Origin of the sequence: Comamonas faecalis, assembly GCF_039538025.1 — a bacterium.
Taxonomy (GTDB): Bacteria; Pseudomonadota; Gammaproteobacteria; order Burkholderiales; family Burkholderiaceae_C; genus Comamonas_C; species Comamonas_C faecalis.
In genome coordinates, this window is record NZ_BAABBP010000031.1 from 1 (window position 1) to 44,601 (window position 44,601).

45 protein-coding genes and 1 tRNA gene are annotated in these 44,601 nt (G+C 67.4%); 12 read left to right on the plus strand and 34 right to left on the minus strand.

The window, feature by feature from the left end; all coding sequences use genetic code 11:
• From ABD767_RS14245 to ABD767_RS14285, 9 genes are all read right to left on the minus strand, one after another.
• Positions 1-382 (minus strand): biotin/lipoyl-containing protein (locus tag ABD767_RS14245; protein WP_344869837.1); only part of this gene is annotated, 382 nt, incomplete at its 3' end.
• A 3-nt stretch (positions 383-385) separates the two neighbouring features.
• Positions 386-1,177: an enoyl-CoA hydratase-related protein gene (locus tag ABD767_RS14250; RefSeq protein ID WP_103044663.1), complete on the minus strand. Its 792-nt coding sequence runs from the start codon at positions 1,175-1,177 to the stop codon at positions 386-388.
• A gap of 25 nt (positions 1,178-1,202) precedes the next feature.
• Positions 1,203-2,183, minus strand: coding sequence for a pyruvate dehydrogenase complex E1 component subunit beta (locus ABD767_RS14255; RefSeq protein WP_103044664.1), 981 nt, complete (start codon positions 2,181-2,183; stop codon positions 1,203-1,205).
• The gene (locus tag ABD767_RS14260; RefSeq protein WP_103044665.1) at positions 2,180-3,169 is read right to left on the minus strand and encodes a thiamine pyrophosphate-dependent enzyme; all 990 of its coding nucleotides are present in this window, start codon (positions 3,167-3,169) and stop codon (positions 2,180-2,182) included. Before ABD767_RS14260 ends, ABD767_RS14255 begins: the two co-directional genes overlap by 4 nt.
• A gap of 61 nt (positions 3,170-3,230) precedes the next feature.
• Positions 3,231-3,638, minus strand: a complete 408-nt coding sequence (locus tag ABD767_RS14265) for a MaoC/PaaZ C-terminal domain-containing protein (protein WP_103044666.1) — start codon at positions 3,636-3,638, stop codon at positions 3,231-3,233.
• Between the two features lie 16 nt (positions 3,639-3,654).
• Positions 3,655-4,062: a hypothetical protein gene (locus ABD767_RS14270; protein WP_103044667.1), complete on the minus strand. Its 408-nt coding sequence runs from the start codon at positions 4,060-4,062 to the stop codon at positions 3,655-3,657.
• The gene (locus ABD767_RS14275; RefSeq protein WP_103044668.1) at positions 4,059-4,478 is read right to left on the minus strand and encodes an OB-fold domain-containing protein; all 420 of its coding nucleotides are present in this window, start codon (positions 4,476-4,478) and stop codon (positions 4,059-4,061) included. The genes ABD767_RS14270 and ABD767_RS14275 overlap by 4 nt, the downstream gene beginning before the upstream one ends.
• Position 4,479: 1 nt before the next feature.
• Positions 4,480-5,631 (minus strand): thiolase C-terminal domain-containing protein, encoded by a 1,152-nt coding sequence (locus ABD767_RS14280; RefSeq protein WP_103044669.1) that lies wholly within the window; start codon positions 5,629-5,631, stop codon positions 4,480-4,482.
• Positions 5,632-5,637: 6 nt separating this feature from the next.
• On the minus strand, positions 5,638-6,786 hold the full coding sequence (locus tag ABD767_RS14285) for an acyl-CoA dehydrogenase family protein (protein WP_103044670.1): 1,149 nt from the start codon (positions 6,784-6,786) through the stop codon (positions 5,638-5,640).
• A gap of 146 nt (positions 6,787-6,932) precedes the next feature.
• Between ABD767_RS14285 and ABD767_RS14290 the strand changes: the two genes are divergently transcribed.
• From ABD767_RS14290 to ABD767_RS14300, 3 genes are all read left to right on the plus strand, one after another.
• Positions 6,933-9,047, plus strand: coding sequence for an acetate--CoA ligase family protein (locus ABD767_RS14290; protein WP_344869838.1), 2,115 nt, complete (start codon positions 6,933-6,935; stop codon positions 9,045-9,047).
• Positions 9,048-9,136: 89 nt separating this feature from the next.
• Complete coding sequence (locus tag ABD767_RS14295; RefSeq protein ID WP_103044672.1) at positions 9,137-9,958, plus strand: IclR family transcriptional regulator domain-containing protein; 822 nt, start codon at positions 9,137-9,139, stop codon at positions 9,956-9,958.
• Between the two features lie 80 nt (positions 9,959-10,038).
• Positions 10,039-10,404 (plus strand): SPW repeat domain-containing protein, encoded by a 366-nt coding sequence (locus ABD767_RS14300; protein ID WP_103044673.1) that lies wholly within the window; start codon positions 10,039-10,041, stop codon positions 10,402-10,404.
• 199 nt (positions 10,405-10,603) lie between these two features.
• On the opposite strand, the gene ABD767_RS14305 is transcribed toward ABD767_RS14300, so the two are convergent.
• The 10 genes from ABD767_RS14305 to murB all read right to left on the minus strand — a co-directional run bounded on the left by ABD767_RS14305 (position 10,604) and on the right by murB (position 21,085).
• A complete protein-coding gene (locus ABD767_RS14305) occupies positions 10,604-12,541 on the minus strand; it encodes a sigma 54-interacting transcriptional regulator (protein WP_103044674.1) in 1,938 nt (645 codons plus the stop codon).
• Between the two features lie 111 nt (positions 12,542-12,652).
• A complete protein-coding gene (locus tag ABD767_RS14310; protein ID WP_344869839.1) occupies positions 12,653-13,537 on the minus strand; it encodes an alpha/beta fold hydrolase in 885 nt (294 codons plus the stop codon).
• A 13-nt stretch (positions 13,538-13,550) separates the two neighbouring features.
• A complete protein-coding gene (locus ABD767_RS14315) occupies positions 13,551-15,131 on the minus strand; it encodes a GMC oxidoreductase (RefSeq protein ID WP_103044676.1) in 1,581 nt (526 codons plus the stop codon).
• Between the two features lie 31 nt (positions 15,132-15,162).
• Positions 15,163-15,744, minus strand: a complete 582-nt coding sequence (locus tag ABD767_RS14320; protein WP_103044677.1) for a Twin-arginine translocation pathway signal — start codon at positions 15,742-15,744, stop codon at positions 15,163-15,165.
• 56 nt (positions 15,745-15,800) lie between these two features.
• Positions 15,801-16,514: a lipoyl protein ligase domain-containing protein gene (locus tag ABD767_RS14325; protein WP_103044678.1), complete on the minus strand. Its 714-nt coding sequence runs from the start codon at positions 16,512-16,514 to the stop codon at positions 15,801-15,803.
• A complete protein-coding gene (locus ABD767_RS14330; protein ID WP_103044679.1) occupies positions 16,511-17,233 on the minus strand; it encodes a 2-oxo acid dehydrogenase subunit E2 in 723 nt (240 codons plus the stop codon). Before ABD767_RS14330 ends, ABD767_RS14325 begins: the two co-directional genes overlap by 4 nt.
• A complete protein-coding gene (locus ABD767_RS14335) occupies positions 17,230-17,475 on the minus strand; it encodes a biotin/lipoyl-containing protein (RefSeq protein ID WP_103044680.1) in 246 nt (81 codons plus the stop codon). Before ABD767_RS14335 ends, ABD767_RS14330 begins: the two co-directional genes overlap by 4 nt.
• Positions 17,472-18,509 (minus strand): pyruvate dehydrogenase complex E1 component subunit beta, encoded by a 1,038-nt coding sequence (locus tag ABD767_RS14340; RefSeq protein ID WP_103044681.1) that lies wholly within the window; start codon positions 18,507-18,509, stop codon positions 17,472-17,474. The genes ABD767_RS14335 and ABD767_RS14340 overlap by 4 nt, the downstream gene beginning before the upstream one ends.
• A 25-nt stretch (positions 18,510-18,534) precedes the next feature.
• Positions 18,535-19,542 (minus strand): thiamine pyrophosphate-dependent enzyme, encoded by a 1,008-nt coding sequence (locus ABD767_RS14345; protein ID WP_103044682.1) that lies wholly within the window; start codon positions 19,540-19,542, stop codon positions 18,535-18,537.
• A gap of 454 nt (positions 19,543-19,996) precedes the next feature.
• Positions 19,997-21,085 carry a UDP-N-acetylmuramate dehydrogenase gene (gene murB / locus ABD767_RS14350; protein WP_103044683.1) on the minus strand — a complete coding sequence of 363 codons (1,089 nt, stop codon included), beginning with the start codon at positions 21,083-21,085 and terminating at the stop codon, positions 19,997-19,999.
• Between the two features lie 66 nt (positions 21,086-21,151).
• Between murB and ABD767_RS14355 the strand changes: the two genes are divergently transcribed.
• From ABD767_RS14355 to ABD767_RS14365, 3 genes are read left to right on the plus strand one after another with little or no spacing between them, the layout of a single operon-like run.
• Positions 21,152-21,637: a YajQ family cyclic di-GMP-binding protein gene (locus ABD767_RS14355; protein ID WP_103044684.1), complete on the plus strand. Its 486-nt coding sequence runs from the start codon at positions 21,152-21,154 to the stop codon at positions 21,635-21,637.
• A gap of 26 nt (positions 21,638-21,663) precedes the next feature.
• Complete coding sequence (locus tag ABD767_RS14360) at positions 21,664-22,305, plus strand: TIGR02281 family clan AA aspartic protease (protein WP_103044685.1); 642 nt, start codon at positions 21,664-21,666, stop codon at positions 22,303-22,305.
• A 7-nt stretch (positions 22,306-22,312) separates the two neighbouring features.
• On the plus strand, positions 22,313-23,332 hold the full coding sequence (locus tag ABD767_RS14365; protein ID WP_344869840.1) for an HD-GYP domain-containing protein: 1,020 nt from the start codon (positions 22,313-22,315) through the stop codon (positions 23,330-23,332).
• A gap of 44 nt (positions 23,333-23,376) precedes the next feature.
• On the opposite strand, the gene plsY is transcribed toward ABD767_RS14365, so the two are convergent.
• From plsY to ABD767_RS14380, 3 genes are all read right to left on the minus strand, one after another.
• Positions 23,377-24,075 (minus strand): glycerol-3-phosphate 1-O-acyltransferase PlsY, encoded by a 699-nt coding sequence (gene plsY / locus ABD767_RS14370; protein WP_103044687.1) that lies wholly within the window; start codon positions 24,073-24,075, stop codon positions 23,377-23,379.
• A gap of 31 nt (positions 24,076-24,106) precedes the next feature.
• Positions 24,107-24,607, minus strand: a complete 501-nt coding sequence (ybaK, locus tag ABD767_RS14375; protein ID WP_103044688.1) for a Cys-tRNA(Pro) deacylase — start codon at positions 24,605-24,607, stop codon at positions 24,107-24,109.
• Between the two features lie 189 nt (positions 24,608-24,796).
• On the minus strand, positions 24,797-25,858 hold the full coding sequence (locus tag ABD767_RS14380) for an aldo/keto reductase (RefSeq protein WP_103046381.1): 1,062 nt from the start codon (positions 25,856-25,858) through the stop codon (positions 24,797-24,799).
• Positions 25,859-25,987: 129 nt separating this feature from the next.
• Here ABD767_RS14380 and ABD767_RS14385 point away from each other — a divergent pair, with 129 nt between their 5' ends.
• The 6 genes from ABD767_RS14385 to ABD767_RS14410 all read left to right on the plus strand — a co-directional run bounded on the left by ABD767_RS14385 (position 25,988) and on the right by ABD767_RS14410 (position 32,820).
• A complete protein-coding gene (locus tag ABD767_RS14385) occupies positions 25,988-26,926 on the plus strand; it encodes an alpha/beta fold hydrolase (protein ID WP_344869841.1) in 939 nt (312 codons plus the stop codon).
• A gap of 127 nt (positions 26,927-27,053) precedes the next feature.
• Positions 27,054-28,158 (plus strand): peptide chain release factor 2 gene (gene prfB, locus ABD767_RS14390; RefSeq protein ID WP_103046383.1). Its coding sequence is split into 2 segments (ribosomal slippage): positions 27,054-27,134 and positions 27,136-28,158, totalling 1,104 coding nucleotides; the frame shifts between segments, so codons are not numbered across the junction.
• Positions 28,159-28,215: 57 nt separating this feature from the next.
• Positions 28,216-30,906, plus strand: a complete 2,691-nt coding sequence (gene pepN, locus ABD767_RS14395) for an aminopeptidase N (RefSeq protein ID WP_344869842.1) — start codon at positions 28,216-28,218, stop codon at positions 30,904-30,906.
• Positions 30,907-31,140: 234 nt separating this feature from the next.
• A complete protein-coding gene (locus ABD767_RS14400; protein WP_103046385.1) occupies positions 31,141-32,148 on the plus strand; it encodes a class 1 fructose-bisphosphatase in 1,008 nt (335 codons plus the stop codon).
• 288 nt (positions 32,149-32,436) lie between these two features.
• Positions 32,437-32,512, plus strand: a tRNA-Thr gene (locus tag ABD767_RS14405).
• Positions 32,513-32,586: 74 nt separating this feature from the next.
• Complete coding sequence (locus ABD767_RS14410; RefSeq protein ID WP_344869843.1) at positions 32,587-32,820, plus strand: hypothetical protein; 234 nt, start codon at positions 32,587-32,589, stop codon at positions 32,818-32,820.
• 2 nt (positions 32,821-32,822) lie between these two features.
• Here ABD767_RS14410 and ABD767_RS14415 read toward each other — a convergent pair whose 3' ends face one another.
• The 12 genes from ABD767_RS14415 to ABD767_RS14470 all read right to left on the minus strand — a co-directional run bounded on the left by ABD767_RS14415 (position 32,823) and on the right by ABD767_RS14470 (position 43,944).
• Positions 32,823-34,214 carry a PBSX family phage terminase large subunit gene (locus ABD767_RS14415; RefSeq protein ID WP_344869844.1) on the minus strand — a complete coding sequence of 464 codons (1,392 nt, stop codon included), beginning with the start codon at positions 34,212-34,214 and terminating at the stop codon, positions 32,823-32,825.
• A gap of 202 nt (positions 34,215-34,416) precedes the next feature.
• A complete protein-coding gene (locus ABD767_RS14420; protein ID WP_034071556.1) occupies positions 34,417-34,671 on the minus strand; it encodes a hypothetical protein in 255 nt (84 codons plus the stop codon).
• Positions 34,672-34,891: 220 nt separating this feature from the next.
• Positions 34,892-35,143 carry a hypothetical protein gene (locus ABD767_RS14425; protein ID WP_344869845.1) on the minus strand — a complete coding sequence of 84 codons (252 nt, stop codon included), beginning with the start codon at positions 35,141-35,143 and terminating at the stop codon, positions 34,892-34,894.
• Between the two features lie 2 nt (positions 35,144-35,145).
• Entirely contained in the window at positions 35,146-35,904 is a 759-nt protein-coding gene (locus ABD767_RS14430; RefSeq protein ID WP_344869846.1) for a hypothetical protein, read from the minus strand.
• 461 nt (positions 35,905-36,365) lie between these two features.
• Complete coding sequence (locus ABD767_RS14435; RefSeq protein WP_344869847.1) at positions 36,366-36,809, minus strand: hypothetical protein; 444 nt, start codon at positions 36,807-36,809, stop codon at positions 36,366-36,368.
• Positions 36,788-37,399 carry a recombinase family protein gene (locus ABD767_RS14440; RefSeq protein WP_344869848.1) on the minus strand — a complete coding sequence of 204 codons (612 nt, stop codon included), beginning with the start codon at positions 37,397-37,399 and terminating at the stop codon, positions 36,788-36,790. Before ABD767_RS14440 ends, ABD767_RS14435 begins: the two co-directional genes overlap by 22 nt.
• A gap of 3 nt (positions 37,400-37,402) precedes the next feature.
• Positions 37,403-37,966: a hypothetical protein gene (locus tag ABD767_RS14445; protein ID WP_344869849.1), complete on the minus strand. Its 564-nt coding sequence runs from the start codon at positions 37,964-37,966 to the stop codon at positions 37,403-37,405.
• Positions 37,967-38,525: 559 nt separating this feature from the next.
• Complete coding sequence (locus ABD767_RS14450; RefSeq protein WP_344869850.1) at positions 38,526-39,245, minus strand: hypothetical protein; 720 nt, start codon at positions 39,243-39,245, stop codon at positions 38,526-38,528.
• A gap of 83 nt (positions 39,246-39,328) precedes the next feature.
• A complete protein-coding gene (locus ABD767_RS14455) occupies positions 39,329-41,656 on the minus strand; it encodes a primase-helicase family protein (protein WP_344869851.1) in 2,328 nt (775 codons plus the stop codon).
• Positions 41,656-41,853 carry a helix-turn-helix transcriptional regulator gene (locus ABD767_RS14460; RefSeq protein ID WP_344869852.1) on the minus strand — a complete coding sequence of 66 codons (198 nt, stop codon included), beginning with the start codon at positions 41,851-41,853 and terminating at the stop codon, positions 41,656-41,658. The genes ABD767_RS14455 and ABD767_RS14460 overlap by 1 nt, the downstream gene beginning before the upstream one ends.
• On the minus strand, positions 41,840-42,451 hold the full coding sequence (locus ABD767_RS14465; RefSeq protein ID WP_344869853.1) for a helix-turn-helix transcriptional regulator: 612 nt from the start codon (positions 42,449-42,451) through the stop codon (positions 41,840-41,842). Before ABD767_RS14465 ends, ABD767_RS14460 begins: the two co-directional genes overlap by 14 nt.
• Positions 42,452-42,720: 269 nt before the next feature.
• Positions 42,721-43,944, minus strand: a complete 1,224-nt coding sequence (locus tag ABD767_RS14470) for a tyrosine-type recombinase/integrase (protein WP_344869854.1) — start codon at positions 43,942-43,944, stop codon at positions 42,721-42,723.
• Positions 43,945-44,601: the final 657 nt, after the last annotated feature.

Here is a 44,601-nt window from a genome sequence, read left to right on the forward strand (position 1 = left end):
GCAGCTCGGCCAGGTCCACGCCCTGCCGGGCCGCCAGGCGGCGGGCCAGCGGGGTGACGGGAATGCGCGCGCCGCCCGCAGCGCCGGCAGGCACGGCCGCGGGCTGCGCGCGGACGGCGGCAGCCGGCGCGGCTTCGCCGGCCTGGCCGTCGTCCCAGTAGCCGATCACCGTGCCGCAGGGCAGGGTCTGTCCGGCCTGGGCGATGGCCTCCAGCAGCACGCCGTCGGCTTCGGCGCCGATCTCATTGGCGGCCTTCTCCGACTCGATGACGAACAGCCCCTGGCCCGCCTTGAAGGCTTCGCCGGGCTGGACCATCCATTCGACCAGGACGCCCTCGGACATGGTCAATCCGAGCTTGGGCACCAGAAGTTCGCGGCGCATGGCTCACGCCCCGGTGAACTGGGCCGGGCGCTTTTCCAGGAAGGCGCTGCAGCCTTCGTGGGCGTCGCGGCTGTCGAGCACCAGGCCGATCATGGCCTGCTCGTGCGCCAGCGCCGCGCCCAGCGGCATCTCGGCGCCGTCGCGCACGGCGCGCTTGAGCAGCTTGAGCGTGAGCGGCGACTTCTGGGCGATCTGGCCGGCCAGGGCCATGGCCTCCTGCATCAGCTGCGCGCGCGGCACGGCGCGGTTGCACAGGCCGAGCTCGACGGCCTGCGCGGCGGTGATCTGGGCGCCGGTGAACATGAGCTCCTTGGCGCGGCAAAGCGGCACCTGGCGGATGAGGCGCTGCGAGCCGCCGGCGCCCGGGAACAGGCCCAGGGTGATCTCGGGCAGGCCCAGCCTGGCCTCTTCGGCCACCAGGCGGATGTCCAGCGTCAGCAGCAGCTCGGTGCCCCCGCCCAGGGCCCAGCCGTTGATGGCGCCGATGGTGGGCTTGTCCGACACCTCGAAGCGGCGGAACACGCGGTGGATCACCTCGGCGAATTCCTCGTAGTGACGCAGGCCCTGGCGGCTGTTCAGGTCGGCGATGTCGCCCCCGGCCACGAAGGCCTTGTCGCCGGCGCCGGTGATCAGGATCACGCGCACGCCGTCGTCGCGCTCCAGCTCGGTGAGCGCGGCTTCCAGCGCCAGCAGCGTGGGGGTGTCCAGGGCATTGAGGGTTTTCGGACGATTGATGGTCAGCACGCCCACGGCGCCCTGGCGCTCGCACAGGATAGGGTTCAGTTCTTCGGACATTCGGGGTCTCCTTCGGTCTTTCTTCTCAGGCCAGCGTCTTGCGCACGGCGTCGATCACACGCTCCGCGGTGACCACGTAGCCTTTTTCCAGCGAGCTGGCGAATGGCGCGGGCATGAACGGCGCCGCCACGCGCAGCACGGGCGCGTCCAGCTCGTCGAAGCCTTCGTCGGCGATGGTGGCGACGATCTCCGCGCCCACGCCGAAGGACTGCACCGCCTCGTGCACCACCACGGCGCGGTGGGTGCGCGACAGCGATTCCAGAACGGCGGCCTTGTCCCAGGGCTGGATGCTGCGCAGATCGATCACCTCCACCTCCACGCCATCCTTGGCCAGTTGCTCGGCAGCCTGCAGGCATGTGGAAACGGTGGCGCCATAGGTCACCAGCGTCGCGTCGCGGCCCGCGCGGGCAATCCGTGCCTGGCCGATGCGGGCGCCCTGCGCGGTATCCACCGGCCCCTTGCTTGCGTACATGCCCTTGTGCTCGATGAACATCACCGGATCGGGGTCGGCGATGGCGGCGCGCAGCAGGCTGTAGGCGTCCTGCGGCGTCGCCGGGCACACCACCTTCAGGCCCGGGACGTGGGCCAGCCATGCCTCCAGGCACTGCGAATGCTGGGGGCCGGCCGAAAGGCCGCCGCCATGGGGCGTGCGCAGGACCATGGGCACGGAGCCCTGGCCGCCGAACATGTAGCGGGCCTTGGCGGCCTGGTTCACCAGCGCGTCCATGGACAGGGTGATGAAGTCCATGAACATGATTTCCACCACCGGCTTCAGCCCGGTCAGGGCCATGCCCACGGCCGCCGAGGCGATGGCCGATTCGGAAATCGGCGTGTCGATGACGCGCTCGGCGCCAAAGGCGTCGAGCAGCCCCCGCGTGGCCTTGAACGCGCCGCCGGCATGGGCCACGTCCTCGCCCATCACCACCACGGAGGGGTCCTGCTCCATGCTGTCGCGCAGGGCCTGGGCGACCGCGTTCACATAACGCATTTCAGTGGCGATGGTCATTGGGCAACCTCCTGCACGGTCTGGGTGTAGACGTCCTGGATGGCGCGCTCCAGCGTGGGCAGCGCGTCGGCGCGCGCGGCCTCCACCGCGGCATCGACCTGCGCGGCGACCGCCTGGTCGATGCCGGCGGTGTCCACGCCCATGGCCTGCAGCCGGGCGCCTGCGGCGGCCAGGGGGTCGTGCGCGTGCACCGCCTCCAGCTCGCCGGCATCGCGGTACTTTTGCGCGTCGCCCTCGAAGTGGCCGCGCACGCGGGTGGTCATGCACTCGAGCACGAAGGGGCCGTTGCCCGCGCGCAGCCGGGCGCCTGCCTGCTCGGCCGCGTCGGCCACGGCCAGCACGTCGTTGCCGTCCACGCCGGCGTAGCCGACGCCGAATGCGGCGGCCAGTTTTTCCAGCCGGGCGGCGAACTGGCGCGCCGTGGGGGAGAACTCGGACCAGCCGTTGTTCTCGCACACGAGCAGCAGCGGGCATTTCCACAACGCAGCCATGTTCAGCGTCTCGTGCAGCACGCCCTCGGCCATGGCGCCGTCGCCGAAGAAAGCCACGGCCACGCCGCCGGTCTTGCGCGCCTGGTGCGCCAGCGCGCTGCCCAGGGCGATCGGGATGCCGGCACCCACGATGCCATTGGCACCCAGGATGCCCAGGCCCAGGTCCGCCACGTGCATGGAGCCCCCGCGGCCCTTGCACAGGCCGCCTTCGCGGCCCATGATTTCCTTCATGAAGCCGTTCACGTCCATGCCGCGGGCCAGCACGTGGCCGTGCCCCCGGTGGGTGGTGGCGAGCGAATCCTGCGGCCGCAATGCGCTGGCGACGCCGGCGGCCACGGCTTCCTGGCCGATGCTCAGGTGGATGAAGCCCGGCACTTCGCCGTTGGCGAACAGGCGCGTCAAGGCCATTTCCACGTGGCGGATCAGGCTCATGGTTCGATAAAGCGCCTGCAGGCGCTGGGGCGCGGCCGCCCCTCGGTGCTTACTGGTACTCATTGGGTAACCTCCGTGCTTCGCACTGCGGTGCGAGCCCTCTTCGGAACGGCCGGGCGGGGGCTCATGCCATGTCTCCTCGTGCGGCAGGGCTGCCGGCGCCCAGGGCGACGGTGCCGACGATGCGGTCGCTGCCGTCCTGGCCGCGCACCCAGATGTCGTAATGGCCCGGCGCGGCCTCGCTGGGTTGGCCGCCGGCCGTGACCACGTCGCCGATGTGGACGGGTTTGATGAAGCGCACCTGCAGGTCCAGGTCGGCCAGGGCCTGGGCGCCGAAATTGCGCTGCAGGCATTGCCAGACGAGGCACAGCGACAGGGTGCCGTGCGCGATGGGGCGGCCCATCGGGGTCGTGGCGGCGAATTGCGCGTCGACGTGGATGGGGTTGAAGTCGTCTGTCAGCTCGGCATAGGACCAGACGATCTCTTCGGTGACGGCCAGGCTGGCGGTCTGCAGTGCGGTGGCGGTGTTCATGGCCGGTGCTCCTGGTTCATGCCGCCCAGATCAGGCTGATCACGCCATCGAACAGGGGGCGCCCCCCCTGGCCCGTGCCGTGCACCCGCAGGTCAACGTAGCGGCGCTCGCGGCGCATCTCCTTGTGCGCGCAATGCACGGTCACGCGGATGGCCTCGCCGCACTGCGGCAGGCCGCGCATGCGCAGCTGCTGCCGGGCGTGCACGTTGCCTGGCGGGCGCGGCGTGACCGCGTGCAGGTAGGCGCGCATCATGTTGACCACGGCCATGCTGGCGCTCTCCGCCGCGTCATTGGCGCCGTCCCCGGGCTGGTGGCCGAAGATGGCCTGCCAGCGCCGGGCCTGCTGCGCGTCGTAGACCTCGACGCGCTCGCCCATCAGGGCGCCGGGCTGGAAGTCCTCGAACAGGATGGGGGCGGCGCTCATGCTGCGGCCTCCACGACGGCTTCGACCACGGGCAGGGCCATGCCATGCACGTCCTGGAAACCGATGCGCACGCGGGCGCCGATCGCCAGGCCGCCGCGGCAATGCGGCAGCGCATTGGCCATGACGCGAAAGCCCTCATCCATGTCCACGATGGCGATCACGTAGGGCACCATGTCCTTGAAGGCGGGCAGTGGGGCACGGTGCACGGTGGTGAACGTCAGGAGCGTGCCGGTGCGACGGGAATCCTTCCAGTCCAGCCGGCTGCTCTGGCATCGTTCGCAGAGGCTGCGGGGAATGCGCTGCACGTGGCCGCAGCCGGCGCAGCACTGGTAGCGCAAGGCGCCGGCGGCCGCGCCGTCCCAGTAAGCCCGGGTCTGCGCATTGGGGCGGGGCAAGGGGTAGCTGGTCATCGTCATGTCAAACTCCCAGCACCAGGGAACAGTGGGCGGACAGGATGCCGCCGTCGCCATGCACGAAGGCCAGCCTGGCGTGCGGCACCTGGCGGGCTTCGGCCCTGCCGCGCAGCTGGTGCACGGCCTCCACCGCATGGAACATGCCGCCGGCGGCGCCCGAGTGCGCATACGACATCAGGCCCCCATGGGTGTTGCAGGGCAGCCTGCCGCCCAGGCCCAGCTCGCCCGCCGCGGCTGCGATGCCGGCCTGGCCGCGCTCGAAGAAGCCTATGGACTCCAGCTCCACCGCCAGGGTGATGGTGAAGGAGTCGTAGATCTGGGCCACGTCGATGTCGCCGGCCGTCACGCCGGCGCGGGCGAAGGCCGTGGCGGACGAAGCCTTGCAGCCAAAGTCCACCAGGCTGGGGGCGGCCACGATGTGCTCATGCGTGTGGCCCTGTCCGGCGCCCAGGATCTCGACCGCCTTGCCACGCGTGTCGCGGGCCGCGGCGCGGCTGCTGACGACGAGCGCCGCGCCGCCATCGGAGATCAGGCAGCAGTCCAGCATGTGCAGCGGGTCGGCGATCATGCGGGAGTTCAGCACCTGCTCCACCGTGATGGGCTCGCGCTTGTGGGCCTTGGGATGCCGGCCCGCATGGCGGCGGTGCTCGACGGCAATCGCCGCCAGCTGTTCGGACGTCACGCCATATTGGTGCATGTAGTGCCTGGCCACCAGCGCATAGGAGGCCGGCACGCTGATGCCGAACGGGCGCTCGAACTGCGGGTGGCCCACTTCGGACAAGGCCGCCACGGCACCGTCGCGCGACATGCCGGTGAGCCGGTTGTCGCCCGCCACCACCAGCACGTGGCGGCACTGGCCGCTGGCGACCAGCGCCGCCGCCTGCATCACCATGATGCAGGCGCTGGCGCCGCCGGCCTGGATGGCCAGGCAGGTGCCGGGGTGTATGCCCAGGTATTCGCAGAACACCGAGGCCAGCATCAGGTGCGGCTCGGTGAAGGAGTACGCGCACAGCACGCCATCGATGTCGGAGAGCTGGAGGCCCGCATCGGCCACCGCGCCCATCGCCGCCTCGGCGTGCAGCCCCATGCAGCTGCTGCCCGGCAGCTCGCCGACGGCCGTGTCGCAGGCCCCCGTGATGAATGCATCCATCGTCATGGCTGCTCAGGGCTTGAAGCCCAGGTCGCGCGCGATGATGTTGCGCTGGATGTCGCTGGTGCCTTCGCCGATCACGTAGACAAAGGCATCGCGGTGGATGCGGCCCACCGGGTACTCGCGCATGATGCCGGCGCCGCCATGGATGCGGATGGCCTGCTCGCTCACCTTCAGGGCGGTTTCGGTGGCGATCAGCTTCACCTTGGCGGCGGTGGCCGCGTCCAGCCGGCCCTGGTCGACCAGCCAGGCGCCGTAGTACACCATCCAGCGCGCGGCCTCGATGTCGGCGGCCATGTCGGCCAGCCTGTGGGCCACGGCCTGATAGTCGCCGATGCGCTTGCCGGCCACGATGCGGTCGTCGGCGAAAGCCTTCGCCGCATCGAACGCGGCGCGGGCCATGCCCAGCGCGTTGGCGGCCACGCCGACGCGGTTCTCGCTCAGGCACTCCAGCAGCAGCGGGTAGGTGCCCGTGCGCTCCCCGACCAGGCAATCGTCGGGCACGAAGGCATCCTCGATGTGGATCAGCGCGGTCTCGGAGCCGCGGATGCCTTCCTTGCGCAGCTTGTGGATGTCGAAGCCCTTGTGCGGCAGCTCGACGATGAACAGGCTGATGGCATCGGGCTTGAGCTGCGGCGACGTGCGCGCTGCCACCATCAGGAAGTCGGCGATGGGCGCGTTGGTGATGTAGAGCTTGCTGCCGCCGAGCTTCCAGCCGCCAGGCACTTTCTCGGCCCTGGTCTTCATGGCGCGAATGTTGGAGCCGCCATCGGGCTCGCTGAGCGCGAAGCCGGCAATCCTGTCGCCCGCCAGCGCCGGCCTGAAGAAGCGCTCCTTCTGGCTTTCGGTGCCGATCTTCCAGATGGGCCAGATCGACAGGTGCGTCTGCGCCGACCAGCTGGTGGCGAAGGCCTGGCTCATGTAGCTCAGCTCCTCGCGCACGATGCAGTCGCTGACCTTGTCCATGTCGCTGCCGCCATCGGCCGCGGGGTAGCGCACGCCCAGCAAGCCCAGCTCGCCCCAGCGCTTGAACACCTGTTTCGGAAAGTGTTCGCTTTCTTCGGCCGCCTCGACCAGCGGAGCCAGTTCTTCACGGCACAGACGGCGCACCGTGTCGCGCACCGCCTCGTGCTCGGCGGAAAAGGAGAAGTTCAGGCTCATATGATTTTCGTAAAAATATTCTGTATCGAGAATTTATACAAACAACAATTCTCAAAATATAGGTATTTACCCTGGTTTTTTGGAAGAAATATCCTTGTTTAATTCTTTTGTTATTTTTTTATTCTCAATAGAGAACAGGATGCCAGATGCAAGCACCAGGAAGAAGCGCCTCGGAGCGCGCCCCCCATCGCCTTGAAGCGCTGCTCAACGCGCGCAGCGTGGCCGTCATCGGAGCCAGTGCCGATCCGGCCAGGATCTCCGGCCGGCCGATTGCCTACATGCGCGCGCGCGGCTATGGCGGCGCCATCTACCCGGTGAATCCCGGGCGCACCGAAGTGCAGGGCCTGCGCTGCTATCCGAGCGTCGCGGCCATCGGCCGCCCCGTGGACCTGGCGATCATCGGCACCGCGGCGGCCCACGTGGAAGGCGCGGTGCGCGAGGGCATCGCCGCCGGCGTCAAGGCCTTCGTGGTGTTCTCGTCGGGCTTCGCCGAACTGGACGAAGCGGGCCGCGCCCTGCAGGCGCGCCTGACGGAGCTGGCCAGACAGCACGACGTCGCCATCGTCGGCCCCAACTGCCTCGGCGTGGCCAACAGCCGCTGCGGCCTGCTGGCCACGTTCACCACGGCGCTGGAGAGCCATGCGCTGCAGCCCGGCGGCTTCTCGTTCGTCAGCCAGAGCGGTGCTCTGGGGGCGTATTGGATGGACATCATCCTGCGCAGCGGCATTGGCTTCAGCCAGTGGATCACCACCGGGAACGAGTGCGACGTGGACGCGGCGGAAGCCATCGACTTCCTGGTCTCCGACCCGGACACGCGCGTGATCGGCCTGTACATCGAGGACATCCGGCGCATCGGCGCCTTCCGGGCCGCGCTGGAGCGGGCCGCGCGCGCCGGCAAGCCGGTGATTGCCATCAAGGCCGGCAGTTCCAGCGCCGGGGCCGCGGCGGCGGCCTCCCACACCGGCGCGCTCGCGGGCGACGACGCCCTGTACGACGTCTGCCTGCACCAGCACGGGGCGCTGCGCGTGCGCAGCCTCACCGAGATGATGGATGCCGCCCGGCTGCTGCTGCACGACGCAGCGCCGCGGGGCCCGCGCCTGGCGGTGATGACCGTCTCGGGCGGCGCGGGCGTGCTGATCGCGGATGCCTGCGAGCCGCTGGGGCTGGAGCTGCCCCGGCTCAGGCCCGAAGTGACGCAGGCCCTGGTGCCGGTGCTGCCCAGCTTCGTGCACCCCGGCAACCCGCTGGACATCACCGGCAACGTGCTGCAGGACACGCCCATGATCAGCCGCGCCATGCAGTGCCTTGCGGCCGACCGGGAGACCCACGGCATCGTGCTGTTCATCGGCATGATGCACAGCATCGCCGACGCCTTCGTGCAGGCGCTTTCGCAGGCGCGCGCCCAGGTGCACTGCCCCATCGCCGTGATCTGGGTGGGGGCCATGGAGAGCAGCATCCAGGCGCTGGAAGCTGCCGGCATCCCGGTGTTCCTGGACATCCCGCAGGCCGTGCAGGCCATGGCCCGCTGCCTGCAGATGCAGCGCGACCGCGCACGCATCGTCCAGCGTGCCGAAGCCCCCGCTGCGCCCGTGGCGGCGGACAACGGCCAGTCCCTGCCGACGCTGTCGGAATGGGACGGCAAGCAGCTGCTTGCCGGGCAAAAGAGCGTGCACATCCCCAAGGGCTGGCTGCTCCAGGCCGGCGGCCCGCGCCCCGCGGCGGGCCTGCCCTACCCCGTCGTGGCCAAGCTCCAGTCGCCGCAGCTGCTGCACAAGAGCGATGCCGGCGGCGTGCTGCTGCGCATCCAGGACGACCGGGCGCTGCAGGAGGCCGTGGAACGCCTGTACCAGGTGGGTGCCGGGCTGGGCATCCCGATCCAGGGCGTCCTGGCGGAGCAGATGCTGCCCTTCGACCATGAGCTGCTGCTGGGCCTGCGCCGCGACCCGCGCTTCGGCCCGGTGCTGACCCTGGCGCGCGGCGGCGTCGAAGCCGAACTGGACCCCGACGTGGCCAGCCTGCTGCTGCCGGCGACCGTCGAGGACATCGCGCAGATGCTGGGCCGCCTGCGCTGCTTCAAGCTGCTGCAGGGCTTCCGGGGCAGGCCGGGGGTGGATGTCGCGGCATTGGCTCGCAGCATCGCCGGCCTGTGCGGATGGTTCATGGAGCAGCCGCTGCGCGAGCTGGAGATCAATCCGCTGGCCGTCAAGGGCGACCAGGCGTGGGCCCTGGATGCCCTGGTCACGCCCCTGGCTCCCGGCTGACCAAGCCACGCACCAGGGTCCCGTGCCAGCTGAACGCGGCTCGTATCGCATACTTCGCCGTACCGCGCCGTTTTCACGCTTTCTCTCACATGACTGATACACCACCCCCCGACAAACTGGTGGGGGCACTGAGTTCCGGCCTTAGGGTCCTGCGTTACCTCGCCAGCTCCTCCACCCCCTTGGGGGTCACGCGCATCGCCAAGGACCTGGGCCTCAATGCCAGCACCTGCTTCAATCTGCTCAAGACCCTGGTGCATGAGCGGCTGGTGACGTTCGACGAATCCACCAAGACCTACAGCCTGGGCCTGGGCCTGGTGGAGCTGGCCAGGGGTTCCCTGGAAAAAGCCTCCTACGTGCGGATGATGCGCCCCCATCTGCAGGAGCTCGCCGAGCGCCACAACATCACCACCACGTTGTGGCAGCTCGCGCACGACGACCGGGTCGTGCTGGTGGACCTGGCGGAAAGCAGCTCGGCGCTGCGCGTCCACATGAGCATCGGCCAGCGCCTGCCCATGTACATCGCGGCCCTGGGGCGCTGCATGGCGGCCCACTCCAACCTGTCCATGACGGAAATACGCCGCAAGGTCAGCGAACTGCGCTGGGAAGACGGCCCCAGCTTCGACACCTACATGCGCGAAGTCGAGGAAGTCCGCCAGCATGGCTACGCCGTGGACCACGGCAACTACGTCAAGGGCGTGATCACCGTGTCCTCCCCGATCCTGGACTTCCAGCGGCGGCCGCTGATGGCCGTGAGCGCCGTCGGCTTCGGCACCCAGTTCTCGCAGAGATCGCTGCAGGCGCTGTGCGAAGACCTGCGGGAACGCTGCCGCGAGGCGACGCTCGCGATCTCCGGGGGGGCCGTGCAGAAGCTGTGGGAAAGCGACACGCGGCCCCTCCCGCCCCTCCGCTGAACGGCCTGGGAACCAGGCGCTCCGGCCTGGAATCCAACCAGTTGCCGCGGCGGATCTGTGCCGAGGCAGGAGGTACAGCCATGAAACAAGTCAAGCATTGGCAGGACCCGCTCAACGCATTGTTGGGCGCCTGGTTGGCCCTGTCGCCCTGGGTGCTGGGGTATCAGGACCAGATGGCCCCCATGGCCAACGGCATCGCCATCGGCCTGGCGCTGATCGCCGCGTCGCTGGGAGCCATCTTCGTCCCGCGCGCGTGGGAGGAATGGACCGAGGGCGCGCTCGGCCTGTGGATGGTCGTCTCGCCCTGGGCCCTGGGCTTCAGCATGCACATGGACGCGATGCGCAACGCCGTGGCCTCGGGCATCGTGATCCTGGTTCTGGCCCTGTGGGTGCTGGCCACCGACAAGGACTACAGCGCGTGGATGCGTCACGGCGCAGCCCATTGACGCCGGGCACGGCACAAACCGCCTGCGGGCCAATGCCGGTCGGTTGATCGCCGAGTGGCATTGGCTGCCGGCGGTCCTTCTTTTTTATAGCTGCCAGCGCTCGCCAGCCATTGGTTTCAAATACTTTCATGCCGTGAATCCATACACGGCACGCGCAAGCAGCTATCAAAATAGATGGCTTCCGCGCAGGCGCCGCACCTCAGTGCCCCAGTCGGTTGGGGCTGACGATCTCCCACTTCTGCATGTGCCGGTACACCGTGGCGCGGCATAGCCCCAAGCTGCGCGCGGTCTCGGTCACATTCCACTGGTGAGCCTGCAGCGCCTGCAGCAGCGAGGTGCGCTTGCCCGGCTCCTCATCGGCACCGCTCTTCGCACAGGCCTGCGCCTCCACCCCGCCCAGCGACAGCATGCGCTCGGGCGGCAGCACAGGCGGCTGGCCGCCATGGATTTCGGCCGGCAGGTGCTCGGGACTGACGGGCTCGCCCTCGCTGAGCGCCATGGCCGTGCGCAGCACGTTCTTGAGCTGCCGGATATTGCCGGGCCAGTCATGGCGCAGCAGCAGGTCGCGCGCGGCCGCGGTGATGGCCACGGCACGGCTGTAGAGCTGCCGACCGTCCTCGCGCAGCAGGCTGTCGATCAGCGCGTTCTTGTCGGCGCGGTCGCGCAGCGCCGGCAGCTCCAGCGTCACGCTGTTGAGGCGGTAGTACAGGTCGAGCCGGAACTGGCCCTGGGCCACCATCTCGCGCAGGTCGCGGTGCGTGGCGCAGATCAGCTGCACATCGACGGCAATCGGCTGCTCCGACCCCAGCGGCGTGACCTCGCGCTCGGCCAGCACGCGCAGCAGGCGGGTCTGCATCGCCTGCGGCATGTCGCCGATCTCGTCGAGGAACAGCGTGCCGCCGTGGGCCTGGGCGATCTTGCCGCGCGCGCCCTTGGAGCGGGCGCCGGTGAAGGCCCCTTCGCGGTAGCCGAAGAGTTCGCTCTCGATCAGGGTCTCGGGAATCGCCGCGCAGTTCACGGCCACGAAGGGCTGGGCCCGGCGCGCGCTGGCCTCGTGCATGGCCTTGGCGAAGGCCTCCTTGCCCGAGCCCGATTCGCCGTGCAGCAAGATGGCCAAGCCTTTGTCGAGCACACGCAGCGCCTGCTGGGCATTGGTCTGCATCTGCGGGTCGTGGCCGGCAATGGCCTGCAGCGCATCCGCGCCCGCCATGGAGGGCGATGCCTGCGCCGGTGCCGCGGACGGCCGCCGGCGCGGTGGCCGCACGAGCGCAAAGCACTGCGTTCCGGTCGGCAGGTGGCGCATCGCCAGCGGATAGCCGCCCTGCCGCGCCGCGTCGGCCACCTGCTCGAAACGGTGGTCGAACACCTCTTCGACGCTGCGGCCCAGGGCCGCGACCAGCGCGCCCTGCTCGCGCAGCGACTGGCTGATGGCCACGATCCGGCCCGCCTCGTCGAGCACGACCATGCCGTCGGCCGAGACTTCGAGAAAATCGCGCCGCCGCGCGAGCTTGAGCACATGGTGGTGCTCGAACTCGTGCAGGAAGTTCGCATCCTCGACCATGCGGGCCGCGGACTGCACCATCTGCAGCACCAGGTGCTGGCTGCGCCGGTCGTCGGGCGACTCCATCGCCGAAGCGTCGAGCACCGCCAGCGGCCGCCCGTCGGGCGCGAAGATGGGCACGGCGCTGCAGGTCAGCGTCTTGTTGGGCGCGCGGAAATGTTCCGCATGGTGCACGGTGATGGCCCGCTGCTCCAGGTTCGCCAGCGCCACCGCGCAGGTGCCCTCCTTCTCCTCGGTCCAGCAGCTGCCCAGCCACAGCCCGGCGCGCCGCCAGTCCTGATCGAACAGGGGGTTGCCGATGAAATCCACCGCCACGCCCAGCGTGTCGGCCAGCAGCACCACATAGCCCGCGTCGCGAATCTGGCCGAACAGCGCCTCCATGCCGCCGCGGGCGATGCGCATGAAACACGCCATGGGCTCGCGATGGTCCTTGAGCGCGGAGGTGGTCAGCACGCGCGGAGGTTCGCCGCGCCCCGGGTCCAGCCGGTGCAGCTCGAAAGAGCGCAGCCACGAGCGCTCGATCAGCGCGACATCGGCCGGGGCGCCGTCAGAAGGCTTCGAGGTGTTCCATGGCATCGTCTGTCTCCATTCGCCTCGCGCTCATCGGCCGAGGTCGGACCTGCATGGGGTGAGACGCCTGCCGCTGGCTGGCCGCGGCACCCGTTTCACACTTGCGCATGATAGTCCTCAGGCGCCCGCACGGGGCTCCAACATCGACCCTGAGGCCGCCTGTGCCGGTCCGGGGCTTGAAGAGACAAGGCAGGCAGTCGGCACGCCCGTTGCCGGCCCTTCCATCCACTCGGCCAGCAGCTGCACCAGCGCGGCGGGCCGGTCCGCATGCAGCCAGTGGCCGGCATCCGCCAGTTCCACGATGCGCGAGCGCGGAAACAGCCTTCGTATCGTGTTTTCATGCCGCGGCAACACATAGTCCGAAGTCCCGCCGCGCACGAACAGGGCCTCCACGGCACTCGACGACCGCAGCAGCCCGGGCGCAAAGCCCAGCAGCTGCGGCATGGAGCCGCCTATGCCCAGCCAGTGGATGCGCCAGGCCAGATGCCCGTCCCGCCAGGCCAGGTTCTGCAGCAGCATGGCCCGCAAGCGGGCCGAGGGCACGAAGCGTTCGAGCTGCCGGTCGGCCTCTTCCCGCGAACGGGCGGCGCCCAGGTCCAGCCGCAGTGCGGCGCAGACCAGGGCCGAGAAATGGTCGTGGTAGCGGGCCGGGGCGATGTCGAGCACGGCCAGCGCCTCGGTGCGCCGCGGGTGCAGCAGCGCAAAGGCCATGGCCACCTTGCCGCCCATGCTGTGGCCGGCGACGCGGGCCCGCGCGATGCCCTGGGCATCGAGCAGCTCGCGCAGGTCCTCCGCCATTTCCTGGTAGCCCATGGCATCGGCATGCGGCGACAGGCCGTGGTTGCGCAGGTCCACCGCCAGCACGCGCGCGCGGGCCGACAGCGGCGCCGCGATGTGGTGCCACTGTGCGGCGCTGCCGAACAGGCCGTGCAGCAGCACCAGCGGCGCCCCGGTTCCGGCCGCATGGCCGGCGCCGGGGTAGTTGCGGCAGGACAGCTCCATGCCCAGCCTCCGCTTACAGCTCGCGCCGCTGCATGGCCCCGGCGATGTACTCAGCCTGCCGGATCGCCAGCGCCACGATGGTCAGCGTGGGGTTGGCCGCCGAGCTGGAGGTGAACTGGCTGCCGTCCGAGATGAAGAGATTCTTCACATCGTGCGCCTGGCCCCATTGGTTGACCACGCCGTCGCTGGCCTTGGCGCTCATGCGGTTGGTGCCCATGTTGTGGCTGGCCGGATAGGCCGGCATGTCGATCACGCGCGTGGCGCCCACGGCTTCGGACAGTTTGCGCCACTGCACCAGGCCGTGGGCGGTGATCCTGTCGTCGTTGGCGTGGTAGGTCTTGGTCACGATGGGCACGGGCAGGCCGTACTGGTCCTTCTCCGTGGGGTGCAGCGTGATGGAGTTCTGCTCGCGCGCCAGGTCCTCGCCGCAGACCCAGACGCAGCTCATGTGGTCGTACATCTCCAGGGCCGAGGTGAAGTCGCGTCCCCAGCCGCCGGGCTTCATGAACGCCGCCGTGTACGGCAGATGCAGGGCCAGGCCCTCGAGGTAGTAGCCGCCGACAAAGCCGCGCTTGGTATTCAGCGGCACCTCGTCGGCCACCACGGCCGCGATGTCGAAGCCCCGGTACATGTAGACGGGCCCCTTGTGGATGGACACCGCCGCCGCCGTGGCGTGGTTCATGTAGTTCTTGCCCACCTGCCCCGAGGAATTGGCCAGGCCGTTGGTGAACATGCTGGAGGCCGAGTTCAGCAGCAGCCGCGGCGACTCGATGGAGTTGCCCGCCACGCAGACCACGCGCGCCTTCTGCAGTTGCTTGCGGCCCTTGCTGTCCACGTAGAGCACGCCATTGGCGCGGCCCTGCTTGTCGTGCTGGATCTGCAGCACCATGGACTCGGGGCGCAGCTCGACCTTGCCCGTCGCCTGGGCGCGCGGCACCTCGGTGTAGAGGGTGGACCACTTGGCGCCGATCTTGCAGCCCTGCATGCAGAAGCCGATCTGCTGGCAGGCGGGCCGCCCGTCATAGACCTCGCTGTTCGATGCGGCCGGGCGCACGATGTTCTTGTAGCCCACCTTGCGGGCACCGGCATCGATCACCTTGTAGTGGTTGTTGGGCGGCATGGGCGGCAGGCCGCTGGCCTTGGTGCCGGCCACGCCCATCTTCTTCTCCGCCAGCTCGTAGTACGGCTCCAGCTCGGCCAGCGTGATCGGCCAATCGAGCACGTTCGCGCCCTCAATGGCGCCGTAGGTGGTTTTGGTGTGGAAGTCGTGCTCCTGAAAGCGCAGCGCCACGCCGGACCAGTGCACCGAAGAGCCGCCCACGGTCTTACAAATCCAGGCCGGCAGGTTCGGGTAGGTCTTGGTGTGGTGCCAGCCGCCGGCCGAGATGCGCTTGTCCAGCCATGAAATCTTGTTGAACATGCCCCATTCGTCGTTCTCGAAATCGGCCTGCGTGTAGTGCTTGCCGGCCTCCAGAACCACGCATTTGACGCCGCGCTGCGCCAGCTCGTTGGCCAGCGTGCCGCCGCCCGCGCCCGAGCCGACGATGACGACGACACTGTCGTCGTTGAGAGAGAACTTTGCCTGATCGGTCATGATGTTTGTCTCCTTGTCCTTGTGCTGGCGCTCAGAGCCAGTCGATGTCGTCGAAGCCGCGGTTCAGGTAGCCGCCCTTCTGCCAGGACGAGCCCTCGTAGCCAAACAGCGGCCACAGCTTCTTGTTGTTGTAGAGGCCAGTGACCAGGCCACCCTGGATCTTCTTGAAGAACGGCGTGGCCTCGATGTCCTTGAGCAGGGCCACGCGCTCGTCCTCGGTCTTCACCTCGGCATAGGGCACGCCATAGCGCTGCCTGGCGCGCTGATCCAGATCCTGCACACCCTCGCTCAGCAGCTTCTTCACGCTCTTGTCCTTCACGGCTGCGGCGTCATAGGGCAGCACGGCCTCGAGGTAGAAGCTGTCGGCCAGCTTGTCGTGCGGATAGATATCGCGCGCCATGCGCACCAGGGTCTTGCCGGTGGCCGCGCCCAGATGGCGAAAGCTCTGCTGGGCCGCCACATCCTTTGCGGCCGCAATGCCGGTCGCGGGAATGACCGCGATGCCGATGGCCCCGAGGCCGCCGCCGCGCAGAAAGCCGCGGCGCTGCAGCGTGGGCCGTCTGTCCAGCACCCGCATGGTGCCGGGGGCAAGGTCGTCGTTCAGGTTTTTCATCGTCGTGTCTCCGTCGCTTTATGGGTTGTGAAATCTCAGTCGGGGCGTTCAGCGGCTCACATGGGGCAGGCCTCCTGTTCCAGCGCGGCCTGCAGCGCAAGCTCCAACCGCTGCGCGCATGCCTGCCCATCGAAGTGCACGGCCAGTTCGGCGGCGCTGACGGTGGTGGCCGCCAGGGTCCGGGCATCGGCCCCGTCGCGACCCAGGGCATCGCACATCAGCCGCCACGGCGACGGCTGCAACAGCACGCCGCCAACCAAAAGCACGCCGCTGGCACGGCGCACCTGGGCCAGGCCGGCGATCTTGCGGCCCCGGGCCAGCACCTCCCAGGGGGACAGGCCGCCAAAGCAGGCCCAGTCCACCGCCATGCGCTGCGCGGGCTGCATGGCGCGCAGCGCCTCGGGCGCCAGCGCCTGCGCGTCCACGCCGCCCTGCTGCAGCACCCGGGCAATGGCCTCGCCCAGCCAGCGGTAGCTGGCCACCAGGCCCTGGCGGGCCAGCGGATGGTCCGGCGGCAGCGCCACCGACAGGCCCAGCATCCACGGCCCGGTCAGCACCGCGCCGCCGCCGGACTGGCGCAGCAGCACTTGCACCTGGCTGCCTGCCTGTGCCAGCAGCCGGCGCTGCGAGCAGCCGAGCACGACGACCGGCTCCCGGTAGCGCCAGAGGCGAAAGCACGGCACCGTCACCGGCTGCGCGAGCTGCTGCTCATTCCACAGCTGTTCGCGCACGGCCTCGGGCGGCGTCAACGATGGGAGCGGTGCGGTCATGGCCTGCCCGACAGCGAATCGGGAGCTTCGAGATAGGTCTTCACGGCCCGCAGGAACTGCGCGGCCGGGTAGCCGTCGATGGCCCGGTGGTCGAACACCAGGGTCAGCGTCGTCATCGCGGCGACGCACACCTGCCCATCCCGCACCACGGCGCGTTCGCGCACGCTGCTCACGCCCAGAATTCCCACCTGCGGCGGGTTCAGCACCGGCGTGAACCAGTCAATGCCCGTCATGCCCAAGTTGGTGACCGTGAAGGTCGCGCCCTGGTAGGCCTTGGGCGGCAGTTGGCCGGCACGGGTGCCCGTCGCCAGCTCCCGCGTTTCCTGCGCGAGCTGCGCCACGGGCTTGGTCCCGGCATCGCGGATCACCGGCACCATTAGCCCTTCGTCCAGCGCCACGGCCAGTCCCAGATGCACGGAGCTCTGGCACTCGATGACGTTGTCCTTGAGCAGCGCGTTCATGCGCGGGTGCCCGGCCAGCGCCAGCGCCGTGGCGCGCAGCACGCAGGCGGTGATGGTGGGCTTGGCCCCGCCCTGCGCCACCGGCTGCGCGCGCAGCCAGGCCTGGCAGGCCGAGACATCGACATCGACGCCCATGGCTACACGCGGCGCCTGCCAGCCCAGGGTCATGTTACGGGCGATGGCGCCGCGCAGGCCCTTGAGCGGGATGCCAGGGACGCTGGCGTTGGCAACGCCGGCTTCGGCAACGGTGATGCTCATGCCAGCGTGCCCAGGCTCTGGCCGGGCTTGAAGGTGTCTTCGGCGGGCACGAGGATGGCCGCGATCACGCCATCAGCAGGCGCCAGCACCTCGTGGCTGGACTTGACCACCACCACGCTGACCACGGGCTGGCCGGCTTTGACGCTGTCGCCGACCTTGACCAGCCAGTCCTCGACCAGGGCCTCGGTGCCGGGCTCCACGTCCTGCCAGGCGTCTTGGGAAAGAATGATGTCGGTGCTCATGCGGATGCTCCTTGAAGTTGCGGTGCGGCCACCAGTTGCCGCGCGGCGGCGACGATGGCGTCGACCTGGGGAATAACAAACTGTTCCAGCGGACGGCTGTAGGGAATGGGCACATCGGGCACGGCCAGGCGCTTGATCGGAGCCTTGAGGCGCACGCTGTCGAGGTTCTCGGCCACCAGCGCGGCGATCTCGCCCGACAGGCCGAAGCTCAGGTAGTCCTCGTCGGCCACCAGCAGGCGGCCGGTCTTGCGTACCGACTTCAATACCGCCTCGCGGTCCAGCGGCACGATGGTGCGCAGGTCGATCACCTCGGCGTCTATGCCCGCATCGGCGAGCTTTTGCGCGGCCAGCACCGTCTTCTGCACCATTTGGCTCAGCGTGACGATGGTGAGATCGCGGCCCTCGCGCACCACCTTGGCCTGGCCGAAGGGGATGGTGTACTGCTCCTCGGGCACTTCGTTGGTGCTGCCCTCGAAGTACGACATCCACGGCAGGCCCATGATGCCCTTGTGGTAGAGGAAGACCACCGGGTTGTCGTCGCGGATGGCCTGGGTCATCAGGCCCTTGGCGTCGTAGGCGTTGGACGGCACCACCACCTTCATGCCCGGCATGTGGGCAAAGGTCGCGTACAGGCACTGCGAGTGCTGGGCCGCATCGTTGTAGCCGCCGCCGATGCCCGACATCAGCACCATGGGCAGCTTGATGTTGCCGCCGGCCATGTAGATGTTCTTGGCCATGTGGTTGTAGATCATGTCCATGCACACGCCGAAGAAGTCCACGAACATCAGCTCGGCGATGGGCCGCATGCCCTCGGCCGCCGCGCCGATGGCGGTGCCGATGAAGGCCGTCTCCGAGATCGGGGTGTCCATGATGCGGTCCTTGCCGTGCTTGGCCAGCAGGCCGCCGGTGGCGCCGAAGATGCCGCCGTACTTGCCGATGTCCTCGCCCATCACGAACACGTCGGGGTTGCGCTCGATTTCCTGGCCGATGGCCTCCGACACGGCCTGGGCCATGGTCAATTTGCGGGTTGTCATGCTTTGTCTCCGAAGTTCTGGGGCGTTAGCAGAAAACGTGCAGCAGCGCGTCCTCGGGCTTGGGGTACGGACTGCTGCGTCCGTAGTCATAGGCCTCGGTGATACGGGCGCTCACACGCTGGCGCAGGGCCTGGTCGGCCGCGTCGTCGAGCAGGCCGGCGCGGCGCAGGTGCTCGGCCAGGCGCGGGATCGGGTCGTTCTTGCGCAGCCCGGCCGTCTCACCCTTGGGGCGGTAGGTTTCGGGGTCGCCCTGGAAGTGGCCCAGGTAGCGGTCGGTCTTGACCTCGATCAGCGTCGGCCCCTCGCCACGGCGCGCACGCTCGACAGCCACGCCGGCCGCCTCGTAGACCGCGAGCGCATCGTTCTGGTCCACCAGCACGCCGGGCATGCCGTAGGCGGCGGCGCGGTCGGCATTCCAGGCCACCGAGGTGGATTCGTGCTTCTCCACCGAGATCGCGTACTTGTTGTCCTCGCAGACGAAGAGCACCGGCAGCTTCCACAGCGCGGCCAGGTTCATCGACTCGTGAAAGGCTCCTTGGTTGGTCGCACCCTCGCCGAAAAAGGCCACGGCCACCCAGTCCTTGCCGCGCTTCTTGGCCGCCAGCGCCGCGCCGCAGGCCGGCGGCATGCTGGCACCGACGATGCCGCTGCAGCTGAACTTATGCGCTGGGTCGAACAGGTGCATATGCCCGCCCTTGCCGCGCCCCAGTCCGGTTTCCTTGCCGAACATCTCGGCCGTCATCGGATTGAGCGGCACGCCCTTGGCGATGGCGAAGTGGTGCGGGCGGTGCGAGCCGACCACGGTATCGTCGTCATGCAGGTGGGCGCACACGCCCACCGCCACCGGCTCCTGTCCCGCGGCCAGGTGCATCTCGCCCGGCACGGGGCCAGAGCCGATGTCGAAGGCCAGGCCCTTCTGGATATGCGGCGGCAGCTTGCCTTCCATGTAGACCCGGGCCATGGTCTCTTCGTATTCCCGGATCTCGATCATCTTCTCGTACATCCACAGCTTGCGCTCGTTGCTTGGATTCATGGCGATGTCTCCGTCTGTCGTTGGGTACCGGCCCGCCGGATGAACCGGCCGGGCCATGGATGAGCGCGACCGCGCCCATGCCTCTCCCAACGCAAGCGGTGTGCCAGCCGGCGCTCGGACGCCAGCGAATACGGGTAAGTCCCAGGAAATACCGGCATGCAAGGCCGGATTCCAGAGGCGCAGCCCCCCGCGCGGCCCGCAGGCCGGGGCTGCCGCGCCGCGGGGCATGCGACAGATGCAGCAACCGGATGCGACATCTGTCGCATCGGCATGCCCATGCAGCGACAGTTGTCGACCTCTGGCGGGACGGGCCGCTCAAAGCAAAAAAGGGAACGTATTGGCTACGCTCCCTTTCCTGGCCAGTTCCTCTCAAGCAACTGGTTCTTACAGCATTTAATGCCTCAAGCGCTTACCCAGCAAGCGCTACAAGCTATCAAAACATTAGCAAAACGGCTCACACCACCACCGGCTCCGGCTCCAGCCGGATGCCGAAGCGTTCGTAGACGCTGGTCTGTATCGCCTTGGCCAGCGTCATCACCTCGCCGCCGGTGACGCTGTCGTCCCGCGTGCCGCGGTTCACCAGCACCAGGGCCTGCTTGTCGTACACGCCGGCCTTGCCCACGGTTTTGCCCTTCCAGCCGCAGGCGTCTATCAGCCAGCCGGCGGCCAGCTTGATGCTGCCGTCGGGCATGGGGTAGTGCACGATCTTGGGGTCGCGCGCGATGATGTCCTGGCACTGCTCGGGCGTGACCGTGGGGTTCTTGAAGAAGCTGCCGGCGTTGCCGATCACGGCCGGGTCGGGCAGCTTGGCGCGGCGGATCTCGCACACCCAGTCGAAGATCTGCCGCGCCGTAGGCTGCGCCACGCCGGCCTCGGCGCGGCGGCGCTCCAGGTCCAGGTAGCCCAGTTCGGGCTTCCACGCCTTGGGCAGCAGGAAGCGCACGTGGGTGATGACCGCCCGGCCCGCCAGCCCCATGCCCCTGCCCCAGTGGCCGGGCAGGCCGCCGCCCTCGTGCTCGGCCAGCGGCGCGGCGTGCTTGAACACCGAGTCGCGGTAGCCGAAGGCGCATTGCGCGGCGTCCAGGGTGAAGGGCCGGCCCGTGGCCAGGTCGATGGCGACGAGCGAATGGAAACGGTCCTGCAGCTCCACGCCATAGGCGCCTATGTTCTGCACCGGCGCCGCGCCCACGGTGCCGGGGATCAGCGCCAGGTTCTCCAGGCCCGGCCAGCCCTGGGCCAGGGTCCAGGCCACGGTGTCGTGCCAGACCTCGCCGGCGCCGGCCTCGACGATCCAGGCCTGGTCGGTTTCTTCCAGCAGGCGCCGGCCCTTGATTTCCATCTTCAGCACGACGGACCTCGCATCCCCCGTGAACACGATGTTGCTGCCCCCCCCGAGCACGAACAGCGGCTGGCGCGCCAGGCGATGGTCGGCCAGCAGGTCGTGCACGTCCTGCGGCGTGCGCACGCGCACCAGCGTGTGCGCGCGCGCCACGATGCCGAAGGTGTTGCAACTCTGCAGGGGGACGTTTTTCTCGACTAACATTGCCCGGATTGTCGCACCCGCCTCCGGGCGGGCGCGTGTGTGTACCGGCCAGCCGAGAGTGATGCCATGCCTTCTTTTGATACCGTCTGTGAAGCCAACTTCGTCGAAGTGAAAAACGCCGTGGAGAACACCGCCAAGGAGATCGGCACGCGCTTCGATTTCAAGGGCACGTCCGCCGCCATCGAGCTCAAGGACAAGGAGATCACGCTGTTCGGCGACGCCGAGTTCCAGCTGCAGCAGGTCGAGGACATCCTGCGTGGCAAGCTGACCAAGCGCAGCGTGGACGTGCGCTTTCTGGACGTGCAAAAGCCCCAGAAGATGGGCGGCGACAAGGTCAAGCAGGTGGTGCGCGTGAGAAACGGCATCGACAGCGAGCAGGCCAAGAAGATCCAGCGCCTGATCAAGGACAGCAAGATGAAGCTGCAGGCGGCCATCCAGGAGGACAAGGTGCGCGTCACCGGCGCCAAGCGCGACGACCTGCAGGCGGCCATGGCACTGATCCGCAAGGAAGTGGCCGACCTGCCGCTGGGCTTCGACAACTTCCGCGACTGACCACCCCCACCCATAGCGCCGCCGCAATGCGCCCGCTTCCCCCCCTTCTCTGCGCGCTGGCCCTGACGCTGCCCGTGCTGGCGCACGGCCAGAGCGTGGCGCTGGCCGGCGTGCTGGGCAGCAAGGCGCTGCTGGTCATCGACGGCGGCGCGCCGCGCGCGCTGGCCGTGGGCCAGGCGGCGTCAGGCGTCACGCTGCTGGCCGTCGGCGCCGACAGCGCCACCATCACCACCGCGGGCGGGCGCCAGACGCTGTACCTGGGCGAGGCGCCGGTCAGCGTGGGCAGCCAGGGCGCGGGCATGCAGCGCCTGCTGCTGCACGCCGACGCGCGCGGGCACTTCACCGACGACGGCGCGATCAACGGCCACGCGGTGCGCATGCTGGTGGATACCGGCGCGTCGGTGGTCTCGCTCGACCAGGCGCTGGCCACACGCCTGGGCCTGCGCCTGGAGGGCGCCGAGCCGGTGCGCATGGCCACCGCCAACGGCACGGGCCAGGGCTGGCGCGTGCGGCTCGACTCGGTGCGCATCGGCGCCCTTCAACTGCGCGGCGTGGACGCCATCGTCACTGCACAGCCCATGCCCTTCGTGCTGCTGGGCAACAACTTCCTGACCCACTTCGAGATGAGCCGCAGCGGCAGCACCATGCTGCTGATGCAGCGCCCATGAACCGTCCATGACCCCTGCAGCCCACGCCAGCGCCCCCGTTCTCGGCTTCGAGTCGGCCGACAGCGAATACGAAGACCTGCTGGGCCACTGGTCGGATCTGGAGTCGGCGCTGTCCATGGTACTGGGCCACCCGCGCCAGGTCAGCGGCTTTGCCGCCAAGGTGCAGCAGTGCGACCTGTGGCTGCAGAACCTCGTCACCCACGACACCGACGCCGCTCTGTACCTGATGTTCCAGCTGGCCGCCACGTCCATGGTCGGCTACAGCACGGCGCACGCGCTGGTGTGCGGCACGCTGTGCCATCTCCTGTCGCGCGAGCTGTCCCTGCCCGGCACCGAGCGCGACGCGCTGGTACGCGCCGCGCTGACCATGAACATCGGCATGACCGCGTTGCAGGACCAGCTGGCGCTGCAGCGCACGCCCCTGAGCGGCGAGCAGCGCCAGGTCATTGCGCAGCACTCGCAGGCGGGCGCGCAGCTGCTGCGCGAATGCGGCGTGAGCGACCCGCTGTGGCTGAGCGCCGTGCAGCGCCACCACGACATCGCCAGCGACGGCGGCAACCAGCCCCTGGCCGCACGCGCGCCGGCCGAGCGGCTGGCCTGGGTGCTGCTGCGCATCGACCGCTACGCCGCGATGATCAGCCCGCGCAAGTCACGCGAGGGACGCAGCGTCACCGAGTCGATCCGCGCCATCGTCGGCCAGGACAGCGAGCGGCGCGACGAAGTGGGCATGGCGCTGGTGCGCGCCACCGGGCTGTGCCCGCCGGGCACCATGGTGCGCCTGGACAACGGTGAGGTGGCCGTGGTGCTGCGCCGCAGCGCCAAGGTCAACCACCCGATGGTCGCCGGCCTGCTGGACGCCCAGGGCAAGGAGCTGACGCTCACCACCTTCTATCACACGGCCCTGCCCCAGCAGCCGCGCATCCAGTCGGCGCTGGCGCAGTCGGCCGTCACGGTGGAGCTCAACCACCGCACCATGGTGCGCGTGGGCATGTACGCGGCCCACCTGGGCGACATGGGCGCGCGCTGAGAAGACGCCCGCCCGGCCCGTGCGCAACCCGCGCACGCCAGCAGTCACTTTCTGGATTTTTTGCGCCGGGCTCGCGCACCCGCGGCAGCCCCGGCGGGCGGCGCGGCCGCTTGCCCGCCCTTGCTGCCCAGGCGCGATTCCTTGCCCTGGATCAGCCGCTGGATGTTGAGCTTGTGGCGCCACGCCAGCAGCCCGGCCATCACCGCAATCGCCACGCCCACGCCGGCATCCACATGCCAGGCGACGCCGCCGGCCAGCAGGTAGAAGAACGGCGCGAACGCCGCCGACACCAGCGACGCGAGCGACGAATAGCGAAAAAACGCCGCGATGATGACCCAGGTCGCCAGCGTCGCCAGGCCCAGCCAGCCGCTCACGCCCAGCAGCACGCCCAGCGCCGTGGCCACGCCCTTGCCACCCTCGAAGCGAAAGAACACCGGCCACAGGTGGCCGGCGAACGCCGCCAGTCCGACCAGCGCCTGCGTGCCCTCGTGCAGCCCGTAGTCGGCGCCATACCAGCGCACCAGCACCACCGGCAGCCAGCCCTTGAAGGCGTCGAAGAGCAGCGTCACCACCGCCGCCAGCTTGGAGCCCGAGCGCAGCACATTGGTCGCCCCCGGGTTCTTGCTGCCGTAGGTGCGCGGGTCGGACAGCCCCATGGCGCGGCTGACGATGACCGCAAACGAGAGCGAGCCGAGCAGATAGGCCACGACGGTGGCGGCCAGGGACAGGACGATGGGGTTCACGGATGGGCCGGTGTGAAGCGAAACAAGCGCCCTATTCTGCCAGCGCGCAATGCACCGGCCGCGCGGCCAGCAGCTGCACGCACACCTGCGGGTCGATCTGCACCAGATAACCGCGCCGCCCGCCGTTGATCGCGATGCGCGGCAGTGCCAGGATGCTCTCCTCGATGAACACCGGCATCTGTTTTTTGGTGCCGAACGGCGAAGTGCCGCCCACCAGGTAGCCGCTGTGGCGCTGCGCCGCCTCGGGCTTGCACGGCTCGATGTGCTTGGCGCCAACCTGGCGCGCCAGGTTCTTGGTCGACACCTGGCAGTCGCCATGCATCAGCACGATCAGCGGCCTGGCGTCCTGGTCCTGCATCACCAGCGTCTTGACCACCGCATGTTCATCCAGCCCCAGCTGGCGCGCAGACTCGGCCGTGCCGCCGTGCTCGACGTAGTCGTAGGGATGCTCGGTGAACGCCACCTTGTGCGCGCGCAGCAGCTGCGTGGCGGGGGTTTCGCTGACGTGCGGGTGTCTATCTTTCCTGGACATATCAAAAACAATGGCCGCTCCTGCTTATTGCTCCGGCCTTGTGATGTTTGAACTCGTCATCCCGGCGAAGGCCGGGATCCAGTGCTTTTGGGAGGAAGTCATGGATTCCGGCCTTCGCCGGAATGACGAAAAATTGCTACTTCAAAGGGCCGAATCAATATCAGGCAATCGAGGCGTATTCGATTCAAATTACTGCGCCGGGTCGCGCAGCTCCCAGCGAACAGCATCGATCGCGGCCAACAGCTCCGGCGAGAGCTGCGTGCCCCAGGCATCGAGGTTTTCGTCAAGCTGCGCAAGCGAGGTCACGCCGAAGATGGTGCTGGCCACGCGCCAGCTGCCATAGCAAAACGCCAGCGCCAGCTGCACCGGCGTCAGGCCATGGTCGCGCGCCAGCTGGTTGTAGCGGCGCGCAGCGGCCAGCGCCTCGGGGCGGCCCCAGCGCTGCTTGCGCACCGACTCGTAGCGCGCGATGCGCCCACCCTGCGGCGCGCCGGGCTCGTGCGGCGCATGTTGGTCGTACTTGCCCGTCAGCAGGCTGTAGCCCAGCGGCGAATAGGCCAGCAGCGAGACACCCAGGCGATGGCAGCTCTCGTCCATGGCGTTCTCCCAGCTGCGGTTGAGCAGGCAATAGGGGTTCTGCACCGTCGCCACGCGCGGCAGGCCATGCTGCTCGGCCAGGCGCACGAACTCGTGCACGCCCCAGGGCGTCTCGTTGGACAGGCCGATGCAGCGCACCTTGCCCGCCTTCACCAGCCCGGCGAGCGCCTGCAGCTGCTCAAGAATCGGCGTGGCGCTGGTCTCCTTGGCCGGGTCGTAATACAGGCTGCCGAATGCGGGCACATGCCGCTCGGGCCAGTGGATCTGGTAGAGGTCGATCACGTCGGTCTGCAGCCGGCGCAGGCTCCCTTCGCACGAGGCCACGATGTCGGCCGCCGTCATGCCCTGGCCGCCCCGGATCCACGGCATGTTGCGCGAGGGGCCGGCCACCTTGCTGGCCAGCACGATGCGCTGGCGCATGCCGGGGCGCTGGCCGAGCCAGCGGCCGATGATGGATTCGGAGGCGCCGAAGGTGGCCTCGCGCGCGGGCACGGCGTACATCTCTGCCGTGTCGATGAAATTCACGCCGCGCTCCAGCGCACGATCCAGGATGGCGTGGGCGTCGGGCTCGCCGACCTGCTCGCCGAAGGTCATGGTGCCCAGGCAGATGGGACTGACGCGCAAGTCGCTGCGCCCCAGTGAAACAGAAGTCATGTCAATCATGCGCCCGAGTGTACGGACGCCGGCGCCGGCGCGCTGCCAGCGGGCGCGCCGCCCGTCGGGTAAACCCGCTGGTCGCGGCCAGGACTGCGGCCATCCGCACGCCGCCCAATAATCGTCCTCATGTACACCTGTTTGCACACAAGCCAAAGCGCCACCGTGGCGGTGCGCCACCTCGACTACCACGTGCACCGCTGGGGCGCGCCCGCCGCTGGGGCGCAGCCGCCGCTGGTGCTGCTGCACGGCTGGATGGACGTGGGCGCGTCCTGGCAGTTCGTGGTCGACGCGTTTTCCGACGCGTTTCTCGCGCGGCGCGCCATCGTCGCGCCCGACTGGCGCGGTTTCGGGCGCACGCCGCGCCCGGCGGGCACCGACTGCTACCACTTCGTCGACTACCTGGCCGACCTGGATCAGCTGCTCGACCAGGTGGCCGGCGGCCAGCCGGTCGACCTGGTGGGCCACAGCATGGGCGGCAACGTGGCAATGATGTATGCCGGCGCGCGGCCCGAGCGCATCCGCCGCCTGGTCAACCTGGAGGGTTTCGGCATGCCCGCCAGCACGCCTCAGAGCGTGCCGGGGCGGCTGGCGCAGTGGATGGACGGCATCAATCAGTGCGAGCGCGGCGCGCTCGACCTCAAGGACTACGACAGCGCCGACGCGGTGGCGCAGCGCCTCATCAAGACCAACCCGCGCCTGGCGCCGGACAAGGCCCGGTGGCTGGCCCGCCAATGGGCGCGCGAGGGCGAGGACGGGCGCTGGCGCATTCTGGGCGATGCGGCGCACAAGATCCCGAGCGCCCTGCCCTACCGTGTGGACGAGGCCCAGGCGCTGTACGCGGCCATCACCGCGCCGGTGCTGGCGGTGCACGCCAGCGACGACAGCCTGGGCCGCTGGTACCAGGGCAAATACACGCTGGAGCAATACCTGCAGCGCCTCACTGCCGTGCGCGACGTGCGCACCGCCGTCGTGCAGGACGCGGGCCATATGCTGCACCACGACCAGCCTCGGGCGGTGGCGGCGCTGATCGAGCGCTTCGTGCAGGGCGAGCCGCCGGGCGCCTGATTCGATTCATGACCCCGGGCCCGTGGATGGCGCGCCAGCGCCCTCAAAGCCGCTGCCCGCCCGCTTGATCGCAGACATGAGAAAATTACGGGTTATCACGTAAACCAACACCACAGGAACGAACACCATGGAAGCAGAACACACCAACCAGATCGGCAGCACCCTGGAAGATCTCACCGAGCGCACCCAGGAATTACGGAGGTATCTTTGACTACGATGCCAAGTACGAACGCCTGAGGACGGTCAACGCCTCGCTGGAAGACCCCAACGTCTGGAACGACCCGAAGAAGGCCCAGGAGCTGGGCAAGGAGAAGAAGTCGCTCGACGCCGTGGTGCTGACGCTGCAAAAGCTCACGTCCGAGCTGGCCGACAACAGCGAGCTCTATGAAATGAGCCGCGAGGAAGAAGACGAGGCCGGCCTGCTGACCATCGAGAAGGAAACCGCCAAGCTGCTGCCGCTGATCGAGGAGCTGGAGTTCCGCCGCATGTTCAGCAAGGAGGCCGACCCGCTCAACTGCTACATCGACATCCAGGCCGGCGCCGGCGGCACCGAGGCCTGTGACTGGGCTGGCATGCTGCTGCGCCAGTACCTCAAGTACGCCGAGCGCAAGGGCTTCAAGACCACGGTGGACGACGAGACTCCCGGCGACGTCGCCGGCATCAAGGGCGCAACCATCCACGTCGAGGGCGAATACGCCTACGGCCTGCTGCGCACCGAAACCGGCGTGCACCGCCTGGTGCGCAAGAGCCCGTTCGACAGCTCGGGCGGGCGCCACACCAGCTTCGCGTCGCTGTTCGTCTACCCCGAGATCGACGACTCGATCGAGATCGACATCAACCCCGCCGACGTGCGCACCGACACCTACCGCGCCAGCGGCGCCGGCGGCCAGCACATCAACAAGACCGACTCGGCGGTGCGCCTGACGCACATGCCGACGGGCATCGTCGTGCAGTGCCAGGACGGGCGCAGCCAGCACAGCAACCGCGACGTCGCCTGGCAGCGCCTGCGCTCCAAACTCTATGAGCTGGAGATGCAAAAGCGCTTCGAGGCGCAACAGGCGCTGGAAGACACCAAGACCGACGTGGGCTGGGGCCACCAGATCCGCTCCTACGTGCTGGACAACAGCCGCATCAAGGACCTGCGCACCAACGTCGAGGTCTCGGCCACGCAGAAGGTGCTCGACGGCGACCTGGACGTGTTCATCGAAGCCTCGCTCAAGCAAGGCATTTGAGAGGCATAGGGCACGCGCCGCCTGCCCGCGGCGCGCACCCGGCAGCAAGGAATCACCATGAAACAAGGACAAGCCACCGCCACCCAGCGCCTGGACTACCAGGCGCCGGCGTTCTGGATCGACAGCGTCGAACTCACCTTCGACCTCGACCCGGCCAAGACGCGCGTGCTCAACAAGATGCGCCTGCGCCGCAACCCCGACGTTGCGCCCCAGCCGCTGCGCCTCGATGGCGAGGAGCTCAACCTCGCGCGCGTGCTCGTCGGCGGGGCCGGCACCTCGTTCAAGATCGAGGGCGACCAGCTGGTGCTGGAGAACCTGCCCGAGGGCAACGAGCCCTTCGAGCTGGAGATCTTCACCACCTGCGCGCCCAACAAGAACACCCAGCTGTCGGGCCTGTACGTCAGCGGCGACACCTTCTTCACCCAGTGCGAGGCCCAGGGCTTTCGCCGCATCACCTACTTCCTGGACCGCCCCGACGTGATGGCCAGCTACCAGGTGCTGCTGCGCGCCGACAAGGCCCAGTACCCGGTGCTGCTGTCCAACGGCAACCTGGTCGAGTCTGGCGACCTGCCAGATGGCCGCCACTTCGCCCGCTGGCAAGACCCGCACAAAAAGCCCAGCTACCTGTTTGCCCTGGTGGCCGGCAAGCTGGTCGCGCGCGAGCAGCAGATCACCAGCCGCGCGGGCCACAAGCACCTGCTGCAGGTCTGGGTGCGCCCGGGCGACCTGGGCAAGACCGAGCACGCGATGAACTCGCTGATGGCCGCCATCGCCTGGGACGAGACGCGCTTTGGCCTGTCGCTCGACCTGGAGCGCTTCATGATCGTCGCCACCAGCGACTTCAACATGGGCGCGATGGAGAACAAGGGCCTGAACATCTTCAACACCAAGTACGTGCTTGCCACCGAGGCCACGGCCACCGACGCCGACTTCGCCAACATCGAGTCCGTCGTCGGCCACGAGTACTTCCACAACTGGACGGGCGACCGCGTCACCTGCCGCGACTGGTTCCAGCTCTCGCTGAAAGAAGGCCTGACGGTGTTCCGCGACCAGGAGTTCAGCCAGGACATGGCTGGCAGCCCCTCGGCGCGCGCAGTCAAGCGCATCGAGGACGTGCGCGTGCTGCGCACCGCCCAGTTCCCCGAGGACGCCGGCCCCATGGCCCACCCGGTGCGCCCCGACAGCTACGTCGAAATCAACAACTTCTACACCGTCACCATCTACGAGAAGGGTGCCGAGGTCGTGCGCATGCAGCACAACCTGGTCGGCCGCGACGGTTTTGCCAACGGCATGAAGCTGTACTTCGAGCGCCACGACGGCCACGCCGTCACCTGCGACGACTTCGTGCAGGCCATTGCCGACGCCAACCCGGCCAGCCCCCTGGCCCAGCACCTGGGCGCCTTCAAGCGCTGGTACAGCCAGGCCGGCACGCCGCGCGTGCACGCGCAGGGCCAGTACGACGCCGCCGCGCAGACCTACACGCTGACGCTCACCCAGTCGTGCCCCGCAACGCCCGGCCAGCCGGACAAGCAACCCTTCGTCATTCCCGTGGCGCTGGGCCTGCTGGGCCAGGACGGGCGGGCGCTGGCGCTGCAGCTCGAAGGCGAGGACGCCGCAGCCGGCCATGAACGCACGCTGGTGCTGCACGAGGCCCGCCAGACCTACACCTTCACCCACGTGGCCGAGGCGCCCGTGCCGTCGCTGCTGCGCGGCTTCAGCGCCCCGGTCATCCTGGAATGCGACTACAGCGACGCCGAACTGCTCACGCTGCTGGCGCACGACGGCGACGCCTTCAACCGCTGGGAAGCCGGCCAGCGCCTGGCGCTGCGCATCGCGCTGGCGGCCATTGCCAGCGACGCCCCCGTCGCCCAGGCCGCCGTGCTGCCGCCCGCCTTCGTCGCCGCCATGCGCGACGTGCTGCGCCACCCGCAGCTGGACGCCGCATTCAAGGAGCTGGTACTCACCCTGCCCTCCGAGACCTACCTGGCCGAGCAGCTGCAGACCGTCGACCCGCAGCGCGTGCACGAAGTGCGCGAAGCACTGCGCGCCCAGCTGGCGCGCGAGCTGCACGCCGACTGGGCCTGGGCCTGGGAGCAGCACCACGCCAGCGGCGCCTACCGCCCCGACGCCGCCAGCAGCGGCCGCCGCGCGCTGGCCGGCCTGGCGCTGGCCATGCTGTGCCTGGACGCGCGCACCAGCGGCGACACGCTGTGGCCCGGCAAGACCTACCAGCGCTTCAAGACGGCCGCCAACATGACCGACCGCCTGGCCGCGCTGGGCGCGCTGGTCGGCGCCGGCCACGCGCTGGCCCAGCCGGCGCTGGAGCGTTTTCACCAGCTGTTCAAGGACGACGCGCTGGTCATCGACAAATGGTTTGCGCTGCAGGCCGGCCGCGTGGACCGCGGCGGCGACGTGCTGCCCAGCGTCAAGGCGCTGATGAAGCACCCGGACTTCAACCTGAAGAACCCCAACCGCGCGCGCAGCCTGGTCTTCAGCTACTGCAGCGCCAATCCGGGGGCCTTCCACCGCAGCGACGCGGCCGGCTACGTCTTCTGGGCCGACCAGGTGCTGGCGCTTGACGCCTTCAACCCCCAGGTCGCCGCCCGCCTGGCACGCGCGCTCGACCGCTGGAGCCGCCTGGCCGAGCCCTGGCGCAGCGCCGCACGCGAGGCCATCGCCCGCATCGCCGCCAAGGCCGACCTGTCCAACGACGTGCGCGAGGTCGTCACCCGCGCGCTGGCCGACTGACGTACCGCCGCCCCTGGATCCCGGCCTTCGCCGGGATGACGCGGCGGGTGTATGAGCGTTGCGAACAAAGCGAAACGTCACCCCGGCAAAAAAACGTCATCCCGGCGAAAGCCGGGATCCAGCAGCGACGATCGCCCAGGCAGACGCTTTCTCCCCAGAATCACGGTTACCCCTCCACCGGATGACCAAGGTACGAACGACAGCGACCTCGACCATTGAAAGGAAATTTTTGACATGACCGAACGCATCAGCCTGACCCGCTACCTCGTCGAGCAGCAACGCGTCGACGGCCGCATCCCGCCGCAGCTGCGCCTGCTGCTGGAAGTCGTCGCGCGCGCCTGCAAGCGCATCAGCATGGCCGTCAACAAGGGCGAGCTGGGCGACGTGATGGGCACCGCCGGCACCGAGAACATCCAGGGCGAGGTGCAGAAAAAGCTCGACATCATCGCCAACGAGACGCTGATCGAAGCCAACGAATGGGGCGGCCACCTGGCCGCCATGGCCAGCGAGGAAATGGAGGGCATCTACGTCGTGCCCAACCGCTACCCGCAGGGCGAATACCTCTTGATGTTCGACCCGCTGGACGGCTCCAGCAACATCGACGTCAACGTCAGCATCGGCACCATCTTCAGCGTGCTGAAAAAACCAGAAGGCCACCCCGGCGTGCACGACGCGGACTTTCTGCAGCCCGGCAGCCACCAGGTGGCGGCCGGCTACTGCGTCTACGGCCCGCAAACCACGCTGGTGCTCACCGTCGGCGACGGCGTCGCCATGTTCACGCTCGACCGCGAACAAGGCTCGTTCGTGCTGATCCGCGAGAACGTGCGCATCCCCGAGGACACCCGCGAATTCGCGGTCAACATGAGCAACATGCGCCACTGGGACGCGCCCGTGCGCCGCTACATCGACGAATGCCTGGCCGGCGAGGACGGCCCGCGCGGCAAGAACTTCAACATGCGCTGGATCGCCAGCATGGTGGCCGACGTGCACCGCATCCTGTGCCGCGGCGGCATCTTCATGTACCCCTGGGACAAGCGCGAGCCCAACAAGCCCGGCAAGCTGCGCCTGATGTACGAGGCCAACCCAATGGGCTGGCTCGTCGAGCAGGCCGGAGGCAGCGCCACCAACGGCCGCCAGCGCATCCTGGACATCCAGCCCACCCAGCTGCACGAACGCGTCAGCGTCATCCTCGGCTCGAAAAATGAAGTCGAACGCGTGACCGGCTACCACAACGAGCTATAATCTGGGGCTTGGCCGGAGTAGCTCAGTCGGTAGAGCAGCTCATTCGTAATCGGGACAGCAATACCTTGATGACGGGTGAAAAAGCTAAGCACGGCAAGGCTTTCGGGCCGCCAGCGGCGCGAAGGTCAGGTAGTACAGACACGATTTGAACAAGTTTCGGTTTTAGCCGGCATAGCTCAGTTGGTAGAGCAGCGCATTCGTAAGTAGCGGGGCGACCCCAGGAAACCCCAGCGAATAGTGGCTTTACGGAGTGACGCAGGGCAACTAAGAAGGTTATAGTAAGGTTTCGCCGCTTTAGCTCAGTTGGTAGAGCAACCGCTTCGTAAGCGGTAGGTCATCTGTTCGAGTCAGATAAGCGGCACCATCTACGGCAAGCGGCCATCCCCCGGGGTGGCCGTTTTGCTATGGGGCGACCGCAAGCCCTCACCGGAGGAATGTATGTTGCGCGTGACTTTCGAGGACAGCACCGTCATTGACTACAAGGATGACGAAGTGATTGAGATCGAAAACTTCCCGCCCCGGGACACCCCCGCCGCGGGCTGGGAACGCACCCGCGACTACCCGCCAGAGTACCGGCGAGCCACCCCGCTGCGAATCGGAGTGCTGACGGTCGGCCACCGCGTCCGTACCGGCGGCGGCTTCCTCAAGGTCGTGAGCATCGAGCGGGTCTGACCTCAGACGTACATCACCCGGTCCCCGGTATCGGGCAGGCGGCGCGGCGGCGAGAAGTCGCCCACGGCTACATGCCCAGAGGAGGCCCCGGCGATGAGGTAGGACGTAGCATCAAGGGCGTGATCGACCGCCCGCGTGTCAACGTCCTCCGGGTTCCGCGGATCGCGGGGCAGCGCCGGGACGGTCTGCAACCAGAACCGGCAGCGCGAGGTGACAAAGAACTCGCCCTGCACCATCAAGGACTTCAGGGCCTCGAAGCGAGGGACCCGCGGCCCCTTCCGGGCGGGCGTCACCCTGACCCCGGCTTCCCGGAACAGGTCGCTGATACTCGCCTCCATCCGGCCCGCCGTCCGGGCTTCCGCGGCGGAGTCGATCACGCCCCGGGCGCGGATTCCGTTCCGGGCGCAGACGGCGTGAAGGGCGGGCGCAATCTGGCCCGGGGTCCGGCCCGTCCCGCGGCTCAGGTTCCGGGGGTCGAACTCCGCGTGTTCGTCGTACAGGACCCAAGCCCCCTTGGGCAGTACCCGATCATCAGGCAGACGCACGTCATAGGCGAGCTGTCCGCCCAGCATGGCGACCATCGGGGCGGCGGAGCCCCAGTCAATCCCGAGCTTCAGCGAGGCGAACAGGTGCGGCGGTAGGTCGTGATGGTCGATGACCATTTGATCGGCCCGCCACGTCCCGGCGAAGAAATCCCCCGTGATCGCGGACCAGTCGCCCGTCCGCATCGCCTTGTACAGAGCCGGGTCCGTATGGCGCAGCACCTCGAAGTTCCGCCGGTAGGCGTCCGGGAGGTGCGGGTTGTCGTCAAGGACGCTGGGGCAATACACCCAAGAGTTCCCCCCGAACTCGAACGGCACGAAGGGCTCCCGGCCCGTGACGTACCGCTCCGCGAGGGCGGAGTGATTCGCCCCGCCCGGGTTCCCGGCAAGGATCATGCGCAGGGGGACGCCCGGGGCGCGGAGCGATAGCCCGAGCTGGTCAATCACTTCCATCCCCGGGCCTTCGCCCGCCTCATCCACGGCGATGAGCGAGAAGTTCATGCCCTGGGCTACGTCGCTGATGGAGCTGGAGGACTCGCAGTGCGTGAGCTGGATCGTCCCGCCGTTGGGCAGGCGGAAGATCGAATCATTCATGTTGAACTGGACGCCCGGCCCGAAGGCGGACCGGAGCAGCGCCCGCAACTCCTCCGCGAACTGGAGCAGCGACTTCAAGCGGCGGCGCGTCACGAGGACCCGGGCGCGGTTCTTGTACTGCTGGACGTGTCGCAGGATCAGGAGTTGTAGGCCGAAACTCTTGCCGCCCCCGCGGCCACCGCCAAGGAACAAGAAATGGCCCTCCGGGACCATCAGGACCTGAGCTTGGAACGGGGTCGGGCGGATTGTTTGGGTCATGTTGCCTCCCTCCATACGCCAACCCCTTCCCGCACCCGGCCCCACGTCATCGGCGGAGCCCGCACACCGCCCAAGACACCGGGCGCGGGAGGAGTTGAACAGGGGACAGCCCCGGAGCCTTCCGCCGCCCCGCGCCTCGTGAGGGGCGAGGCTGAGTGCGTGAGGTTGGACGGCTTCCGGCCCGGGGCTGAACTCGTTGTTGTTAGATCGGGTCGCCGCCGCGGGTCATGCCCAAGAGGCTGACCACGTCGCCTTCGATCCAGACGGCGGTATCCGCGGGCAGCGTGCTCACGTCCCGGGCGGTCCAAGAGGCGGGGACCTCGGTGGAGCCGTTCGGGGCTTGGGCGTTGGCGACGGCGCGGGCGGTCGCCTCGTCAGCCGCGGTCACGATGACGGCCTGAAGGCCGCTGGGGTTCCGGTCCTCGGGGCGGGTACGGTAGAGCAGGAAAGTTGCCATGATTCAAAACTCCTTCAGTTGTTCAAAGTTCGCGGGCCTTCTCGATGCAGGCCGCACACATGCGGTTTCCGGCGTGGGCGCTCCAGAAGTCGCCGCCACACATCAGGCACCGGCGGACCTTCACGCGCGGGTCATCGTCTCGGAAGAACCGGGCATTGGCCCCGGCCCGCGGACGGGCCGGGCGGCGGGCGGGTTTCGCTTTCGCGTCCATCGCCGCCGGTCACTTGCCGAAGTAATCCCGGAGGCCCACAAGGAACAGGGCCACGGAGCCGGTGATGAAGATGCTCAACAAGGTAAGCATCCCCTTGCTGCGCAGGTCCTCCCCGGCCCTCCGCCATTGGCGGAGGTGCTGGAAGTCCCGCTGCATCTCAATCGGGTTCGAGGGATCGGCCCCCATCTGCACGAGGGTCTGACGGACGGCTTCCGCGATGAGCTTTTGCAGCTCCTCGTGGGTCATGTTGTTGAGGCTCATATTCAGGCCTCGCTTTCGCCGCCTGCGGCCTCAGCAATCGCCTTCTCCGCGAGCGCCAGCGACAGGTTCGTGATCGGATCGGCCTTGCCGCGTGCGAACTCGCGGTCAGCGGCCATCGCGGTCTTGTAGGCGTGAATCACGCCCTTGAGCTTGGCGGTGACTTCGGCGTGCTGTACGCCCCACACCCGTTCCGCGAAGTCCGCAACGGAGAAGGGGCGGCGGTCGCGTGGGCGACGATCCACAACGGTCACGATGGCGGCGGCCAGCGGCAGGTCATTCGTGGCGATGGCGGTCACGGCGGCGGTTTCGAGTTCCACCGGCCCGGCCCCTTCGAGTTGAACTTGGTAGTTGGTCCGCTTCGCATCGCCCAAGGCAACGCGCCCGAGGGCCTGCGAGGGGGAGCCGTACAGGGTCAGCAGGAATTCGGCGTCAGCGGCGAGCTTGGCGAACGGGCGCAACAGTTCCTCGCGCTGGGCGCGGCTGGACTGTTCGATGTTGATACGGAACTTGGCGAGGCGGGACGCCTCTTGCTGCTTGGCGAACTGGCGGGCAACGGTGCGGTTGGCCGGTTCGGTTTCGCGGACAACCTCCTCAGCTTCGCGGCTGAAGCGGTCGCGGGCCTCCGCTACCTGCTGCTGAATCTTGCTGATACGCCCCTGAAAGGCGGTCGCAAGTTCGGTGGCACGGGCGGCCAGCCGGTCGATGTTTTCCACGGTCAGGGGAACATCGGCGGGGACCTTCTTGAAGTCGATGGTTGCCATGTTTCGGGCTCCTCTCAAAAGTCATCACGACTAGGAAGGCCACCAAAACACGTCACCGGAGGGGCCATTCCCACCTACACGCCGGGCGCTGGTGCCCGGTCGCTTTCGAGGAACCATACTGTACAAATGTACAGCTCGGCAAGGACTATTTCTTGTATAAGTCCTTGATCTACTTTACTTTTTCTGCTTCGGTCGGGGTGCAGGCGATGGCCCGTTCCAGCGGGCGGCTGGGGTCCGGGCGGCAGTCCATGCGCTCGAACCGGGACGGCTCCGGCCTCTTGCTCAGGGGCTCCGCCGGGGCGACCCGGACGGGAGGCGCGAGGCGCGGCGAATGCGTGCCGACCTGCGCCCGGCGGACCGTATCCAAGGCGGAGTATGGGCGGGGCTCCTCCGGTGCCGCCTGCGTGGCGAGGGGTAGCAGGACGCCCAAGAGAAGGACGGCGGACCGCCGGGCGGCGCGGCTATGCGTCGCGGTCGTTGATGTTGATGACACGGCTGTACTCCTCGGGGCTGAGGGCTGCATTGATGAAAATCTGGACCCGGGGCTGGTCGGTGTTCCCGTCGCCCTTGTTGATCTGAAAGATGTTCGAGGCGAGCCATTCCGCGGCCTTGAAGTCCCCTTCGTTCTTCATCTTGTCTTTCATGAAGGCGACAATCTCCCCGGCTCCGTCCGCCCGGCCCTCCTCAAGGGCGAGCTGTAGCGGGCTCAGGTCCCCGTCCTCGCCGTCCGCCTCCTTCAGGCGCTTCCATTGACTCGGGGTGAGGGATAGCGCGCGGCGGATCGTGTGCTCACGGTTCCCCTCCGCGGCGAGCATCCGCACGAGTTCGAGGTGTCGCGGTTCGAGGTCGGGCAGCGCCAGCGCGCCCCCGGGCTCCTTCTTGGTCAGTTGGTTGTTGCTGGGCATTCTTCGGCCTCCTTCTTGATGCGATAGACAACGGACTTCGCCACCCCGGCGAGCCGCATGATTCGATTGATGGGCGTCCCGGCCTTCAGGAGGGCGGCAATGCGCTGCTCCTTCCCGGGCGATACCTTCGGACGGCCCAAGGTCTTGCCTTGCTTCTTCGCGCGCTCAAGTCCCAACATCGTCCGCTCCCGGATCAGGGCGCGCTCGAACTGCGCCAGCGACCCCATGACGTTGAACATGAGCTGACCCGCGGGCGTGGAGGTGTCCAGCGCGAGGTCCCGCACGAACAGCCCGACCTTGAGGGCTTCGAGTTCTCCGACCGTGGTGATGAGGTGCGGGAGCGAGCGGCCCAGACGGTCGAGGGCGGTGACGGCCACCATGTCCAGCTTCCCGAGCACCGCGGCCTTGAGCATGTCGTCCAGCCCCGGGCGCTTGTCGCGGCCCTTCGCCCCGCTGATGCCTTGGTCGATGAACTCCGCCACCACGGTATGACCCCGGCCCGCGGCCCAATCGCGCAGGGCCAGCAGTTGGTTATCCACGGTCTGGTCTTTGTTGGTTGATACGCGGGCGTACAGGGCAACGCGGGCCATAGGTCAGCCCTCCGCCTTCGAGGAGCCCCGGGCGACGTGCGCCGGGATCGCCTGACCGTCCGGGACCACGAGGCGGAACAGCTCCACGCCGTCCGGGCCGATGGTGGAGCGGACCCCGTAGCCCTTGCGCTTGAGGTCCCAGCCGAAGCCGGAGCGCACCGTTTGTTCCTGCCACGGCTTGCCCCCGGCGGACAGGGCGGCGATGAGCTGGGCCATCGTCACGCCGTCCGGGCGCGACAGCTCATCCACGAGGACGGCTTGCTTGGAGCCGATCAGGCAGGGCTTGACGGGCTCGCCGGTCGGCTTGAGGTCGGTTCCCCGGCGGGCGCGGGGCTTCGGCTCGCCCTTCGCCTTCGCCTGCTTCGCTGCTGGCCTCGCTGCTGCCTCCTGCTGCTTTTCCTTCCATGCCTGTACCTTCGCCCAGGTCCGGCGGATCGCGTCCGCCTTCGTGCCGAAACGCTTGACCGGCTCGCTGCCCAAGGAGGCGGCGCAGTCGTTGTGCAGGGCGACCAGCTCCGGGCCGGTCATCGTGGCGAGGTCTTGTTCAGTAAGGGTCTGGCGGTTCATGGTCGGCTCCTTTTCAAGTTGGCACGCTTTTTGCTTAGCGCCCCGAAACTATAGCTGGAAGCGGTCGGAAAAGGAACCTTTGCCGACTTGCGAAAACCGCAGGGGTGGATTCGTGGAGCCGCTGGCGCTTCCGGCGGTCGATTCCGCGGACGTTTTCCGACTTGTATGTTCAACAAGCAGGGCGGCAGTGCGCGGGTGCGTCCGGCCCAAGGCAGGGGTTCGACCCCGAAGCAGGGTCAAGGGGTCACAGGAGGGTTACAGGTTCAGGAACCCCATCCGTTATTGGGTTTCTATAACTACCTATGACCTCTATGACTAGAAGAAGATAGATAGATAGAAGCCCTGACCGTACAGCCGGAGCCGATTTGTCGGGAGATTTCGATTTGGGCGCAGGTGGTCACAGGTCATAGGTAATCGTGCGCAAACCCGCGCCGTTGATGGGCTCCCCCAGCCTATGACCTGCCTATGACCTTCAACCAGTCGCCCGGGTCGCAGGTCGAAACGACAACGGCGAGGTTTCCCCCGCCGTCTCCGCGTTGCACTCTCGATCAGGATCGCGTCACCATGCGCCCAGCTCATCAGCGCAGTTGGATGCCCAATCCATCTGACCAAGCGCAAGAGCCATGTCCAAGCACTCTTTCACCCGCGCCTTGCCCGGGTCGAAGCAGAACCAGCGAATCACTGCCGTGCGCAGGAAGGCGATGGCGTCCGGGGTCGAAAGGGGCATGGCCTGAGCCGCGGGACTCGTGCGGTAGTCGGGGGTGTCTACCGTCTCCAAGTCGATGCGTCCGCGCTCGGTGCGGCGAACGCACCCTATGCCGTACAGGGTCAGCGCCCGGGCGACGTTCGCAAGGGTCGGCTCGGGCCTGCCGTCGCACTCGAACGTGAGCATGATGCACGCCTTGTCGAAGGCCTGAGTGAATCCGGCAGACCTGGCTACGTCGGGAGGGATCGGCGTGCCCGTCGCGCGAGGCACAGCGGTTTCCGCGAACTGCTTCAGCATGTGCCTGCGATAGGGGTTGTCCCAGCGGTCTTTCTTCTCCGGTGCGGGGTCGGGGTAGCCGTCAAGCCACCTGATGCTATCCGGGACCTCGGTTCCTTCGGGCCACAGCTCCTCCGTCCAAGCCGGTAGGCCGTCATCAGGGAAGCGAACACCCCAGCCGCCTTCGGTGAAGGTCGGCACCAGCCCGCAGGCGCGGATGGTCTGGGCGATCTTGCTGGGGCTGGTCCAGCTTTCGGTTTCTCCGGCGCACGGCAGCGCCTCCATTACGTTGTTCATGTCATTCTCCAATCAATCGTCAAGGTTCAGAATGCCGGGGCGGTTTCGACAGGGGACGCCCCGGCGGGCTCCCCGTGTCGCGCTCAGAAGGGGGCGGGCTTCTTCTCGGGGCGGTGCGGCCAATCGACCGGAAACATGGACTTGTTCCAAGCCGCACGCAGGGCTTCAAGGTCCCAGTAGTACCCATTCAGCCCGTTCTTGCCACGGCTCCAATCCACGTCCTTCGTGGCGCCCAACTTCTTCTCCAGCACCGCCTGAATCTTGTTGGAGGTGATGCGCACGTTGGCTTTCAGCCATTCGGTCGCGCTTTCCCGCATCGGCGTAGTGAGCGCGAACCGGCCCCCGTTCGGATGCTCCACCGTCCCCTCGGGCTCCTCGCCCGACCACAGCAGGTCGAACACATACGCCTCGAACCCGCGCAGGCTTTCGGCCTGCTGGTCCCGCAGGGCCTGAGTCTTGGGGGCCTTGCGCACCTCGAAGTTGCTCAGGTCATACGTCCGAAGGAAGTGCAGCAGGTTCTCGAACCCCCCGGCTTCGAGTTCGTCCCGGATCGCCTTGAAATAGGCGTTGTCCTGCATGTGGTCGTCGGCCATGTCGAGGGCGAAGAAGCGCCGTTCTTCGAGCCCGGCAGGCACCACCCAATCTTCGTTCGAGGCGAGAACCAAGTGCGTGAAGTTGGCCGCGGCCTCCGCATCGACGCCCTTGCCCTCGATCACCAATTGCTCCTCCGTCACGAGGGTCTTGAGCACTGACTCGTGCTTCTTGTCTCCCGCGAAGAAAGCCTCATCACCGAACAGCAGCACGGTATCGCGCAGGTGCGCATTGAAGGAGCCCACCAAGTGTTTCGAGTCGCTGACCTGTAGGAAGTGACGCCCGAACAGACGCCCGAACATCTTGGCGAAGAACGATTTGCCGGTGCCACGCTTTCCCCGGAGGACCACGGCCACTTCGCCCGGGGTGTCGGGGTGCTGGACGGCGCGAGCCATCCAGCCCAGCAGGTAGCCGTACCACTCGTCATTGCCAGAACAGACGTTCTCCCGGACGTGGCGCAGGAAAGGCTGATGCTTGTCGCCCGGTAGCGAATCGACGGCGAACCCGCGCCAAAGGTTGTAGGCGTCCTCCACCTCCTGACCGGGGGCAAACACGATGGTGTCGTATTGGCGACGTTGGGGGTGATCCACCCACCACACCCCCACGGCCTTCTCGACAGGCTGGCCCTTGTCGTTGTGGGCCACGATGACCTTGCGATTGCGGTAGCCGTTGCGGAAGTCCTCGAAGGACTGCTTGCTGATGCGCGTCCGCTTCATCGCCGGGTCCCAGACCTCCCGGATGATCCGGCACTTGCCGCCGATGTCGAGGATGACGGCGTACTTCTCGTTCAGCCTCCGCAGCCAAGGGTCAATCGCTTCTTCATGGGCACGTTCGATCTGGCGCAGGGCATAGCCTTCCCAGTTCGGCTTATCGCGCACGCTGGCGGCAATCTCGTTGCTGCCGGTGATGACGGCGAAGATCATTTCATCCGGCACTTCGGCCCGGACCAGATCGCAGCAGACCTTGAACAGGGCCTCCGACCGGGAGGGGTACTTGGTCGGGTCCAGCGGGTCCTGCCCGGTAGCGATCAGCGCCAAGCAGTGATCAGAAATGCTCTTGCCGTTCTCCGCGGCCCATGCCTTCAGCTCATCGGTGCCCACGTCAGGGACGTTGCCGGTGATCTTCACCTTCGGGCGTCCGCCCGGGAGCGCATCGCCCACGGTCTGGACGCGGACGGCGGGGGTGAATTGCTCAATCGGGTAGCTCGCGTCATGCCACTCAACAAGGCGGGCGAGCGCAGGCTTGCGGCCCTTCTTCGCCTTCTTCGCGGTTGGCACGTTGATGGTCCCGACCAGCCTGAGAATGCGGTCGCAGTTGTGGCAGTGGTCCGCCTGAAACACCTTCTCCAACTGGATGTTGTAGGCTTCCAGTTCCTGAGCCTTGGCGATGTTGCCGCCAATCTCCAGCTTGTCGGACGGGTCGAGCTTCCACAGCGCCTGAACCCCGCCCCCGCTATCCACGATGACGGTGGGCTTGGGCGTATAGGCACGCAGCAGCTTCAGGGCGCGTTCCTTCTCCTCCGCCGGGTCCTCTCCGGCCCGGGGGTCAATATCAACGTGCAGGCAGACAAGGCGGGCCATGTCCTCTTTGCTGGCCTTCACGTCGAGCGGACGGCGAACCGGATTGACGTGGAAGTACAGGTTGCGCTTGCCTTGATGGCCTTCGATCCAGTCAGCGGCGGCGTCCGCCTCGCTGGGCCGGAAGGTCCGCGTTTCGGTCTTACCGTCAGGGATGATCGCCGTCAGGCACCAGTCATCCCCCGGCGACCAGCGGCGCAGGAAGTCGATGGCGGCGGCGGTGTCGTGTTTGAGCTGTTCCATCAGACGCCCTCCGCCGTGTGGCTTTGCTCTTTCGAGGCCAGCCACTCGTCCAGCGAGGCCCGGCGGTAGCGGACCAGACGGCCCAACTTGGCGTAGCGCGGCCCGCCGCCCTTCACCCGGAGGAGTTCGAGGAGCTGGCGCGACACTTGGAGGTAGTCGGCGGCCTGCTGGGTATCGAGGACATCACGCGGTTCCATCTTCGCGGCCCTCCCTCAACAGGTACTCCATCAGCGTCCGCCCGAACGTCAGGCGGTGCGCCTCGTCCAGGTCGAACAGGGCCTTGGAGAAGTCCGGGTCATCGGTCGCGGCGGGGTTTTCCTCCACGCGGCGGCGCAGCTCCTTCTCCCGGCGCAGCACTTGCGCGACGGCCTGAACATAGATCGCCTTCAGGCTGTCTTCGTCCAGCTCCCGATTGCCGTCAGGTTCCACAAGGACGGCCAAGCCGTCCTCCGGCAGGTCGGTTTCCAACGCCAGCTCCCGCAGCGTCCCCCCGGCCAGCAGGTAGCCCCGCACGAAGGGGTGGGCGGCGTTCTCGCCCAAGGAGAAGTCCGCGCAACGCTGGGCGAGGTTGAGGAGCGACTTCTGACGGACGCCCCGGGCGTCCGGTTGGGCATCGCGCCATGCGATCAGCTCGTCAATGTCATAGACGGACGTGCGCCCCGATAGCTTGTATGGGCGCGGGAAGGTCGGATCAGACTTGGCAATCCGGTAGAAGGACGGATAGCTTTTGCAGATGAGTTCCGCCGCCTGAGTCGGGCGGAGGTACTTGGTGAGGGGTTTTGTAGGTTTCCTCATTGCGGGCGGTCCCCAAGAACGTCCGCGCCGCCCACCAGAAACAAGAAGGGGAAGCGCGGAGCCGATAAACACAGCTCGAACGCTTCCCCTCGGATGACTCGCATCAGAACTGGCGAAGGTCGAGCCACCTGGCTCGTTCGTTCTCCATTTCTGATACGTCCCGGGGAGCCCGCTGGCGGGCTTTCGGGATATGGCGAGACTATAAGACTTCCGCGTGTGTCCGTAAAGCGAAAAGTCTTGTTAAGTCATTGATCTATATACTTTTTCCTTTACTTCTTCGGCTTCGCATTCCGGCTAACTGCTTGACCCTTTTGGGTTTTCTTCTCGCCTTCGCACAGGAGGCGGAGGCGGTCGGAAATTTCCTGCATTGGAGCCCGGAGGCGGTCGAGTTCGGGGCTGATGTAGCCCGCGGTCACGTCCTGCTTGTCGGGGAGGCTGTGATTCACCAACATCTTGATGGCGTAGGGCGATATGTCCAGCGACTCCGCGACCGTGATGAACGTGTTGCGCAGGCCATGAACGGTGAATTTCACGCCCAGCTTCTCCTTCGGCTCCGCAATGTGGCCGCTCTTGCTCTCAGCCGGGAACACCCACGGCGAGCCCGGGAAGAAGGTCTTGGCCTGCTCGCACTTCTGCCGCTCCTTGAGCAAGTCGATGAGGAAGTCAGACAGGGGTAGCAGAAAGGCCCGCGTTTCGCCGCCCTTGGGCCGCGGTATCAGCAGGGCTTTCTTCTCCCAGTCGATATGCTCCCAGCGGACAACGGCGGCGCTTTCGCGGCGCAGGCCGGTGAACAGGACAAAGCGGAGGTAGTCCCGGCGGATCGGGTTGGTCATCGCCGTGACCTCCTTGTACCAAGCCGTCAGGTCCGCACTCGGGATCGCCGCCTTGCGCCGCTCCTCCGGGAACCAATCAACGGCGATGGTCGGATTCACGCCCAACTCGTCATGAATCTTCAGCGCGTGGTTGTAGGCGGCGCGGAACACCCGGAACACGCTGTTGGCGACATAGGGGCCGTTCTTCTCCCCGATCTTGTGGTGACGCTCGCGGCAGTCCTTCCGGGTGACCTCCGTCAGCGGCTTCTTGAGCCAGTCGCTCAGGTACTGGTCGGACAAATAGCGGTAGTCCTTCAGGGTCCGTTCGGATCGCTTCTTGTTCGACTTCAGGTGCAGGTCGAGGGCGTCCCCGAAGGTGACGGAGGCGGCGGGCTTCTCCTCCTTGTTCGGGTTGATCCCCTTGCCCATCTTCATCAGGAGTTCGCGGGCCTCCTCCCGGGCCTGATCGACGGTATAGACCCCATACCGCCCGATGGAGGTGCGGACGGTCTTGCCTTGGAGGTCGCGTTGCACGAAGAAGGTCTTGGCCTTCGCGCCCACGCAGACGCCGAAGCCCTTCAACTCCGTGTCGAAGTACAGGTGCTGGCGCTTCTTGTCGTCGGGTTGGACGAAGGGGAGCCCCTTGATGGCGCTCTGTGTGAGCTTGATGGAGGTGGTCATTGACAGCCCTTTCTAGTAACGGAATAATAAGGGCCATAGTTAGAAGCCGGTAGGGTGAGCGACTAACGAAATGGACCCAAACGCCCGTAACCATAAGGGTTTTCCGGCCTTATTAAAAGCCCGGACCCCCTCTGTAGGGTATGGCTGTCTTAATTCGTAATGCGAAGGTCGGGGGTTCGACTCCTCTTGCCGGCACCACTTGATGTGAAAAGGGCAACCCAAGTGGGTTGCCCTTTTTGCTTTGCTGCCTCGGGTAACCCAACAGGCGAGGTGAGACCTTAATAGCCCATTGGGGGGCTGCGAAAAGGGAGACGTTGCGGCATATTGAGCTAATTGATGATCTGGACAGTGAGATGCAATTGAAGAACATAGGTAGCGCAGGACAAACCTCTTCTGGTGGCATACGTGCACTTCGCACGAAGGCTAAATTGAAGCTTAGCGACCTGGCATCTCGCGCAGCCATCCCGCTTGAGCAACTCAAGCGTATAGAACGGGGCCTGGCCGGGCTCGACGACGAGACTACCCGCGCACTGAACCGCCCCGGGTTTTGAGGAGGCTCCAACACTTGAGAAGATGGAGCTATGACCAAGTCAAACAAGTTCTCACCCGAGGTCCGCGAGCGCGCCGTGCGCATGGTGCAGGAGCATCGAGCCGACT

What these genes read in the sequence shown, in the direction of transcription:
- ABD767_RS14365 (WP_344869840.1), top strand. Translation starts at nt 22,313, where the DNA reads ATGACCCCTGCAGCCCACGCCAGCGCCCCCGTTCTCGGCTTCGAGTCG.
- ABD767_RS14450 (WP_344869850.1), bottom strand. Translation starts at nt 39,245, where the DNA reads ATGAACAACGTAATGGAGGCGCTGCCGTGCGCCGGAGAAACCGAAAGC.
- ABD767_RS14280 (WP_103044669.1), bottom strand. Translation starts at nt 5,631, where the DNA reads ATGACGATGGATGCATTCATCACGGGGGCCTGCGACACGGCCGTCGGC.
- ABD767_RS14445 (WP_344869849.1), bottom strand. Translation starts at nt 37,966, where the DNA reads ATGAACCGCCAGACCCTTACTGAACAAGACCTCGCCACGATGACCGGC.
- ABD767_RS14440 (WP_344869848.1), bottom strand. Translation starts at nt 37,399, where the DNA reads ATGGCCCGCGTTGCCCTGTACGCCCGCGTATCAACCAACAAAGACCAG.
- pepN (WP_344869842.1), top strand. Translation starts at nt 28,216, where the DNA reads ATGAAACAAGGACAAGCCACCGCCACCCAGCGCCTGGACTACCAGGCG.
- ybaK (WP_103044688.1), bottom strand. Translation starts at nt 24,607, where the DNA reads ATGTCCAGGAAAGATAGACACCCGCACGTCAGCGAAACCCCCGCCACG.
- ABD767_RS14355 (WP_103044684.1), top strand. Translation starts at nt 21,152, where the DNA reads ATGCCTTCTTTTGATACCGTCTGTGAAGCCAACTTCGTCGAAGTGAAA.
- ABD767_RS14465 (WP_344869853.1), bottom strand. Translation starts at nt 42,451, where the DNA reads ATGAGGAAACCTACAAAACCCCTCACCAAGTACCTCCGCCCGACTCAG.
- ABD767_RS14270 (WP_103044667.1), bottom strand. Translation starts at nt 4,062, where the DNA reads ATGAGCGCCGCCCCCATCCTGTTCGAGGACTTCCAGCCCGGCGCCCTG.
- ABD767_RS14265 (WP_103044666.1), bottom strand. Translation starts at nt 3,638, where the DNA reads ATGAACACCGCCACCGCACTGCAGACCGCCAGCCTGGCCGTCACCGAA.
- ABD767_RS14335 (WP_103044680.1), bottom strand. Translation starts at nt 17,475, where the DNA reads ATGAGCACCGACATCATTCTTTCCCAAGACGCCTGGCAGGACGTGGAG.
- ABD767_RS14430 (WP_344869846.1), bottom strand. Translation starts at nt 35,904, where the DNA reads ATGGCAACCATCGACTTCAAGAAGGTCCCCGCCGATGTTCCCCTGACC.
- ABD767_RS14300 (WP_103044673.1), top strand. Translation starts at nt 10,039, where the DNA reads ATGAAACAAGTCAAGCATTGGCAGGACCCGCTCAACGCATTGTTGGGC.
- ABD767_RS14295 (WP_103044672.1), top strand. Translation starts at nt 9,137, where the DNA reads ATGACTGATACACCACCCCCCGACAAACTGGTGGGGGCACTGAGTTCC.
- ABD767_RS14340 (WP_103044681.1), bottom strand. Translation starts at nt 18,509, where the DNA reads ATGACAACCCGCAAATTGACCATGGCCCAGGCCGTGTCGGAGGCCATC.
- ABD767_RS14315 (WP_103044676.1), bottom strand. Translation starts at nt 15,131, where the DNA reads ATGACCGATCAGGCAAAGTTCTCTCTCAACGACGACAGTGTCGTCGTC.
- ABD767_RS14250 (WP_103044663.1), bottom strand. Translation starts at nt 1,177, where the DNA reads ATGTCCGAAGAACTGAACCCTATCCTGTGCGAGCGCCAGGGCGCCGTG.
- ABD767_RS14285 (WP_103044670.1), bottom strand. Translation starts at nt 6,786, where the DNA reads ATGAGCCTGAACTTCTCCTTTTCCGCCGAGCACGAGGCGGTGCGCGAC.
- ABD767_RS14425 (WP_344869845.1), bottom strand. Translation starts at nt 35,143, where the DNA reads ATGAGCCTCAACAACATGACCCACGAGGAGCTGCAAAAGCTCATCGCG.
- ABD767_RS14290 (WP_344869838.1), top strand. Translation starts at nt 6,933, where the DNA reads ATGCAAGCACCAGGAAGAAGCGCCTCGGAGCGCGCCCCCCATCGCCTT.
- ABD767_RS14380 (WP_103046381.1), bottom strand. Translation starts at nt 25,858, where the DNA reads ATGACTTCTGTTTCACTGGGGCGCAGCGACTTGCGCGTCAGTCCCATC.
- ABD767_RS14400 (WP_103046385.1), top strand. Translation starts at nt 31,141, where the DNA reads ATGACCGAACGCATCAGCCTGACCCGCTACCTCGTCGAGCAGCAACGC.
- ABD767_RS14310 (WP_344869839.1), bottom strand. Translation starts at nt 13,537, where the DNA reads ATGGAGCTGTCCTGCCGCAACTACCCCGGCGCCGGCCATGCGGCCGGA.
- ABD767_RS14255 (WP_103044664.1), bottom strand. Translation starts at nt 2,183, where the DNA reads ATGACCATCGCCACTGAAATGCGTTATGTGAACGCGGTCGCCCAGGCC.
- ABD767_RS14345 (WP_103044682.1), bottom strand. Translation starts at nt 19,542, where the DNA reads ATGAATCCAAGCAACGAGCGCAAGCTGTGGATGTACGAGAAGATGATC.
- ABD767_RS14260 (WP_103044665.1), bottom strand. Translation starts at nt 3,169, where the DNA reads ATGAGTACCAGTAAGCACCGAGGGGCGGCCGCGCCCCAGCGCCTGCAG.
- ABD767_RS14385 (WP_344869841.1), top strand. Translation starts at nt 25,988, where the DNA reads ATGTACACCTGTTTGCACACAAGCCAAAGCGCCACCGTGGCGGTGCGC.
- ABD767_RS14470 (WP_344869854.1), bottom strand. Translation starts at nt 43,944, where the DNA reads ATGACCACCTCCATCAAGCTCACACAGAGCGCCATCAAGGGGCTCCCC.
- ABD767_RS14360 (WP_103044685.1), top strand. Translation starts at nt 21,664, where the DNA reads ATGCGCCCGCTTCCCCCCCTTCTCTGCGCGCTGGCCCTGACGCTGCCC.
- ABD767_RS14410 (WP_344869843.1), top strand. Translation starts at nt 32,587, where the DNA reads ATGTTGCGCGTGACTTTCGAGGACAGCACCGTCATTGACTACAAGGAT.
- ABD767_RS14305 (WP_103044674.1), bottom strand. Translation starts at nt 12,541, where the DNA reads ATGCCATGGAACACCTCGAAGCCTTCTGACGGCGCCCCGGCCGATGTC.
- ABD767_RS14415 (WP_344869844.1), bottom strand. Translation starts at nt 34,214, where the DNA reads ATGACCCAAACAATCCGCCCGACCCCGTTCCAAGCTCAGGTCCTGATG.
- ABD767_RS14455 (WP_344869851.1), bottom strand. Translation starts at nt 41,656, where the DNA reads ATGGAACAGCTCAAACACGACACCGCCGCCGCCATCGACTTCCTGCGC.
- ABD767_RS14330 (WP_103044679.1), bottom strand. Translation starts at nt 17,233, where the DNA reads ATGAGCATCACCGTTGCCGAAGCCGGCGTTGCCAACGCCAGCGTCCCT.
- ABD767_RS14435 (WP_344869847.1), bottom strand. Translation starts at nt 36,809, where the DNA reads ATGCCCAGCAACAACCAACTGACCAAGAAGGAGCCCGGGGGCGCGCTG.
- ABD767_RS14320 (WP_103044677.1), bottom strand. Translation starts at nt 15,744, where the DNA reads ATGAAAAACCTGAACGACGACCTTGCCCCCGGCACCATGCGGGTGCTG.
- ABD767_RS14275 (WP_103044668.1), bottom strand. Translation starts at nt 4,478, where the DNA reads ATGACGATGACCAGCTACCCCTTGCCCCGCCCCAATGCGCAGACCCGG.
- ABD767_RS14420 (WP_034071556.1), bottom strand. Translation starts at nt 34,671, where the DNA reads ATGGCAACTTTCCTGCTCTACCGTACCCGCCCCGAGGACCGGAACCCC.
- ABD767_RS14325 (WP_103044678.1), bottom strand. Translation starts at nt 16,514, where the DNA reads ATGACCGCACCGCTCCCATCGTTGACGCCGCCCGAGGCCGTGCGCGAA.
- ABD767_RS14460 (WP_344869852.1), bottom strand. Translation starts at nt 41,853, where the DNA reads ATGGAACCGCGTGATGTCCTCGATACCCAGCAGGCCGCCGACTACCTC.
- murB (WP_103044683.1), bottom strand. Translation starts at nt 21,085, where the DNA reads ATGTTAGTCGAGAAAAACGTCCCCCTGCAGAGTTGCAACACCTTCGGC.